Consider the following 54,781-nt stretch of genomic DNA (forward strand, 5'->3'; position numbering starts at 1 on the left):
TTCCATGTGTTTGCGATAGCTGCCGTCGCTCAAGACGTTCAACACCAGTTCCGCCGTCAGCCGGCCGCCGCCGAAGGAGGTGGCGATCTTGAGGTCTGTCAGGCCGTCGATCCATTCCGGTTTCGCCACGACGAAACCGCAGCGGGCCGAGGCAGACAGGGTTTTCGAGAAGCTGCCGATGTGAATGACCCGCTCGAGCCCGTCGAAAGCCGCAAGGCGGGGCGCCGGCGTGTGCTCGAAGTCGGCGAAGATATCGTCCTCGATGATGGTCAGGTCGAACTGGTCGGCGAGTTTTAGAACCCGGTGAGCCGTAACGGGAGACAGTGTTGCGCCGGTCGGATTGTGGATGGCGGAGTTGGTGATGTAGAGCCGCGGACGCTCATCGGCGACGACTTGCGCAAACAGTTCGATATCGGGACCGGACGCGGTGTAGGGCACGCTGACGATCTTTGCCCGATGGGCGCGTAGCAGCGCATGGAAATTGAAATAGCAAGGATCGTCGACCAGCACCGTGTCGCCGGGTTCCAGCAGGAAACGGCAGAGCAGATCGATGGCCTGCGTGCCAGAATCGGCCAGCATGATTTGATCCGGGGACGCTTCGATCCCGCGTTCACCCATGCGGCGGGAAATCAGCTGGCGCAGTTGCGGCAAGCCGAGCGGCGAGCCGTAATCGGCGAGCGCCGGCCCGTCAGCGCGGGCAAGTGTTCTGAGCCCGCGGCGCATACCGTCTCCTGGCAACCAGGAGGGCGGCAGCCAGCCGCAGCCGGGCTTCAGGTCGGCTGCGCCGGCCTCCAGCGATTGCCGCGATATCCAGAACGGATCGACCGCGCGGTCGAGCTTCGGCCCAGCCTCGGCAAGCGCAAAGGGCGCTGCCTGGTTGGCGACGTAGAATCCCGAGCCTGGTCTTGCCAGGATCGCGCCTTCCGCGGCCAACCGCTCATAGGCGTCGACAACGGTCGAAGTCGAGAGCTTCAACGTCGCGGCCAGCCCCCGCACAGATGGTAGCTTTGCGCCCGGCGTCAGGCTGCGCCCGGCGATACGCTGCCTTATCGTCGCGGCGACCATCTCCACGCGCGTGCGTCCCTCGTTCATCTGTATTGTTTCCTGCATCATTACAGTTTCGCGAAATTGTATCAGACTGTGACTGTCAGAACCATCCGTATTGGCCGATAAGGGGCAGAATGAAGGAGTGCAGCGCATCATGGACCGCATGGCATCGGGATGGATCAATGGTTTTATCGGGGTGGTGATCTTCAGCGGATCGCTGCCGGCCACCCGCGTGGCGGTGATGCAGTTCGATCCCGTCTTCCTCACCGTGGCGCGCGCGGCGATCGCCGGCTTTCTCGCCCTCGGCCTGCTGATTGCTTTCAGAGAGAAGCGGCCGAGCCGAGGTGATATTCTCTCCCTGGCCGTCGTGGCGCTGGGCGTCGTTGTCGGCTTCCCGCTGCTAACGGCGCTGGCGCTGCAGCATGTCACGTCAGCCCATTCGATCGTCTTCATCGGCCTGCTGCCGCTCGCAACGGCAATCTTCGGCGTGGTCCGTGGCGGAGAACGGCCGAAGCCGGCATTCTGGCTCTTTTCCGTTCTCGGCAGCGCGCTGGTGGCGGGGTTCGCATTGATGCAAGGGCTGACGGCCTCGCCGGTCGGCGATCTCCTGATGCTGGCGGCAGTCGTCGTTTGCGGCCTCGGCTATGCCGAAGGCGGCAGGCTTTCACGCACGCTCGGCGGATGGCAGGTGATTTCCTGGGCGCTCGTGTTGTCGCTGCCACTGACGGTCGCAGTCGCGCTTTTCCATCGGCCGGTAACCTTCACCGGCATCGAAACGCCGGCGCTGCTCGGTCTTGCCTATGTCTCACTGTTTTCCATGCTGATCGGCTTCATCTTCTGGTATCGCGGCCTGTCGCAGGGCGGCATCGCCGCCGTCGGCCAACTGCAGCTGCTCCAGCCGTTCTTCGGCCTGGCGCTTGCTGCCACCCTGCTGCACGAGCCCGTGACCTGGGCCATGCTCGCCGTCACGGTCGCTGTCATCCTCTGCGTCGCCGGCGCCCGCAGGTTTGCGCGGTAGGGGAGGATCGTGACGCTTCTCTGTCCTCAGGTTCGGTCGAAAACCTCGGGCTGCAATTTCCCGATCTTCATCAGATGCTGCAGCGTGTATGATATCGACAGAGCGTCATCGAGCCCATCATGCGCCTGCAATGGAGGATGGTCGACGCCGTAGTAGTCGGCCAGTTTGTTGCTGGGTGTCTTTGCCAAATCCTCGATCGGCATCCCCGCAGCGACGAGCAGCTTGACGGCGTTGTCGAAGCGGCGGGCCGGGATGGAAGGCTGAATGCCGGCGACATAGCAGCTGATGGCCAACATGTTCAGCTCGTCCTTGCCCCAGGACCAAAACCGGGCGCCGCCCGAGAAGCTGTCGACGCCGGAAAGGGCATCCTCCAACGCCACGCCATGAGCGTCGATATCCTCCTCGGTGATGCCGGTCAGATTGGTGAAATAAGGATCGAGCGGATACCTCTCGCCGAAGCGATCGATGGGCCGAACATAGGACTTGTAGGTATCGAGGATCTGAAACTCGCCTTCCAGGCCAAGCTTGACGGCTCCGATCTGCGCAATGACAGGATCGGGATCGTGGGCCGCGCACCAAAATCTGCGTTGCGAGCCTTCCAGGCAAAGAAATTCACAGTCGAATATGATCGCGGTCTTCATCGTTGAAACTACCCTCACGAATTTGGGCGATAAATTTAAGGAGGTATCCAATAGATGGAGTACCCCCAATAAAGGCAATGAGCCAGGCAATCGCCGTCGCGGCAAGCCGCAAGGACGAGGCAAAGGCCGCTACCGGCGCCTGGCGGGGCCGGGACGGCGGAAGCGTGGAGCGAAAGTGTCGGGAGGGGTGCGACGGATTGTCAAGGTGATTGGAATTGCGGCGGGGCTGGTGTTTGTCGTCGGCTTCAGCCTCATCGTTTGGTCGGGGTTCATGGCGAACGCCAACATTGACCGCTGCTCAGACTCGAGCCGGCGCTCGGATCAGCTGCCCGAGACCAGCCTAAGGCCGATCACGCCGGCCAGGATGAGAGCGATGCAGAAGAGCCGCATCGGCGCGACGGAGTCGCCCAGCACGGCCATTCCGAGGATCGCGGTGCCGGCCGCGCCGATGCCGGTCCAGACTGCGTAGCCGGTGCCGACAGGCAGGGTGCGCAACGAAATCGACAGAAGGAAGACGCTCGACAGGCCAGTGGCAACGGTCAGCAAAGCGGGGATTAACCGGGTAAAGCCCATGGATGATTTCATGAAGAAGGCGAAGCCGATTTCGAGAATGCCGGCGATGCTGAGGAGCGCCCAAGCCATAGGTGTGAATCCCTTGATGGGCCGGGCCTTGCGGCCGGGCGAGCTTTATTCTTAGGGAGCGGGCGCCCGTATTCGTAAGCGCCCGCAGCGGACCTGCTTCAAGCCTTGGCGACGGCCGCCGGCGTCGAGCGGAAGGCGATGCCGAAGCGGTTGAAGGCGTTCATCAGGCCGATCGCATAGGTGAGATCGGCAAGTTCCTTGTCGTCGAATTCGGCAGCAGCAGCGGCGTAATCGGCATCGGGAATACCGGTTTCGGCGACGCGCGTGACCGTTTCCGCCCAGGCAAGGGCTGCGCGTTCGCGGGGGCTGAACAGGTTGCCGGCATCGCGCCAGACCGCGACCAATACCAGCTTCTCCACCGTCAGGCCTGATTTCAGCAGATCGCGGGAGTGCATGTCGATGCAGAAGGCGCAGCCGTTGATCTCAGACACCCTGAGATAGACGAGATCGACCAGCTCCTTCGGCAGGACGCTTTTCTGGATGGCGACGTAGACGCCGCCAAAAGCCCGGTATCCCTCGGGAGAAGCCTTTGCGTAGTCGATGCGTTTGCTCATGACGATTGTTCCTTTCTGATTGAAGGACTTCATCGTCGTGCATCTTGGCCTATATCAGAAGGTCCATGAATGGCATTCTGGATTAGGCCATGATATCGCTCAAAGCAGTTTCGACATCCGCCTTGCGAGCGTTTCGGCTGTGCGCTGAGAGTCGATATTGGTGAAGTTGAGAAGCAGGGCCGGGGCGGCGTCACCCTCGATCATCCAGTCAGTCAGTGCCTCCGCATAGAGGCCTTCCTTGCGCATGCGTGCCACGAACTCCCGGTCCGACTGCCGGCCTAACAGCCGCAGGATCAGGTGCATGCCGCCGGGCTGGGAATCGATCTGCATATGGCCGGCGAGCACGCTTTCCAGGCCTGCTGCCGTCATCTCGCGGCGCTCGGCATAGAGCCTGCGCATACGTTGGATGTGCCTGGCGAAATGACCCTCCGTGATGAAGGCGGTGACGATTGCCTGCGTCAGCTCAGGACTGCCGGCGGCCAGCGCCTCGGTCATCTCCTCGAACCGCGCCACCTCAGCTTCCGGCACGACGAGATAGGCAAGCCGGAGGCTCGGAAACAGCACCTTGCTGAAGGTACCGGCATAGAGCACCCGTCCATCGCGATCGAGGCTCTTCAAGGCCGGAAGGGGACGGCTGACATAGCGATATTCGCCGTCGTAATCGTCCTCGATGATCCAAGCGTCGTTGCCGGCAGCCCAGTCGAGCAGCGCCTGACGTCGGGGCAGGGAGAGCGACACGCAAAGCGGGCTCTGATGCGCGGGTGTCACCACCGCCGCGCGTGCGCGGGGCGCCAGCCTGATACCGTCGGAGACGACCAAACCATCGCGATCGACCGCCACGGGAACGCTCGCGATCTGCATATGCCGGAACAGCTCCCGCGTCGGCGGATATCCCGGGTTTTCAAGCCAGACGCGATCGCCCGGCTTCAGCAAGGAATGCCCGATCAGCGCGATGGTATGGCGATAACCTGAGGTGACGAACACCTGAGACGGCGAACAACTGATGCCGCGCGAGACCTGCAGATAGGCGGCGATCTCAGCACGCAGCGCCGGCAGGCCGGAGACGGCGGGTGAACCATGTCTGATGGCTGCATGGCGCGCGCGCAGCGCGCGCCGAGCCGCGCCCAGATCTTGCGGGGAAAGGCATCGAGTGCGGGCAGGCCCATCTGGAAGGGCATGATCGAGTCGGGACGAAAACTCGTCGGCGCGATGCCGCTATCGGCCGGCGGGATCGGGCTTGGAGCCGGCATTTGCGGTTTGAGATCCGGCGCGACGATGGTGCCGGCCTGGCCGCGGGCCTGGATATAACCCTCGGCGGCGAGCAGGGAATAGGCGGCCTCGATGGTGCCCCGGGCGAGGCCCAATTCCTTGGTCAGTGCCCGCGCCGAAGGTATCCGATCGCCGGGCTTCAACAGACCGCTGGCGATGGCGCCACGGAAGCGATCGTAGATCTGCCGGTAAAACGGCGTGGCCGCGGCGGGATCGAGCGGCGGGATATTGCCGGGTCTGGCGCCGGTCATGGCTCGTCAACCTTTCATATGGATGGGCAGATGATGATGGCATGACGGTTCGGCCGGGACAATCATGGCCCAGTTGTAAACTTCCTTCATGGACCTTGGGAATGGTCCATAAGATTCGTAGAACCATTGCCACTTCCACGCTTCAAATCGGGATCCCGCTCTTTCAAAGCGGCGAAGGGATTTGGACAGAACCTCGGAGTGGGTCAATGAAGACAATCCTGCATGTGAGCTGCAGCCCGCGCGGGCAGGCGGCCGAGAGCTACAGGCTCTCCCAAGCGATTATCGGCTTTCTCCTGCAGAGGGAGCCGGGGGCGATCGTCGTAGAGAGGGTGATTGGCAATGGCACGATCGCCCATGTCGATGCGGCCTATGCGATCTCCCAGGCTTCTGCGGCGGACGTCTCCCGTGAGGGCTCGATGGCCCAGTCCGAGGAACTGGTCCGCGAGCTGGAGGCTGCGGACTTCGTCGTCATCGGAACGCCGATGCACAATCTGACCGTACCCTCGGCGCTGAAGGCCTGGATCGATCATGTCGTGCGGGCGCGGCGGACCTTCACGGTCGGCGCGGCCGGAAAAGTAGGCACGCTACGCGACCGCCCCGTCTTCATCGCCATCTCCTCGGGCGGGCGGTTTTCCGGGGAGCGCGCCCGCCAGCCGGATTTCCTGACGCCTTATCTGAAAGCCATCCTCGCCACGATCGGGCTGCACGACCTGACCTTCTTCTCCGTGCAGGGGACAGGCGCCGGCCCCGATGCCACAGCGGAAACCAGGATCGGCACACATCGGGCGCTGGAGGAGCATTTCTCTTCGCCCCGCGCTCATCTCCAGCTTGGAATCGGATAGATGGATGCGAATATAGAAGGTTCAGATGACGATACGTTCAATCAAGTCCGTCGCCGTGTTCTGCGGCTCCAATATCGGCGCTTCGGAGGCCTTTGCCGACGGGGCCCGAGCCCTCGGCCGGGCGCTAGGGGAGGCGGGGATAACCATCGTCTATGGCGGAACGGTCAAGGGCCTGATGGGCGTCGTCGCCGACGCCGCCCTTGCGGCCGGCGGCAGCGTCCACGGCGTGATTACGCAAAGCCTGCATCAGCGCGGCCAATCGCATGCCGGCCTGACCAGGCATGAAATCGTCGAAACGCTGCGCAGCCGCAAGGAACGCATGGTCGCGCTTTCCGATGCCTTCATCGCGCTGCCGGGCGGCATCGGCACGATCGAGGAACTGATGGAGGTCTGGACCATGAACCAGCTCTCGGAGATCGACAAACCCGTGGGTCTCCAGAACTCCGCCGGTTTCTTCGACGCCTTCCTCGGCTTCATCGACCATATGGTCGAGACGAAGTTCCTGCCGGCCGCACACAGGCAATCGATCTCTGTCGACACGGATGCGAGCGCCCTGATCGACAAGCTGCGCAGCTATGCGCGCGTCGAGGTGCCGAAATGGCTATAGCTTCTATCCGACGATGCCGCAGGCCGGTTATTGGTGTTGTTGGGCAAGCGCGATAGGTACGCCGCAGCGAGCCGCGATGCAGATGGGGCTTTAATTCTTCCACTAAACTCCGCGAGGCATGTGAGTTTTGCCGCACCAAAAACATAAAGACTTCTATGACTCCAACAGCACGGTTGGGGCCTTTATTGGGGGCATAGAGCTCTGCCGCGAGCTGTCCTGAATTCAGACGGAGGCACCGCAATGACCGAAATCGGTCGGCTCCTTGGTTCGGGTAAAGAAGCCGAGGTCTTCGAATATGGCGCGTTGGCGCTCAAGCTGTACAGGCGAGCCGCCTCCAAAGCGTCGTCATTCAGGGAGGCTGCGAACCTGTCGATCCTTGAGAGGCTCGCGCTGCCGGCGCCAAAGGTTCACGCGGTCGGTGAATTCGATGGGCGCTGGGGCGTGTTGATGGATCGCGCGCCCAGCTCCTGTTTTGCCAACCAATTCGTCTCGACGGCAGGAAGAGCGCCGCTTGAAGACATGGCGCAGTTGCATCGAAGCATTCACGAAAAACCCGGCGACGGGTTGCCGTCTCTCATGGCCAGGCTTTCCGCCAGGATCCGGCGAGCCGAGGGGCTGGATGCTGCGTCCAGAAAGCGGCTTCTGTTGGAACTCGATTCCCTTCCGGATGGCGACAGGGTGTGCCACGGCGATTTTCACCCATGGAATATTCACGGCTCGGGGCAGGGGTTCATGATCGTCGACTGGCTCGACGCCAGCTGTGGCAATCCTCTGGCCGATGTCTGCCGAACATACGTCCTGTTGCACCATGCGATGCCGGACCGGGCGATGGGCTATGTCGAAGCTTACGCTTCGGCCACCGGATCGGAGGTCAGCAGCATTCTGGCCTGGATTCCCACGATTGCCGCCGCCCGGCTGACCGAAGGCGTTGCAAACGAAAATGCCGAGCTGCTGCGGTTGGCTGGCCTGAGCCCATAACTGTCGAAGCTCCAGGCAAGCGTTGGTCTCCGCTTTGCGCGAAACCGCATTGCGGCCGGCTATCGGCCTGGCGGATCTATTCGCTGTTTCCTCGGCCCTTTGCTTCCCGCACCAGGTCCGGCATTCCGTCATGCGGACCAAGGGCATGGGTGGGATGGTCATCCCACCAATCATTGTGCAGTGGTCGGCGGTGAGGGTGGAGTGGATAGAAGATCCGGTTTTCGGCCTTATGGCGCTCGCCGACGACGAGGAGGTGCACCTCGGCTTGCGTGTTGTTGAGGAAACTATGGGCGATCCCGGTGCCGGCGGGAAATCCGACGGCGTCGCCCTGTTTCAGTCGATAGAGATGGCCGTCGAGCCAGACGTCGGGCTCGCCTCCGAGAACGTAGATGAATTCTTCCTCGGCGCTCTCGGCATGCGGAAAGGATGTGCGCCGGCCCGGCGGCAAGCGCTCGTGATGAATGCCCAATTTCGCCAGGCCGAAATGGCGCCCCAAAGGCGCGCCGATGCTCATCAACTCGTCGTCATCGTCATAATGCGAGTCGTCAGGCCGTTCGATCTCGCTCCAGTGGACGACAAAGGAGGGGCGCTCCGACGTTGCCATGGTAATCCTCCTGATGTGAGAGGTTCAGATGATTGAGGACACGGACATGCTGCCGTGAATGGAAGGCGACCGCAAGGGCGAAACGGTGGCCCGCACGCAAGTGGTGTGGTTGGTCGTCGTTGGCTCAGACGCCTTTCGCGCTAACCCTGTCTCCGTAAACGGGGCGAAGGGAGTTGCCATGCGAGGCGGAACCTTGATCCGAGGATCCGTGCCCCGGCAGCTCCCGATCCGGACGAAAATTTCTACAAACGGCTCACTTGGCGGGCACGACGAGCGGCGCCCCTTTGCGGACGATGTAGGTTGCCAATTCCGACGCCTTGCCGCTGCCGACGTTCTTTGCCGAGTGAACGACGCCGGAGGGTATGAACAGGGATTCTCCGGCCTTCAGGGTCACCGGCTCTCTGCCTTCGAGCTGGTATTCCAGCGTCCCTTCGATGACGAAGGCGACTTCCTCGCCGGGATGCGAGTGGTTCGGCGCGAGAACGCCCGGGGCGATATCGACGCGGACCTGAACGACCTCGTGGCCGGGCACGTCGATATCGTTCTTGATGAGATCGGTGCGCTGTATCGGCTGTTCTGCGTGTGCTGCAGCTGCGCCGCCGAGAACGAGGGCAAGCGCGATAGCCTGGATCATTTTCATTTCGTCATCCTTCCTGAATTGACCATTTCCGACCGGTTGGCCGTATCGGGATTTAAGTCGATGATTGAACCAGGGATGTGTCGGCAAACCCGCATTTTTGTAAGCCAGTGTATCTGAGGCAAGGCGGGGTTGGTCTGCGTGAGATAACTGTCAAAGATTGGGCCGGCATCGGTTCGGGCCAACGTTGCTTGTGATAGGGTGTGCCTGGAGCCCCCCTCTGCCCTGCCGGGCATCTCCCCCACAGGTGGGGAGATGACAAGTGGCTTGAACTGCCTGCTCGTCTACCGTTTCGCCGTGCTGGACGCTCATTGTTTGGGGAGGCCAGTGAGCCCAGCCAATCTCCCCACCTGTGGGGGAGATGGCCGGCAGGCCAGAGGGGGCTTTGCACGGCACGCCTTACCCGACAAGCAATCCCACCGATCTCTCACGGCTTTACGCCGCCGACGACGAGCCCGCGGTCATGACACTCGCCAAGCTGGCAATGTCCGTGATGCCGCCGGAGGATTCGAAGTCGAATATTTTCTGGGTGACCAGAGCGGCGGCACCCCGGGCCCAGGAATTGTCCTCCCAGTCGGGCAAGAGGGGCGGGGCGGTTCGGAAGGTCCGGGCGGAAAGCGCTTCGCGCAGCGGCGTCAGGAAAGGATCGCCGAGGGAGACGGCTTCGCCGCCGGCGACGATGACTTCGGGGTCGGTGATGTTGACGAGATTGGCAAGGGCGGTGCCGATGCCGCGGCCGGAATCGGCAACGAGAGCGAGGGCGGCGGCATCGCCTGATGCGAGCGCAGCCGTCAGTTCCGGCAGTCCCAGTTCCTCGCGGCCGGTCGCTTCCCGCCAGCGCCGGAGCATCGAGATTTCGGAGTGATAGGCCATCAGACAGCCGCGCTTGCCGCATTCGCAGAGCCGGCCATTCTCCTCATAGAGCGTGTGGCCGAATTTGCCGGCAGCACCATTGGCGCCGCGGTAGAGCTTGCCGTGGATGACGAGCGCGCAACTGATGCCGACGCCGACGGCGAGAACCGCCATGTTGCGATGCTGGCGGCCGAGCCCGAAGAGCTGCTGGGCGATGGCATAGGCGTTAGTGTCATCCTCCAGCCAGACCGGCACATGGACGCGGCTCGCGACCAGTGAGGCGAGGGGGACATTGTCCCATTTGAATCGGTAGCTGCGCACGCAGGCCGTCTGTTCGTGGTTGATAACGCCGGGCATGGAAATGCCGATGCCGGCGAGCTTCGCGTTCGGCCGTCCGGCGAGCTTCACCAGTTGGGGAACGATGCCCGCCAGCAGGTCGGCGACCTTATCCGGGTCATGGCCGTCGAGGCTTACCCGCATGGCGGCGACGGGGTTGGTGGCAAGGTCGGTTGCCACGCACTCCACCGAATCGACCATCAGCTTGAAGCCGATGGCGAGCGCGTGCTCGTAGTTGATATCCACCGGGATCGGGCGGCGGCCGGTGAGGCCGGGTACGGTCTTCCCTTCGATGACGATGCCTTCCTCCAGAAGGTCGGCGACGACGAAGGTGACGGCGGCAGGACTTAAACCAATCACCGTCGCGATGTCGGCGCGGCTCCTCGGCCCCTCGCGCCGGAGGAGGTTGAGGATGAGGCGTCGGTTCATGGCTCTCGCCGTGGTCTGGTCGCCTTTTAACTTCACGATGCATTCCTTAATTTTGTAAATTAATTATTGCGAGCTGCAAAGATATATGCATAAGTTCGGCCGCGGATCAACTCAGCCAGGCGGATTATCGCTGGAATCGCCGAGCGGATCGCAGCGTTGAATGCCTGGTCGGTCGTTTCATGGAGGAGGCGACGGTCGGGAGATGTTGATCGATCAACTGGGAGGAATTCAATGACATTTTTGAAGCAATTTCCGTCGACCACCCGCAGGCGCTTCCTGAAGGGCGCGGGGCTGGTTTCCGCCGCAGCGGTCACCGGCAGCTTTCCGATCCCGGCGATCGCGCAGGCCCAGGAGGTCACGATGATCTCGGCCGAAAACAATGGCGCTGCGCTCGACGCGCTGAAGGCGATCGCCGCGGGCTTCAGCAAGGAAGCCGGCGTCAACGTCGTCATCAACAATATGGATCACGAGGCCCACAAGACGGCCATTCGCAACTATCTCGTCGCCGGCGCGCCTGACATTTGCTCCTGGTTTTCGGGCAACCGCATGCGCGCCTTCGTCAAGCGCGGCCTGTTCGACGACATCTCCGACCTTTTCGAGAAAGAGAAATATAAGGACGTGCTCGGCGCGACGGCAGGGGCCGTCACCGACGATGGCAAGCAATACGGCCTTCCCACCGGCGGCACGCTCTGGGGCATGTTCTACCGCAAGGATGTGTTCGAGCAGCATGGTCTGACCGTGCCGAAGACGGCCGAAGAGTTCATGGCCTATGGCGACAAGTGCAAGGCCGCGGGCATCACGCCGGTCGCGATCGGCACCAAGGAATTGTGGCCGGCGGCCGGCTGGTTCGACCAGATGAACCTTCGCATCAACGGCCTCGACAAGCATATGGCGCTGATGAACGGCGAGATGAGCTATCTCGATCCCGCGCTGACGGCGGTTTTCGATCAGTGGGAGGCGATGATTTCGAAGGGGTTCTTCACGGAGAACCATACGTCCTTCGGCTGGCAGGAGGCCGCTGCGCTCTTGGCGCAGAAGAAGGCCGGCATGATGAACCTCGGCGCTTTCCTGCGCTCGGCTTTCACCGCCGAAGATCTGCCACAGCTCTCCTATGCGACTTTCCCGGTGCTCGACGCCAAGGTCGGCCACTACGAGGAATTCTCGGTCAACTCGATCCACATTCCCGCCAAGGCCAAGAACAAGCAGGGCGCGCGCGAATTCCTCGCTTATTTCTACAAGCCCGAGAATCTGGCGGCCTATCTGGAGCCGGGCGGCAACGTGCCGCCGCGCCACGACCTGCCGCCAAGCAAGGACCCCCTCGTCAACGTCGCTGTCGAGACGATGAAGACGGTGCAGGGCACGTCGCAATATTACGACCGCGACAGCGACCCCGACATGGCGCAGGCGGGTCTTGTCGGCTTCCAGGAGTTCATGGCCAAGCCCGACCGGCGGAAGGCCATCCTGACGCGCCTCGAAGGCACACGCAAGCGCATCTACAAAATCTAGTTCTCCTCCCGGAGACGCAGGGAGTAGGGGCGTGCCTCCACTCCTAGGAGCGGGCGTCAGCCCGCTCCTGAGACCGCTTACAAAGTCGGCCAACTCGTCTTTCGTCATGCTCGGGCTTGTCCCGAGCATCTGCCGACGGTGCAGCAGATCCTCGGCACGAGGCCGAGGATGACGCCGAGTAAAGAATGAGGTTTGCCAACAAGCTGCGGGCGGAGCTGTGCTCCACTCTTGTAAATAATTTGAGGCTCTGGACATGTTGATGTTATGGCGCCGCCAGCGTTGGTGGCTCACCCCGACTTTGCTCATCGCGCCCGCGATCGTGCTGTTCTTCACGGTCATCCTGCTGTCGGCGGTCAGGAGCCTGTGGATCAGCCTGCACGACTGGGATGGCTTCGGCCCAATGGTGTGGATCGGCTTCGGCAATTACGTCGAGCTTTATAACGATCCGCAATTCTACGTGTCGCTGAAGAACAACCTGATCTGGCTGGTGATGTTCATGGCGGCACCACCTCTCGGGCTCGCCATCGCGCTGCTGGTCAACCAGAAAATCCGCGGCATGCGCTTCCTGAAGTCGCTGTTCTTCATTCCGCTGGTGCTCGCCTCGGTGACGGTCGGCGTCGTTTTCACCTGGGTCTATACGCCGGAGTTCGGGTTGCTCGCGCTGATCTTCAGGGCGTTCGGGGCGACGGCGCCGGCGGTTCTCTCCGACGAGCATTTCGTCACTTTCGCCATCGTGATTGCAGCACTCTGGCCGCAGATCACCTTCTGCATGGTGCTCTATCTCGCCGGTCTCAACAATTTGAGCGAAGAGCTGATCGGGGCAGGGCGCGTCGACGGGGCAAGGGGCTGGAACATGTTGTGGCACATCGTGCTGCCGCAGCTGACCCAGGTTACCTTCATCGCCATTGCCGTCACCGTCGTCGGGGCGCTTCGCTCCTTCGACATGGTGTCGGTGATGACGAACGGCGGCCCGTTCGGTTCGTCCTCGGTTCTCGCCTACCAGATGTTCGAGCAGTCGATCTTCTCCTACCGCTTCGGTTACGGCGCGGCGATCGCCTCGGTGCTGTTCGTGATCATGGCCGTCTTCATCGTCTGGTATCTCAGCCGCATCATCCATACCGAAGAAAGGGGAGGCTGATGTATCCTCGTCCCATTCCCGATGCCGCCGTCTGGCAGCGCCGTCTCTATGTGCTCGCCGTCGTCATCGTCCTCCTGCTCTGGCTCTGCCCGCTGTTTGCGATCATCCTCACCTCGTTCCGCTCGACTGAGGATGTCATGGGCGGCAATCTGTGGGGATGGCCGACCGGCATCGGCGTCATCGATAATTATACTGATGTCTTCACTCAGACACCGATGGCCCGCTACTTCCTCAACAGCCTGACGATCACCATTCCCTCGGTGATCGGCGTGCTGGTGCTCTCCACGCTCGCCGGCTATGTGCTGTCCCGCTACCGCTTTCCCGGCAACATGCTAATCTTCGCGCTGTTCGTCGGCGGCAACTTCCTGCCGCACCAGATCATGATGATCCCGGTGCGCGACCTGATGGTCCGGCTCGATCTGATCGATACGACGGCAGCGCTGATCATCTTCCATGTGGCCTTCCAGACCGGCTTTGCGACGCTGTTCATGCGCAATTTCATTGCGGCATTGCCCGATGAACTGTTCCAGGCGGCGCGCGCCGAGGGGGCGTCTCCCTTCCAGACGCTATGGCATGTGGCGATCCCGCTGGTGCGGCCGGCGCTTGCCGCACTCGCCATCCTCATCTTCACCTTCATCTGGAACGATTACTTCTGGGCCGTGGTGCTGACCGTCAGCGACAGCGTCAAGCCTGTGACCGCCGGCCTTGCCAATCTTCGCGGTGAGTGGGTCTCGGCCTGGAACCTGATTTCCGCCGGCACCATCGTCGTCGCCGTGCCGCCCGTCATCATGTTCTTCCTGATGCAGCGGCACTTCATCGCCGGCCTGACGATGGGCGCGGTGAAGGGATGAGCGATCTCCTCTACCTCCAAGTTTCAACAGCAGAGAGCCAGGACGCATGACCAGTCTCGAACTCCGACAGATCAACAAGAATTACGGCGCCTATCACGCGCTGCGCGGCATCGATCTTTCCGTAGCGCAAGGCGAGTTCATCGTCATGGTCGGCCCCTCCGGCTGCGGCAAGTCCACGCTTTTGAAGACGATCGCCGGCCTGGAGGAGATCTCCTCCGGCCAGATCCTGATCAACGGCCGCGACGTCAGCAAACAGGAGCCGGGGGATCGCGGCATCGCCATGGTCTTCCAGTCCTACGCGCTCTATCCGCATATGACGGTGGCGGAGAACATGGGCTTCGGTTTGCGCATGGCCAAGCGCCCGAAGGCCGAGATCGAGGCGGCGGTGGCGCGCGCAGCCAAGATCCTGAGGATCACCGACCAGCTGGGGAAACGGCCGAAGCAGCTTTCCGGCGGGCAGCGGCAGCGCGTGGCGATCGGCCGGGCCATCACCCGTTCGCCCGACGTTTTCCTCTTCGACGAACCGCTGTCGAACCTCGATGCGGCACTTCGAACCCAGATGCGTGTCGAACTCAGCAGCCTGCACGCCGAGCTCGGCGCCACCATGGTCTATGTCACCCACGACCAGGTGGAGGCAATGACCATGGCAAGCCGGATCGTCGTCTTGAACCAGGGGGTGATCGAGCAGGTCGGCTCGCCGCTCGAACTCTACCGCAACCCTGACAACCTCTTCGTCGCGGGCTTTCTCGGCGCCCCGCGGATGAACTTCCTCGGCGTTACCGTCGACGACGTGTCCGGCCGCAATGTCACGGTCTCCGCACCTGGCCTCGTGCCGGTGACGGTGGAACTGGCGGAGGCGACGGTGCTGCAGAGGGGCGCCAGCCTGACGCTCGGTGTCCGGCCGGAGAACATATCGATGGTCGCCGATGGCGGCGAGGGCGGGGCGATCCACGGCCAGATCAGGCTCGTCGAGCATCTCGGCCGCGAAACCATCCTCTATGTCGACGCCGGCAATCTCAAGACCATCGCCTCGGAGAGCGGCACCGGCAATATCACGGTGCAGCTCAGTTACGTGGCGCCCTTTGCCGCCGAGCAGAACGTGGCGCTGAAGCTCGACGCCCGGGAACTCTATCTCTTTTCATCCGATGGCGGACGCACGATCAGTGCCCGCAAAACCATCCTCGACAGATAATCACAGGAAACTCCACCGTGTCCGACAAGACCCTCTCCGTATGGAACCCCGTCAAGACCGACCGCTTCCTCGTCGGCGCCCCACACTATCCCGAGCACGTCGATGAAAGCTACTGGGAGCGCGACGCCGAGCGCATGGCGAAGGCTGGCTTCAACGTGGTCAGAATGGCCGAATTCGCCTGGCATATTCTCGAGCCGAAGCTCGGCACCTTCGATTTCGATCTGTTCGACCGCGCCATCGCCATGCTCGGGCGCTACGGCATCGACACGATCATGTGCACGCCGACTGCAACGCCGCCACGCTGGCTGACCGTGGCCCACCCGGAGATCTTAAGGGTCGACGGCAAGGGCCGGCCGATGAGCCATGGCTCGCGCCAGCACTGCGACACGGCAAGTCCGGTCTTTCGCGAACACAGCCGGCGTATCACCAAAGCGATGGCCGAGCACTATCGCGACAATCCTTTTGTCGTCGGCTGGCAGACCGACAACGAGTTGAACACCAGCATGCCGGAGAGCTTTTCGAAGGCAACGCTCACCGAATTCCAGGCCTTTCTTGCCGGCAGATACGGCGAGATCGGCAAGCTCAACACGGCATGGGGCGGCGATTTCTGGGCGACTGCCTATGACAGCTTCGACCAGGTGGTGCTGCCGATCGAGTTCGGCCCGACCTTCCCGAGCCCCGGCCATCTGCAGGATTATCATCGTTTCCTCGCCTTCTCGACGGCACGCTTCCAGCACGACCAGGTGGAGATCCTGCGCGCCGTCAAATCCTCCTGGTTCGTCTTCCACAATCTCGGCGGTCTCCGGGATATCGACTTTCGCGGCCAGTTCACCACCGATCTCGATTTCGTCGGCTACGACATCTACCCGATGCTCTATGACGAGTTCCAGCGGCTCGGAAATCACGCCAAGGTTCAGGCGCTGCACCTCGATATCTGCCGCGGCTTCTCCGGCAACTACATCGTGCCTGAGCAACAGTCGGGTTTCGGCAGCCAGCCGGGCTTCTGCACGCTGACACCGGAACCGGGCGAACTGCGCCGCATGGCGCTTTCCTCAGTCGCCCACGGCGCCGACGGCCTGATGTTCTTCCGCTGGCGCCCCGCGCATTTCGGCGCCGAGATCTATTGGATGGGCATCATCGACCACGACGATGTCGCCCGCCATCGCTATGACGAGGCGAAGCGCTTCGCAACCGAGATGACCGCGCTAGCGCCCAAGATCCTCGGCACCTATGTGCGCATGGATGTCGGCATCGCCGGCTCCGATTTCGACAATCAGGAAGCGCACAAGACCTATCCGATCGGCCTGCCGAGCCCGCAGGACGATGCGATCCTGCTGCACCAATATTGCTACGACCGCGGGATTGCCTGCGGTTTCATTCATCCCGAGGACGATCTTTCCAAGCTGAAGCTGCTCTATGTGCCCCATTGGGTGATGTGGAAGGACGAATGGACCGAGAGGCTGAAATCCTTCGCCGAGCAGGGCGGCACCGTCGTCATCGGCGCGCGCACCGGCACGCGCAACGAAGACAATCACGTCATCCGCGAGACCGCGCCCGGCACCGCGCTGTCGCAGCTCACAGGCGTGCGTGTCGAGGATTTCGGCCGTCTCGCCGCTCCCGGCGCCAACGGGCTCTTCGATGTGATGGAGCGTTCGGGCGGGCTTGTCATTCCGCCGAACAAGCCGGCGGAATCGCGCCGCCGCGAACGCCGCTTCAAGATCGGCAACCGCGAACTGGTCGGCGGCTATTTCTATGAAAACCTGGCGATCGCAAGCGATGTCGAGGTGGTTGCGGCCTGGTCCAACCGCTATGCCGAGGGCCAGCCGATGGCGACGTCGCGCAAGCTCGGCAAGGGGCAGGTGGTCTATGTCGGTACCTATCTCAGCCCGGATCTGACGGCAGCGCTTGCCGAGCGGCTGTTTGCACCCGTCGGCATCGAGCCGCTGATCGGCGACCTTCCCGAGGGCGTCGAGGTGACCATGCGGATGAATGACGACCGCCGGCTGCTGTTCATTCAGAACTACACCGACCAGCCGGCCGCCATCGGCGGCGTTCCCGCTGGCCGTGATCTCCTCGATGCCGAAAAGCCGGTTGCCGGTAGGCTCGATCTCGAAGGCTACGGCTGCGCGATCATCGAGCTCGCGGGGTGAGTTGCGCTCGCCAGGCCAAACGTGGCGAGCGCTGCTGCTGCATTCTCCGTCGTCCTCGGCCTTGAGCCGAGGATCCATATCACGGGACCTGAATGGGTGCCATTGTAGATGCTCCGGTCGGTCCCCAGCATTATCCAGTAGAGTAACGCGTGCGTACACCCCGCAGTCGGCCCATTGCGGTCACCCGCCGTCCTTCGCGACAGTGTTCCCGCGTTCAGACCGCGGATGAAGGAGTCTTCCGTATTTTCTACGTTGGTCCAAGTTGGCGAGAGTCCTCACGAAGCGAGTCAGGCGTAGGTCATGACCGTTCAATTAAGCCGGCATCCGGGACAGCTCCCAATCGTAGGAGCGCAAGAAGCTCACCAGCTCTCGCATGGCGGCGCTGGAGTGTTTTTTGCTCGGGTAATAAAGATACCAGCTTGGCAAGAGGGGGCTCCAGTCCTTCAGAACCTCCGTCAACCGGCCGTTCGTCAAGTCGGGTGTGGCGTAGTCCTCGAAGATATGGGCCAATCCGCATCCGGCGACAGCGGCCTGCAGTTCGTTGTGTGCTGAACTCACCGTCAATCGTCCCTCCGGCAAGACTTCGAGGGCGTCTCCGCCCTTTTCAAATTTCCAGGATACCAGCGTGCCGCCGGGAAATCGTCGTCGAATGCAGTTGTGGCCGGCGAGATCATTGGGGGTCAAAGGCAGGCCATGCTTTGCAATATAGTCCGGCGACGCCACGATCGCGTATCGAAGCGATGGTCCCAGCGGTACTGCGATCATATCTTGTGCCAGTTGCTTTCCGAACCGAACGCCCGCGTCAAAGCCTTGCTCGACGATGTCGATGACCGCTGCGTCACTGATGAGTTCGACCTTGATATCCGCGTATGTGTCCATAAAGGTGAACATTGCCGGACAGAGCAGGTGATCGATTGCGGGGCCGGGCGCATTGATGCGAAGGGTGCCGGACGGGTTTTCCTTTAACTGGTTAAGGTCATCGACTGCGAGACGGATGTCCGTCAAAGCTGGACCAAGGCGCTGCAGGAGACGCTGTCCCGCATCTGTCGGCGCAACGCTTCTTGTTGTCCTGTTGAGCAGACGAATGCCGAGCGCCTCTTCCAAAGCGTTGATTGTCTGGCTGAGTGCCGATGATGAAACGCCTCGCTCCAAGGCGGCGGCCCTGAATCCGCCGCACCTGACGATCGCCGCAAAAACATCCAGGCTATCCAAACGAAACTGATCCATTGCGAAGCTTACCTTATCAAGCTGCGTAGATTTATTCGTCTTATCAGCGCAGTGATTTGAGGTCATCTAAATACCTCGACCGCACATGCGGACTATCGACTGAAAGGAAAAGCAATGGATCGACTCACATTGAACCGGCGAACGGTCATGGTTTCAGCGGTTGCTGGAACGTCCGCTCTGCTGCTCGGAGGGTCCGCGGGATCAGGCAAGGCGCAGGTGCAGAGCCGGGACGCCCGTAATGTTGGATATTATCGATTTCGGGTCGGGCAGATCAAAGCGACAGTTTTGAGCGATGGCGTGATCGGCGGCCCACCGACGGTCTATGCCAACGATGCTCCGGAGGCCGAACTGCAGGAGGTCCTTCGTCGCGCTTTCCTTCCTACCGATCACATGACCCTTCAACTCAACACGCTGCTGCTTGAGGTCGGCGACAGGCGGATATTGCTTGAGGCGGGAGCCGGGGCCACGATGGGACCGAATGCCGGGCGTGTGTTCGACAATATCGCCGCCATCGGTCTCGATGCAGGCGATATCGACACGATCGTGGTGTCCCACACGCATCCTGATCACGTCGGCAATCTCAGCACTTCCGAAGGCAAAAAAGCGTTTCCCAATGCCACCGTCTACGCACCCCGGGCAGACTGGGATTTTTTTGTGCGCAACGATCCCGATCTCTCCTACATGCCGGTACCAAGGGACTTTCGTGACCGGTTCGCAGCGGCGATCAAACGGAGTGTCGAGCCGATCGCAAAGGACATCGAGCTCTACGAGGCAGGTGCGGAAATCGTGCCGGGTCTCACCACGATAGCTGCGCCCGGACATACGCCTGGCATGGCAACATTCTTGGTCCACTCAGGAAACGACCAACTGCTCCTCACTGCGGACCTTGCCTATCACCCGGTCGTCAACATCGACCATCCATGGCGACCCGGACCTGATAGAGACAAGGATACCGCGCTCGCGTCGCGCCGCCGCATATTCGATATGGCTGCGACCGATAGGCTCCTTGTTCTCGGATTTCATTACCCTTTCCCGGGGCTCGGACGAATGCTCAAGACCGACATGGGTTATGCCTGGGTTCCGGCGGGCTGGCAGTTTTGACCCGGGTGCGGCCGTCGAGAGGTTTCGTTCGATAGGGCTGCTTTGTGCCCTCATGTCGGCCGTCAAAGCTACATCATCCGACTTCTAAAAGCGGGCATCGCCTATAACCCGACTGGGCGCCCGCCGGCAAAGTTCTCGCCGGTCCGTCCAGCCTCGTTTCGCGGCTGTGCCGCGCTTGGCATCCATATGCCACAAGCTATCTGATCGAACTGAAGCTCAGCGCGGCCGCCGCAGCATCGGGACGAGTGTCGGCGACGAACCGGCCTGGATCGCGCCGAGCGGTTCGAAGCCGTAGCGTCGGTAGAACGGAATGTTGCGCGGGTTCGAGGATTCCAAATAGGCTGGCGCGTGATCGCGATCGCACCGTGCGAGTGCGTAGGCCATCAAGGCGTCGCCGTGACCTTGGCCTTGATGCGCCGGGTCGACGCCGATCAGGGGCAGGTACCAATGTGGTTCGGTCGGGTGGTACGCGGCCATCTGCTCGAATATGGCCGTGGTTTCGGGGGCAAGAGAGCGCGCAACTGTGCTCTCGAGCACTGCACCAAGCCCTTCCTCGTCGGAATGCACCCTGGGCGATAGCCACAGCGCCGTCCCGGCGTAGTCGTCGGTGCAAAAGGCGCTTCCGTTAGAGAATGCGTTGCTCCCAAACGCCCGGATCATTCGCGGCATGGCCGCAAGGTACTGGTGTGCATGCGGCCAGGTCCATCGCGCCATAGGATCCGCTGCAAATGCCAGCATGACCGTTTCGACCGCCAGATCTTCCTCGGCCGCGGCCATAACTCTCACTGTTGGCGATTTCACACTGCCCTCCTGACGTAGGTGGTCCGACGAGGCGCCCGCCCTCGTTCTCAGCTGCGCATCGTAACCCGGATGGCGTGGGAGCGATACCGGTTGCTGCTGGCTCAGCAGTTGGGTCGCTTTTGGCGTAGTCTTGGTCTAGCGCCCCATGAGCACGTCTCTCGGACAATCTGATGCGAACCATCCGGCCCAAAACCAGAGAGCATGCATCGGTGGACCCCGCACAGAAGCTATGGCCCATTGCCGCTGGCGGCAAAACAATCAGCTAGTCAGGCCAGCCTGCCGCAGGCCGTCCACAATGCGTTCGAAATCGGCAGGGTTCTTGTAGGGCAGTACTTTGCGCCTGTGTTCCAGGGAATAATCGGGATTGATTCGGAACACTTCCGCCCACTCACCACGCGCCTCCTCGAAGCGCCCCAGGTGACCATAGCTCGCCGCCAGCAGCACTCGCGAGACGTCTGTGTTTGGATTACGGACGAGCCGCCGCTTCAGGATGACGACGGCCTCCTCGTACCTGCCTAGCTGAAACATCGCCTGCGCGTAGAAGTGCAGGAACAGGTCCGGGTAATAGGGGTTCAGGGCCATTGCCCGTTCGAAATAGGCGAGCGCCTCGGCCGACCTTCCGGCATAGTGCAGTGCGTTGCCGAGATTCTCGTACCCCTCTACAAAATTGGGAGCAAGCGCGATCACGCGTTCGGCCTCGGCGATGGCCGCGTCGTGCTGTCGCGAGTGCAGTTTGACGACGCCGAGCGCCCAATGTGCGTAGGGATATTGATCGTCGAGCGCCACCGCCCGCGTGGCAGCCTCAATCGCCTGATCAAGCGATTTCGACGGCGATTGGCTCCACTGATTTATGTAGGCCAGCCCATGTGTGACGGCGAGGAACGCGTAGGCCGGAACGAATTTCGGGTCAAGCTCGATGGCGCGTTGCAACAGTTCCCGGCCCTGCGTGTTTTGCTCTCTCGTCAACCTCCACATGTGTTCACGGCCCCGAAGGAAGCAGTCATACGCTTCCAGGCTCTCGGTCTGCTCCGCAGCCAGCCGCTGCTGGTCGCCCTCTCTCAGGTTGAGCGCGAGCGCGCCGACAATCTGCTGCGTTACGTCGTCCTGCACGGCAAAGATGTCGGTCAGGTCGCGATCGAAACGCTCCGCCCACAGATGGCCGCCTGATGTCGCGTCGATCAGCTGTGCGGTGATCCGCACCCTGCTGCCCGATTTGCGGACACTGCCCTCCAGCACGTAGCGCACGCCAAGGCCGCGGCCCACCTCTTGGACGTTCACGTTCCGGCCCTTGAAGGTGAACGACGAGTTGCGGGCGATGACGAACAGCTGCGACAGCTTCGACAGAGCAGTGATGATGTCTTCGGAGATGCCATCGGCGAAGTATTCTTGCTCGACATCACCGCTCATGTTGGCGAAGGGCAGCACGGCAATCGAGAGCGCCGGCGGCGATGCGGCTGGCACGCGACTAGCGGCGGCGTAGGCGGTCACTGTTGACTTTGCCAGTGCGGCGACGCCGACCTGGAGCGAATAGATCCGAATCGGCTCGGCGATGTTCTTGAGCTGTGTGCTGCCGAGATCGGTGACGGAGAGATCGAGCCTCGCCTTGACTTGGCGATAGGCATCCTCCGACAGGCAAATGGCGCCCGGCGCTGCGACGCCCTCCAGGCGCGACGCGATATTGACGCCGTCGCCCATCAGGTCACCGTCGCTTTCCTCGACCACATCTCCCAAATGGATGCCGATTCGGAACTCAATACGGCGGTCTTGGGGCACGCCGGCATTGCGTTCGACCATGGCATTCTGCACCTCGACGGCGCAGCGGACGGCGTCCACCACGCTGCGGAATTCGACCAATGCCCCATCGCCTGTGCGCTTGATCACGCGCCCGTTGTGCACAGCTATAGTTGGATCGATCAGGTCGCTACGCAGTGCCCGCAACCTCGCCAGAATACGATCTTCGTCCGCGCTCGCGAGCCTGCTGTATCCGACCACGTCGGCGGCCAGAATTGCGGCCAGCTTGCGATTCTCGCCCATTGAGCCGTCTCCTCTTCTCCACTATAGCAGGAAGACAGTGGGCAAGACGGAACTTTCGCTTCTTTTCTGAGCGATCTTGGGCGATGTCTCAGTGGGCGAGCCGCTGCTGCGCAACATATCTCCCCGGATGGCAATTTCATCGCCGGCCATCGCACGCCTGGACACTGGAAGACCTCGCCCGCAAGGCGGGGATGTACCGCACGAGCTTCGCCCAGTACTTCCCAAGGCGCGTCGGCGAAACGCCGATCTCCTACGTTGCCCGCCGGAGAATGATGTCGGCAGGAACGAAACTGATACAGGGCGAGGAAACAATGGCCGAAATTTCGGTGTCGCTGGGATATTCGTCTGAGCACGCCTTTAGCACGGCGTTCAAGCGGATCATGGAACAGTCACCCCTCGATATGGCCGAAGTCAAAAACAGAATGTGAACAATGATCAGTGACGTCTCCCTTCTGGCGCATAGTTCCCATCCCCAGCAAGGCTGCTGCTCCTCCACACCGCCTACAAGTCCAACCAGGACCGCCTCCAGTCGACAAGCGTGTCGATGGTTTCAAAGAACAGCGACTTGGCGGGAGCCTCCTAATCGACCCTCGCTCGCTGGCGCAGCGGTCTGTGTTCGAAAATATGCAAAAAAAGAGCATTCCCGTACTCAAACAAAACGGAAATGCTCTCTTAATTTAGTGCGGAGCTATACTTGTCAGCTCCACACTGCTCGCACCTGAATTCGCGGCTATTCGTCTGATGTCGCCGGTGCGGCGTTCTCCAGCGAGGTGCGAATTTGATCAATCTTCCCGTTTGCGTCGCCAACCCCGAGAATGGTTTTGGCCTGGTTCAGAACCGCCGGACTGACTTCACCGGTTTTTGTTGCGGAAGCCAATGCGTCCTCCAGCGCCTCGTCCCCCAACAGAGGGTCATCGGCCGCGGGCTCGATTCCATTGTCGAGTTCATACTGGGCATAGGCCATGGCGTAGGCCGAGATCGCCGTCATGCGTGGGTCCGACGTATGCATCAACGCCTTGTAGTTTCGCTTCAAGGAGTTCAGGCCCGCAAGTTGCGCCGACAGGTTCTTTTCTTTCGTGCTGACTTTGGTCTCGTCTGCCTTGACGGACTTGGATTTGCTTGCCGCCTCGCTGGACTTGCCTTTCACGCCTTGCGATTTGGAGCTGCCATGGGTTGAACCGCTACCTTGGCTGCTGCTGCCATGGCCGCTGTTTCCACCACCGCCGCCATGACCACCGCCGCCGCTATTGCCCCCACTGTTACCGCCGCCGTTTCCCCCGCTCTTTGCCAGTGCGGCCATGTCGATCCCGGCAATCGTTACCGGGCTTGCTGCAAGAGCCAGCGAGAGCAAGGCCAAGGACGCTAAGGTTGCTGTCCGCATCGTTTCCTCCGAACCAGATCATCAAGCGCCGGGCAGATGCACGGCTGAGCAGGTAGGAGAGGTTAGACGTCGATCGCCCCTTGCACATCGGACCGAGGTCCGATGCCGATCCCGTCTATAGTCCTACACGGCTTCGTATACTTAACGATTCCTGGTCGGAACGGTCGACGGGACGGGAAGGCGAGAGACGCGGAGCCGAGGCGTAACTTCGATATTTCAGATGTTTAATTTGCCCGCGGAACCGGGCAGTCCAGGTCCCCGTCGTTGCACCTCAGGTAAACCTTGAGCGCCTCCGTGCGGCTTTGAGTCAGGCCGTCGTGGCACGAACTGTTGACGAACGGATAGGCGGTGCCACCCTGGACCGTCGAGCTTTGGAAATTGCACTCGGCATCACGGAATGCAATCCATGCTTTCTGGGTCGCTACGAGAAGCTTGGTCGTGTCGGCATCATCCTCCAGCCGACCTTCGATCTCTTTGTAGACCTTGTTCATCTCCGCATCCGACTTCTTCAGGGATTCAGCAGCGCAGATGTTCATGTCTGACTGATTTGTCTTCGCCGCAGTTATCATCTGCAAATGCGAACGTTGACGTCGTCAGGACCAAAGTGGCGGACAGCAACAAAATTCTCATGATGGACCTCTTTCCGATTGAATGAATATCCAAACACCGCATGCCTCGTTGCTGGTTTTAACCCCACTTCTGCTCCCTTCCATCAAGTCGACGTCATCTCACCAATCATTTTCCATGGGTTGGTGACGGTTTCATTACCTTGGTACGCCGTGCTGAGCGAGCACGATACATTCCAGTCTTGCAGTCCATTTTCGATCAGCAGGTATGTCGGCCATACCTTGGGCATAACTGGAAGCAGCTCGCCGATCCGGGAGCCGCTGGCCTGTTATCGAAAAGATATGGACTTGATAGAGGACGCCTCGCTGAGTTTTGCGAGAGTGTCAAACCGAATTCAATAGAGAATCACGCCAAGCGCAAATCGATAAGCGGGTGTAACTTCTTGAGATTCGGCAGTGATTTCGCTTGCCAAGGATATTGGCTGGTGCCTTTGACGACGAGCAGGAGGTCGTCCATCTTTCTGGCTTCAATCGTCAGCTTGGCCAGGAGATTTATGCCAGAGGAATTGAGGAACTCGAGACCCGTCAGGTTGAACGTGACCTGTTTGTGCCCCTCATGAAGCAGGCCTGATATCAATGAATAAATGGGCGCGTAGGCGTCCGGTCCCGCCAGCCGGAATACGCCATCGAAATAGACCTCGTTTTTCTCAGCCCATACGCGGAAGTTTTCGTCGCTGATTTCCATTCTTCGCTCACAGATTGGAGGAGGGCGGCATTGCCACGGCTGCAGTTGTCGTCAGGATGACACGCTGGTCATTATTGTCTTCGAATGCCCATGCCATTTTTGCGTCGTAATCGCTCAGAAGGGTCAGCAACCCCAAGCCCGAACCGCTTTCTGCCGATATGGCATTGGTTTCGATTTGCTCAAGAAGAAGTTCCCCGGGGTCCCTCGATTGAAGGCGATGCAGCAGTTGCTGAAAGCGAGAGGATGTCACGCCATCGATCGTGTTCTTCACCCTTATTAAAAAAGTACCGTCCAATATGCCGGCTTCAATGAGGATCTCCCCAGGCTGTCGAAACTTGACGGCATTTTCGATCAACTCATTGCTGAGATATCCGATGTCATGATGCGCCTGCACATAGTCCTTCCTTGAACGTGAATACCGCAGAGCCATGACTTCCGCTATAAAGTCCGACGTCATTCCTGAGTGCTTCCATCCGAGCTGAAGCGGTCCGTCGCTTAACGTGAGGCGAGTGCTTGAATCTAGGCTTATGCCCGTCAGAGATTCGATACCATATACCGTTGGCGTCATGTCTCACCTATGTCGCACTGCGAGAAGCGTGATGTCGTCGTAAATCTTCTGCGATCCTATGAAGAGCATTAATGTCGCTATAATTCCGGCAACGACTTTCTCAGCGCTCTGGTCCTTCAAGCGCAGTGCTTCGCGGCATAGACGTTCGATGCCAAAGAGTTCTCCAGCGTCGTTTTCGGCTTCTGTTACGCCGTCCGTATGCAGGAGTATGAGGTCGCCCGTCTCGAAGGTTATTTCGCGGGTTTTAATGAAGGCAGAAATATCGGCTTCCAGCCCGATCGGTATACCCAGATCCATGGTGTCTATGCGCTCGACCTCGCCGTTCGCCCGCACGACGACAACTTCCTCGTGTTGTCCCGACAGGATCATCTCTTTGCCGTCGTAGTCAAGAAACGCCAGCGTGAGATGCTTATCGATTTTGGTTCTCACTATGTTTTTAAACAGGGCGCTGTTCAGGTCTGTGAGAAATTTGACTGCATCGGTGTTTCCTGCTTCCTGCAGGGCGCGGGCGACGGACTGAACCATCAACATCAGCACGCCGCTTTCGAGCCCGTGTCCGGTGACGTCGCCGATGCCAATCTTCAACCGATTTCCGCTCTTCAATACGTCGTAATAATCGCCGCCGACTTCTTCTGCAGGTCTCATATAGGCTGCGATCTCAAGGGCCTGAAACTCCTCAAGCTCCTGGTGCAGCGGAAGAACCATGAGCTGGATCCTCTCGGCGACGGCCAGCTCTGTTCCGAGACGTCGATTTTCTCGCTGGAGCTGTGCATTCAGCGTCGAAATCTCTTCCTTTGCATCTTCGATTTGAGCTGTTCGCTCTTCGACAAGCTGCTCGAGATTTTCCGTATGATAGCTGATCTGTTCGGCCATCCGGTTGAATGCTTCACCAGCCTCGCCGACCTCATCTTTGCTTGTTATGGCCACCCTGACTGAATAATCCTTCGCCTGAATCCGTTTGGCGGCATCTGCAAGTGCACTGATTCCGCTCGTTATTCGTTTGGAAGCCGCAATTACTGCTATAGCCACAACAAGCAGTGACATTAGGATCGCCAGGATTTGGTAGATCACGATCCGGTTGGTAGCTTCCGAAATTTTGGCTTGTGCCGCATAGAGGGAGGCCTGGATTTCTCGTTCAGGCACAACCACTCCAAGAGACATCGCCTCTTGCCGAACCGGGCCGCTGGACCAGAGATTGGTCGCGGGGAGTTTCTTGACGATAACGATATAGGGGACCTCGTTACCCTCCTGCTGCAACAACAAATGTTGGATGCCCAGTTCGCGATCAAGGGCCAGTTTTGCTATCGCAGGCTGGGAGCTTCCCTTCAGGGAGCGCTCCAGTCCGGTCACTCCGCTTCCGCTCGCATCGCTCGCAGAACGCAGACCGAGGGTTTTTTCGCCTGTGCTGTTGATCGCCACAACGTTTCCGTCGGACATTGCGAGAAATCCAAAGCCGGACTGGGCCACTTTCACATTTTCTACAGTCTGCGCGAGCTGGTCGAGCGTGATGTCCGCGCCAGCCGTCCCGGCGACATCCTTCCTGTCGGCTGTCCATAGTGGTTGAAAGAAAGAAACGATCAGTTTCCCGGTAATGGCGTCCGTATAGGGCGCTGTCTGGGTTATATCGTCCGCGACCGGCCTCGTTTTCATATCCTTGGCCCAGCCCTGCCAGGACTCATAAAGTCCGGGAAAAAAGAAGTCCCAGAAATTGGCCTCGTTATGACCAGGATAAAGGCGGTCGAAGGTCTGAGCCTGGTCGGTATAGGGCGCTGTTCTGAAGATTGGTCGTTCTTTCGATCCGATGTAATACATCTGCAGCTTTGAAGCCCCGTGCTGCAGCAAGCTAGGTGCGACAAGGTCTAGAACCGCGCTGGTCTGGATATCGGTCTGAACGTCGGGTCTTGGGTTGTGGTCTTCTCCGAGCAAGTAACTCCAGACGCTGACGACGGAGACTGAGCCCGGAGCGTTCTGAGACCAGTTCGCCTTTTGATCGTAGGACAGGCTGACGCTGCCGGGAGATGTGCGGGCGATCGCCGCGCCGACAACGGAATTACGCTCGGGATCGTCGATCTGCGCCTGGAGCACACCCGCCAAGGTGCTGACGTCGTTGTGAACCTGCCGCAGGAGCAAACTCACCTGTGCTGCGGTGGAATCGGCATATGTGCGGATGTATTCCTGGCTTGCCGCTTCCAGACCCTGTCCGACTTCCAGGGTGGCGTCGCGCGACAGCCTCTGAACATTCCAAAGCGCCAGTCCACCGCTGACCAGCAGATCAAAGAGGACAGCTCCACCGACGACCAAAATGAACTTTGCCCGAAATGAGCCTAGCCTTGCCGGTCTCTTCGATTTCCCGTCCATCACAGCGGCTTTCGGCCGGAGGCTGCCCAGATCGGCCAGCCTGCATAACCCTTGGGGTGAAGAGCAGCAAAGATATGATCTTTGAATCCTTGCCGGAACCTGCGAATGAAATCTGACGAGTCGCCCCGTCGAACAGCCATCTCACCCGCGTAGACATTTTCCCATGCTTCGATGATGTCTGCGAAGTCCTGGGGATCCCCGTCAAGATTCGTGACCATAAATGAATCGACCTTGATGTTATCGAACCCCGCGTCGGCGAGGAGGTGGCGGCTTTTCGGCCCCATCTCGACATCCATGTCGAAGTGCCTGAACAGTTTGGCGACTTCTTCGTAAGTCCATCTTATGGATTCAGCATGTGGCTCGCCCAGACAATGCGAGTTTTTTTCGTTGGTGATGTAGACACGGCCGCCAGGCTTGCAGATGCGGTAAAGCTCCCTGAGCAGCATCTCGGGACGGTTGAAAATCTGCAGCGAATGTCGGCAGGTCACAAAGTCAAATTGATTGTCTCGCAGCAGCATTTGGGAAGCGTCGCCATAGGTGTACTCGATTCCCTGCAGATCGAAGTCGGCCGCGACCCTGCGGGCATATTCGAGGCTACGCACGGAATGATCCAGCGCGACAAGGCGTGCCGGTCTAAATTCCCGTTGAACCAAGGCGGCGAAATCACCAATTCCGCAACAGATATCTGCGATGACAAGACCGCTGCGCAGGCCGTGGCGAGGCAACAGTTCGCGTTCGTGCCTCCATGTCATTTTCGTCTGGGTGCGCAGAATGGGAATGAAAGTCTCATCCTCGACAAAGCTCTGGCCCGGATAAAATGCCGAATCGTAGACTTCAACCGACAGGCTTGGTTGTGATGCCGCCAGCGTTTGGAATAACGAGGTCGACCATGCCACCACGCTCGACGTAATGATGACGATCTTCCGTTCCGGTCTGATCCGGCAACTTGCCGCGAGTATATCGGCCAGGGCCGCGAAGGCAGTCATGTTGATGTGCGTCAGACGTTTGACATTGACGTAAACGACCCCACTGTATTTTTCCAAACTTTGCTGCACCAGCTTGAGGGCATCGGCAATTTCAGTGGCGCTTTCAGGCCGCATCTTGCCAGACAGCAACAGCTCCTGATTTGTCGGATCAAAATGAACAGTGAAGGGTAGGGGAAGCAGGCTCATCGGAAGTCCTCGACCGAGGGGAAATCCGCAATGATTTGAATCTCTTGTTCGCCGTCTTGCTCAATTCGGATCGTGGCGCGGAATATTGCTGCCAAATCTCTGAGCAAAACCGTCCCATCGGACTTCGTGACCACGAATCCAGAGCCGGCGCCTGGGACAGTCTGGTGTTCGCTTGCTCTCGCATCCATGTGCTTTCGGCCAAATGCTTCCTCGCAAGGAAACGCAATTCTCAGCCGATTGAATGTCGCATTCCGGTAGAGACTGAACCTTATCCTTCCCAGCTCGCTCGTCGAACGGAAAGCAAGTTCGATGAACTCGTTCGTCGCGACGGAAAGAAAATTGGAATATCGAGCGGGATCGCTGTGACCTTGGCCGAGAATGTCTGAGAGATATTCGGTAATCCCGTCGCAAAACTGCCATCGGGATTTGAACATCGCAACGTCCAGTTCCAGCGATACCATCGGCGCAAATGCATGGTCATCGAAGCTAGCTGCTTCCTGTTCCAATACACCCTCCCTTCTTTTGCCTGGGGCGTCAGGTTGATGCATGCCATAGCTAAAGGCACGGCGAAAATCGGTTGTTCACTGTGGTAGCGCTGGGCTTGCGGATGTGTCCGCCCGGGTGATGAATTCGCCAATCGCCTGGACCGGAAGCGGCCTGCTAATCAAATAGCCTTGAAGTCTGTCGCAGCCCACACTGCGCAACCATTCCGCCTGACCTGGCGTTTCAACCCCTTCGGCCGTCACCTGCATGTCGAGGTCATGTGCGAGGTTAACGATGCAGCGGACGATTGCCTGGCTTTTCAGATCGCTTTCGAGGTCGGTGATAAAGTATTTGTCGATTTTGATCGTGTCGAACGGGAATGTCTTCAGATAGCTGAGCGAAGAATATTCGGTCCCGAAATCATCAAGCGAGATTCGTATCCCTAGCACGTTGAGCGTATTCAAGGTGTCGATATTGTTGACGGTGCGCTCAAGCAGCACGCTTTCGGTTATCTCAAGCTCCAGACGGTCTGGCGGCAACCCGATCAAGTCCAGCGTTTGGGATACGCGATCGGTGAGGCCGTTTGTCAAGAATTCAGCCGCGGACAAATTGACCGCGACGATGTAGTTCTGCGGCCACTTCATTGCCTCGCGACATGCCTGCTCCAAAACCCATGCCCCTATTTCCGGCATTATTCCATCGGCCTCGGCCATCGGAATAAATGCCGTTGGTGGGATTTTTCCAAGTAGAGGGTGGTGCCATCTCAGCAATGCTTCGAAGCCGACAATGCTGCCGCCCTCGGCGATGGGTTGGTACTCAATAGAGAATTGTTGCTGGACCAGGGCCATGCGAAGGCTGCGGCGCAGCAGTTCGCGTTGTTCCAGCAACTCAAGCATTGAGGGATCAAACGGTCTTGCACGACCGCGCCCGTCCTTCTTCGCGGCGTAGAGTGCGACGTCGGACGCCTTCATCAGCTGCTCCGGACTTGTACCGTCCGGTGGAGCAGCAGATATGCCGATACTGGCACCGACAAATAGCGCGATGCCATCTATCGTGAAGGGTTTTTTGAATGCATCAACCAAAGCTTCTGCTAACTGGTGTCCTTTGGCGGGATGTCCTGGGCCTCTTGATATGACGGTGAATTCGTCACCCGCCAGTCGATAGGCTCTGTCGTCCCTGGCAAGGCACCCTTGAATGCGGCTTGCAGCGAGCTGAAGAAGCTTGTCGCCTGCCGGATGCCCAAGCGTGTCGTTGACGGGTTTGAAATCGTCAAGATCGAGTTGCATCAGGGACAGAGTCTCGTTCGAGCCTGTGGTCTCTCGTAACAACACAGCGAGGTCCTCGCTGAACTGGCGTCGGTTCGGCAGTCCAGTGAGCGGATCGTGGGTGGCCAGATGCAAAAGAGTTGCGCGCTCATCGTCGATAGATTCCTCGGACCGAACCACGGCAAACAGATCTCCGATCCGATAGATCGTCAGTCCGTGCGACGCGGGCGCGCCAAGATCCCCCGATATTTGCAAGGGTTGGGCACTGTCGCCCAATGAACGGAGGGCGAGTGTAATCGCCGATTTGTCCAATTCAGGAAAATGCTCCCAAAACGACGCTGCTGGTTTGACAGAAGCAGGCAGCTCATTGCCGAGCAAATTCTCGACGGGATTGAAATCGCGATCAAAGAACAAAAGCCGGTCGATTGAGCTCGAAGTTTTTGCCTCTGTTTGTCCGAGCGCCGAGGGGGCAGCATGAATTTTCCGCATGTCCGAGGCCCTCCCTAGTCTCATGTCATAACCAGATATTGTAGCAAATCAGCCCCCGCACAACTTGTGCACGCCAAGATTTACATTAGGCATTTCTGATTAACAATCCCCAACCTCTGCCCAACTCGCTCACGGATGGGCTTATGCCACGTCTTTATTACCGCGACCCATTTGCATCCATCGCCTCGGCGGCGACCCTTCGATGAACTGAGGGCAGGGGATCTCACGCGCCCGATCCGCACTCGGTCATGAACCAGTCGATGAAGCGGCCGACCGGCTTTTTCGCCCAGCTGTTCGATATGACGTAATAGCCCTGGTTCTCTGCCGTGGCGATCTCGGAAAGCACCAGCAGATCGCCGCGTTCGATCTCGCGGCGGAACACCTCGACAGGGCAGAGCGCCACGCCATGGCCGGCGATTACGGCCGTCGCCAGCATGTTGAAATCCTGAAATATCGGCCCTCGAAGCGGCTCCTGCGCTTTCTGGCCGGCCTTGCGGAACCATTCCTTCCAGCCATCGACGGATTCGTCGTGCAGCAGATCGGCGCCGGCGATCGAGACGTCGTCGATCGTCCAGTTGCGTTTGGCAAGGTAATGGCGACTGGTGACGGGCTGGTTGCGGCGGGAGAAGAGCAGGCGGCTTTCCCTGCCGCCGCTCAGATCCTCGCCCATGGTGATCAGTACGTCGAGGCTCTCGTGGTCGAAGTGTTCTTCGGCGCGGGCATAGACGATCCTGACGTCGAGATCGGGGGCGCTTTCCTGGAAGGAGGGCAGGGCGGGGACGAGCCAGCGCGATGCGATTGAGGGAATGCAGCCGACGGTGATGGCGCGCATGTCGTGATCGCGCCGCATATTGCCGGTCGCATGCGCGATCGCCGCCAGCGATCCGGAGACGGCCCGGTAATATTCACCGCCGGCTGCGGTCAGCGTAATGCCGCGGCCCGATTTCTGCAGCAGCTTGCGGCCGAGCCAGGTTTCCAGATGCTTGATCTGATGGCTGACCGCCGCATGAGTGACGTGCAGCTCGTCGCCCGCTTTCGAAAGGCTCATCAGGCGGGCCGTGGCTTCGAAAGCGCGCAAAGCGTTTAACGGCGGCAATTGCATTTGTAAAATTTCCTCACAGATGACGCAGAAATCATCATTTGAAAATGCCAGTGATTTCAATAGCTAATTGTTGCGGGCGATGAAAATGAATCATCACCGCATCTTCAATAATTTATCAGGGGAATCGGCGATGTTCGTCAGAAATCTGAAAGAGGTGGAGCTCACCGAGCGTTTCGTCGATTGGGGCAACGGCACGAGCCACCGGCTGCTGACCAAAGACGATGGCATGGGCTTTACGGTGTGCCATACCGTCGTTCGCGCCAATAGCGAGGCCTTGCTCCAATACCGCAATCACCTGGAGGCCTGCTACTGCATCAAGGGCGAGGGCGAAGTGGAGGATATGGACGGCAATGTCTTTCCGATCCGCACCGGCGATATCTACGTGCTCGACAAGCACGACCGCCATTATCTGCGCGGCGGGAAGGATCAGGATCTCGTTCTCGTCAGCATCTTCAACCCGCCGCTGACGGGCACCGAACGGCACGACCTGGACAACAAGAGCGGGTCGCAATACTGAACCAGAGCATGATGCCGAAAGTGTAAGCGGTTTTGCTCTAACTATATGATGTAGAACAGGATTCAGATTTTAGGCCGATCCGGCCTAAAATCATCCTGTTCTAGCCGATCTCTTTGTCGACTGCCGAGATGGACAGCAGAGCCCGGCAAATGGCGGGCACTGCTGCCGGCGCGAACGACAGGACATCCGCTCCCTATTCGTGGTGACTTGAAGCTACGTGCAGCCTATTGCTGCGGTTGCTGTTGTTGCTGGCCCGGCGGCGGCGTGCCGATCTTTTCCAGTACCTTCTTGGCCAGAGCCGGGTCGCTCTGCGCGGCCGTCAGGATCGACGAATATTCCTCGACGGAGATGTCGGGAGAAGCTTGGACGGTATCGACCATCTGCTTCTTGGCCTCCTCCTGCAGCTGTTGCTTGGCAGCCTCGTCCTTCGTCGCGCCGATCTTGGCCGAATATTCCTGTCTCACCTTGTCGACCTGCAGATAGGCAACGGCGAAGGCTTCGATTTTCTGATCGCTGACGGCTGCCGTCGCACCGCTGCCGCCGGGCTGTCCCTGCATCGGCGGCTGCGCCTGTGCCGGGGGCTGCGCTTGTGCCGGCTGCTGTTGCGCCTGGGCCATGTCGACAGCGGATGCCGGGCTGAAAGCAAGCAGACTGAAGACTGCCGCGCTCAATGTTGCGACAGATGTGTAACGAGTGATCATGTTCATTCCTCTTCAAGTGCATGATTTTATCGGCAGCAAGACCGCCTCGGTCGATCGCTCAGCCACTCAAAGGCCGGGCGAGGTCGCGACGATGGAACCTTTAAGAGGGCACGGTGCGGCGGTAACGGGGCGATTTACTGACGATTGAGCGGCGGCTTTGTGACCGCCGGCCTGTTGGCACGTGCGGAAAATTCAAGTCATTGCCGCTGTGATACCCGGACTTTCGGTGGCGTTTATCGCTTATCTGGATGCAGAAATGCCGCCAGGAACGTGGCGACGGCCGCCTCGGCGTGGCGGTAAATCTCCAGCTTCGTCGGAATGGCCGCATCGCCCAGCATCATGACCCGGTTGACGGGGTCGGCCATCACCAGCCAGTTGAACTGTGATGCGGCTACCGTTGCATCGGAGAACTGCAGCAGCTTCTTGCCGGCCAATTGTTCGAAAGCGCTGCCCATGGCCTCGATCGCCCGTGCAGGGCCGCGCGCGTAAAGCAGCTTGGCGAGTTCCGGGAAGCGTTGCGCCTCCGCAATCACGAGCCGGCGCAATTGCATCAGCCCCGGCGTCAGGACGATGGTGAGCTGGCGGACGGCGTAGTCGAGGAGATAGGCTTCCAGCTGAGCGCGGTTCTCCACCTGGGGGAGGCCGGTGTGAACGGCGGTATCTGCTTCTCCCATCATCTGGGTGAGCACGGCGACGAACAGCGCCTCCTTGCTGGAGAAGTGCTTGTAGACCGTCTGCTTGGACACGCCGGACCGGCTGGCGATCTCGTCCATGCTGGCTCCGGCATAACCGGTGCTGAGAAAGACTTCGGCCGCGGCACCGACGATCGCCGCCTGTTTGCGCTCCGAACGAGTGCCGGCCCGCCCCTGGGCAAGGTCGGCTTCCATACCCGGTATCAACATTCTCGATCTCCGCTCCAGCCCTACTTGACACGATCAAACTGAACCGTCTAGTTCTTATAACGGAACTAAACGGTCTAGTTTGATTTTGCGACTATCCAGCGATCCTCAACAGCGAGCGATGTCATGAACAACAAGACAACCCGTCTGACTTGTGCCTGCGGAACCTTTCACCTCGATGTGCGCGGCGCCCCGATCATCAGCGCGGAATGTCACTGCAAGAGCTGCAGTGACGCGGCCGGAAGGCTGGAGTCGCTTCCCTTGCCGGAGGCGATCCGGACGATCCATGGCGGTACGCGCTACGTGCTTTATCGCAAGGATCGGATCAGCCTTTTGGCCGGAACCGAAAACCTGCGGGAGTTCCGCCTCGGCCCCAATGCTTCAACGCGACGTGTCCTGGCATCCTGCTGCAACACGCCCATTTTCCTGGAGTTCAAGGGTGGCCACTGGCTTAGCCTCTACGGCAATCTCTGGAAGCAGGCCGAGCTTCCGCCCCTTCAATTGCGCACGATGACCCAGAATGCGCCCGATCGCGCGAGTGTGCCCGATGACGTGCCTTCCGGCGCGCTGGCGACGGCCGGCTTCTATGGCAGACTTCTCACCGCGTGGATTGCGATGGGCTTCAAAGTGCCCGACATCACTGTCAAAGGAGCTATCGATGCCTGATGACGAAAAAATCCTCATTGAAAGCATAACCTCGCCGCACCATACGGAGCGGGTCAACAAGGCCAAATACATGGCAATGCGCCACGCTCTGCTGGCCGCACTGCCTGAGCAGGCACCCGGACTGACCGTAGCACAGGCAAACATCGCCATCCTGCCGCATCTCTCCGAGGTCGAATTCCCGGGCGGCGCTAGAGCATTATGCCGAAAAGTGTGAGCGGTTTTCGGACGACATCATGCTCCAACTATTTAATTTAGAACAGGATTCAGATTTTAGGCCGATCCGGCCTAAAATCATCCTGTTCTAAGGCCGGATGGTGGTTGAAGGCCGTTCAACTGGATCTGGAAGCCAAGCGCATCATCCAGCGCGGGCCGGGAAAGCCGGTCAGGCTTTTCAAATGCCCTTGAGGCGTCTGCCGGCTCAGCCCAGCGAACGGATGTCGCGGGCGACCGCCGTTTGTCTGGTTAGGCTTCGGCTAAAGCAATTCTAGCAAACACCGCGCGGGAGAGCTTGTTTCGCAGCGCAGCCGCTCTATGTCCTCTCCCGTTTCAGCATGAGATTGCAGGCAGTATTTCACCGTAAATCCGGGTGCCGACGGCGTTGTCCGCCGGCTGGCTTGAAGGAGCTGAGCAATGAAAATTCTCATGGTTCTTACATCGCATGATCAACTGGGAAACACCGGCAAGAAGACGGGATTCTGGCTCGAGGAGCTTGCTGCTCCTTATTTCGTTTTCCGCGACGCTGGGGTGGAGATCACACTCGCTTCGCCGAAGGGCGGCCAACCTCCGCTCGATCCGAAGAGCAATGAGCCAGCATTCCAGACGGAAGACACGCGACGGTTCGAGCGAGACCAGGCGGCAACGGCTGCGCTCGCCAACACCCTGATGCTGTCCGAAATCAAGCAGGCGGACTATGACGGCGTGTTCTTCCCTGGTGGGCACGGCCCGCTGTGGGACCTGACGAACAATCGCAATGCGCTGTCGCTCATCGAGGACATGCTTTCGGCGAGAAAACCTGTGGCGCTCGTTTGCCACGCCCCCGGTATCCTCACGAATGTGAAAGCGCCGGATGGAAAGCCCATCGCCAAGGGCCGGGCCGTCACGGGGTTCACCGATTCCGAGGAAGAGGCCATGCACCTGGTCGAGGTTGTTCCCTACCTGCTCGAGGACGTGCTGAAAGAGCAGGGCGCCCAGTTTTCGAAGACGGCGGATTGGGGCGTGCATGTCGTCCAGGATGGCCTGCTGATCACCGGCCAAAACCCTGCCTCATCCAGGCAGGGCGCCCGGACGCTCCTCGATGCCTTGAAAAAGCAGGCCGCGGCTTAAGCGTTTCGACCGGTGGGCACGATTGCCGCCGCCGGGAGGCCGAGATCTTCTCATTCGGCTATTGCCGATCCCGGCCGCAGGCGCGCTACGACGACGTCTGCGGCACGACGGCGAGGCAGAGCCAATCGCAAATGTTCGAACACGGGATGGGAGGCATCTGACATGACCAGGAAATATACGGGGCAATGCGCCTGCGGCGCGGTGAGATTTGCCTTCGACACCGACCCGAACTTTGTCGCCAATTGCCATTGCCTAGACTGCAAGAGGGCAACGGGCGGCGAGGCCGCCACGTTCTTCGCCGTGCCGCAGGAAGATTTCACCGTGATCAGCGGCAGCCCGAAGGCGTTTCATTACATCGCCGATTCAGGCAAGGGGCTCGACCGCAACTTTTGCCCCGATTGCGGCGCCAGATTGTTCAGCAGCAACCTCGAGAGCTTCCCCGGCCTCGTCTTCGTGACGCTCGGCAGCCTGGACCGGCCCGAGCTGATCAAGCCGGGGGTCGAAATGTTCACCAGGCGGCGGCTCGCCTGGGCAAGGCCGCTCGATCTTCCGCAGTTCGATGGGATGCCCGGTTGAGCCGCGACCCCAAAAGCGCGTCGCAATCTTTCAGATTCGCTCCTTGCGCTTTAGGTCTTTGTTTTCACGCATCTCGTTATCGCAAAACCGCAGCACACTTTTGCGCGACATGCTCAGGAGCAATTTTTCTTGAAGAAAAATTCGATCCGGTGTCGGATCGGTCAAGCCACGCCCGTCCTAGGTTCGTCCATTGCATAAATCCAGAAAGGATCACGACCATGCCGAGTACCATACGCCTGCACCGCGTTCTGGCGACCAGCCCGGAGAAAGTCTATCGCGCATTCCTGGAGGCAGACGCGCTTGCCAAGTGGCTTCCGCCGAACGGCTTCCTCTGCACCGTGCATCATTCGGAGCCGGTTGTCGGCGGCACGTTCAGAATGTCCTTCCGCAATTTCACGACGGGCAATAGCCACGCCTTCGGCGGCGAATATCTCGAGCTCGTACCCGGCGAGCGTCTGCGTTACACCGACAGGTTTGACGACCCCAACCTGCCGGGCGAAATGGAAGTCACCGTGACGCTGAAGAAGGTTTCGGTCGGTACAGAGGTGGATATCGTACAGGCAGGCGTGCCTGACGTCATTCCGCCCGAGGCTTGTTATCTCGGCTGGCAGGAGTCGCTGCGAAACCTCGCCAGGGTCGTCGAACCCGACATCCAGGAATAGCGTGAGGACCGCGCCGGCCGGGCGATAATCGCCCGGCATTGGCGCCCGGCATCGGCGACATCAATCAATCCCCATGCCGCGTTTGGCCAGGGCGTGGCGGGCGGCCGCAGCGCCCCAATCGTCGGAAAGGTCCTGCCCTTCGATTTCTATTTCGGCGATCGGCGTTGCCCGGATCAGCGGCACGGAGCCGAAAGGCAGGCCGTCGATGCGCCCGGCGTCGCGGCTCAGCATGATGCGGGTCATCGGGTGGTAATCCTCGGTCAGCCGGCAGAACAGGATGGCGCCGTGCATCTCGACATCGCGGGCGACACGATAACCGTCTGCCACGAGGTCTCCGATGTTGATCAACAGGTTCGCCCAGTTTTCGATCCCGGCCGCATCCAGTGTCGCGGCGTCGAATTCCATGAAGAGCTCGCATTCGACGCCGTTCTCCGGCTCGGATATGCCGGCCCAAGGGGTCGACAGCCCGTCGGTGGCAAGTGTCAGCCTTTCCGGCGCATGGATGGCGAGGATACGGCGATGCGGGCCGAACCATTTCGTCTGGGCATGAATGTTGGCCGTTTCGCGCTCAGCAGCAAAGTCCTCCTGCACCTTGCCGCGGTTCTGCCAGAAGACGCGCCGGACAGCGGCGGTGGTTTCGTAGATCGGGTCGTCGGGCCCTCGCGGCACGATCGTCCGGTCATAGCTAGTTTCGAGCGTGATCTCTCCCCGCATGAAGGGGAACTTCGGCTTCTTCCAGCGAATCAGCACCTTATTGAAGCGGGGCATCCCTGATGCACCGAGCTTTTCAACGACATCGGAGATGATATCGAGCGGATGCCTGGATGCCTCCGGGACATAGTTTCCCTCGACATCGCGGTAGCCGCCCGTCCGGGAGGAGTGCCCTGCCTGCATCGTTGTGGCGGTCCATTCGCCGCTGACGGCGCCGGCCGGCGCCTTGCCGAGAGCCGGGGCAAGTTCCCGGATCGCCTCGTCAATCGAATAGGATGCCACGTCTCCCCTCCGCCTTCACCCAGAGATCGTATCCCCTGCGGCCGATCGGCCGCGAACAGAAGCTAGCGCGGAGGTGTCGCCGATCAATAGTGGATGGATCGATCGGCGCGGGCAGGGTGGTGCTGACTTTGCTGGCATTGCTCTATGCGCCGCAGAGCTTTCGGAATGCGCTGATGGCGGCGGCGGCTCGCGCGCGGATATTCTCGTCCGACGGTTCGGGCAGCGCTAATTGCGCTCAAGCTCGTCATCTTCATGGTCATCACCCAGCCGGCGAACGCGGCGACGGAGAGCTGGTCCGTGCAGCCGGAGAATTGGTAAAGCCTTCGCACCCAATGGGAATATTCGCACGCGGTCAATGCCGTGATCACCTTGCTTGCCTTCTGCTGCGCCACGCTTGCCTCGCTACGGTAAGCCGCTTTGCGCGAAAATATTGCCGCGGGAACAGTTGCTGATCTTTTCGGTTTTCCTTGTTCCAACCAAGGAGGAACGAAGATGGGCATGACGACACCGAAAGACGGCGCCCCCGGCACCACCGACCAGTCTCCCCGCTGGGAAGGGCCGAAGGAAAATAAACCTCGCGGCTACATGAAGGCCAAGGATGATCCGGATCGCGACCGCGACGCGCATGGTGAAAACAATCGCGATCCCGACATCAAGAATATCGGTGACGCGCTGAAGCAGAAGGGCGAATGAGATGGCCGATCCCAAAAAAGACGCAGCCGGCCAGTTCGCCAAATCCCAGGCTGACCGAAAAAGCAGCGGCGTCGCTAGCGCCAAACCGACCGTCATCACTGGCTCTGAGGATGCCACGGTGAACAAGAACCCGCCCGGCAAGAAAAAGCCTGGGAAGGATTGGGACATCAATTACGATCCAGCCGATAGGAACGAGAGCCGATCGCACTAGCTCGGGCCGTCGCTGGTTCTCCTATGAGCCAACCCGGAGGCATTTCCGTTTTCTCCAGTCACGGAAATGCTCCATTTTTAGATGTGGACACAGTTCTTACCCACCGAAATAGGCCGGATGGTCGATATCGGCGAGCAGGCCGGGCTGCTGCGGCTGCCAGCCGAGCAGCGCGCGGCTATGCTCGCTCGATGTGGGCACATCGAAGCCGGCGAACATGGCGAACCAGCCGAAATGCTCGGCCGCTTCTTCCCGTGAGAGCGACACGGCTGGCACATCGAGCCGTCGGCCGATGACCTCGGCGATCTGCCTAAAGGCAACTCCCTCTTCCGCGACTGCCAGGAACGGGCCGCCGACGGCGCCGCGCTCGATCGCCAGGCGATAGACGCGGGCGGCATCGAGCCGGTGCACGGCCGGCCAGCGGTTTTGCCCTTCGCCGATATAGGCCGAGACGCCCTTGCGACGGGCCAAATCGATCAGGATCGGCACGAAGCCGTGGTCCCCATGGCCATGCACCGAGGGCGGCAGCCGGACGGTAGAGGCACGCACGCCGCGGGCGACAAGCGATACTGCGGTGATTTCGGAGGCACGGGGATAGGTTTCGGTCGAAGGCATCGGCGGATCCTTCTCGGTGCCGACGCGGCCGGGGGCAAAGCCGAGGCCGGCTGTGACCAACAGCGGACGATCGGAGCCTTGGAGGGCTTCGCCGAGGGCCTCGATGGCGCGCCGGTCGGCGGCGCAGTTCTCGGCGAATTTCGAGAAATCATGGTTGAAGGCCGTGTGGATCACGGCATCCGCCTCAGCCGCACCGCTCTTCAGACTTTCGAGATCATCGAGCGTGCCGTGATGGACTTCGGCACCGGCGGCTGCTAGTTGATCCGCTCCCTTGTCCGAGCGGGTGAGGCCGAGCACCTGATGGCCGGCGGCGATCAATTCATTGACGACGGCCGAGCCGACCCAGCCGGTGGCTCCAGTGACGAATACGCGCATGTGTTATCTCCGTTTTTGCTGGAGACACATATCCGTCGTGACTGTATCATGGTAAAGTAGTGACATTATCATGGTATAAAGGCTAACAGGATGGGTGAATTCGTCACCTCGGACAACCGGCTCGGCGCCTATCTGAAGGATCGCCGTGTGAGGCTCGATCCTGCCGCCCTCGGTTTTGCAGGGGAGAGGCGACGCACCCCAGGCCTGCGGCGCGAGGAGGTGGCGAGCCGCGCCAATATCAGCCCGACCTGGTACACCTGGCTGGAGCAGGGCCGCGGCGGCGCGCCGTCTGCTGACGTGCTCGATCGGATCTCTCGCGCGCTGATGCTGACTGATGTCGAGCGCGAGCATCTCTTCCTCATTGGCCTCGGCCGGCCGCCCGAGGTGCACTACCACAGGCAAGAAGGGGTGACGCCGAGGTTGCAGGGCGTGCTCGATGCGCTGGACCCGAGCCCGGCGCTGATCCGCACTGCGATATGGGACGTCGTCGGTTGGAACCGGGCGGCAACCGTGCTTCTGACCGATTACGGTGCGCTGCCGCCTGAGGAGCGCAACGTGCTGCGCTTCATCTTCCTCGATCCGCGCGTGCGCGCTGCCCAATACGACTGGGAAAGTGTCGCCCGCTTCGTCGTCGCCGCTTTCCGCGTGGATGCAGCCCGTGCCGGGGCTGCGGCTGAGGTCGAGCCGCTGGTAGACGAACTCTGTCGCAAGAGCCCCGAATTCCTGGCGATGTGGCGCGACAACGACGTGCGCACCCACGGCGAGGGCGCCAAGCACATCAAACACCCGGTGCTCGGGCTGCTCTCCTTCGAATATTCGGCCTTCCAGGTGGATGGGCGGCCGGACCTCAGCATGGTGGTGTACAATCCGGCGACGGCGGAGGATGCGGCGAAGATCAAGGGGTTGGTCGGGTGAGGTGCGTCACCATCATTCGTACGCGCTTTGAATAAGCAGAATGGAGTCTGTCATGCCAAGAGCGGCCGTTGAAGACAATGAGCGCATGAGCCTGATCGATAGACGGCTTGGCATGAACATCACGATCGCAAACATCACGATCGCAAATCCTTCGATCTCGCGACAATGGTGGCCGCATCAAAAGCGGTCAGCGGTCATTCTTAGTGTCAGCGGCGCGCCGATTGCGCCCCCTATTTGACGACTTTCACTTCGGCCACGCCCTCTACGATGCTGCCGCGCTCTTCGGGAGTCCTGAGAATGAACTTGTCACTGCCGACGTAGCCTGGGTGCGATGTGTAATAGACAGCAACGCCATTCGCTTTGACTTTGTCGCATTTCATCTTCTTGCCGCCGGAATCGACGACAATCGGCTGGTGGATAATCTCGGTGCGCCCATGTTTGGGCTGCTCCACGATATCTACACGAGGATAGTCAATAAACTTGCAGTCGCCATTGAGGTGAGCGTTCTGCAGCACCGACGTCCTTTCGCCGCTGCGCGCCGTCATCCGGTGAGAATCGTGTCTGACATTTGACGTCGTCGTGCAGTTCGAAAGAGAAATCATTGCGACTGCCAATATCGAATATGTAAAAATATTCTTCACTATAAACCCTCAACTTTTGCTTGAACAAACATTGAATTTTTCGGGAAGTCAAGCAGAGTACAGGCTCTGGATTGAGCCTTGTTCCGCTTCCAGCAATCATTGAGGTGCAGTCTGTGAAAAGACGTATCGCGACGTCTCTCTTGGTGCTTGCAGCCTGCGCCGGCAATGCAAGTGAACTTCCCTTTGCCGCCACCCGGAATGTTCCGGACTACACCGCCTCGATGATCGTTCGGAACATGTCCGGTGAGCCGAAGGAAATGTTGCGTTCGGTCGTTCATCACAAGGGATGGACGCGGGTTGAATCGGTCAATGGCAACCACACTGCCATCTCCTATGGAAATTACTTCGACAACACCGTGTTGCGGACGACCAGGACCGGCAACGAAGACTTTGCCTGGATGAGCATTGAAAAGACCGATCGGAGTCTGGACCTGAGCGTGAAACAGGCGAAGGAAACCGGGGAGACCGACAACCAGGCTGGTGAAGCCTGCAAATGGTGGCAACTCATCCGCACAAAAGAAGAGATGGCGCCGCTCTGGTTCAGTTGTCTGTCGGCTGACGGCATTGAAGTTTCGCAAAAGGTTCTGTTCCGCGTGGGAAAGCCGATGAGCGACACGCAATTGGTCCGGCTTGATCGAACAGCCGTCGCGGAATCCGAGATATCGCCGCCGAAGAGGCTGTTCGACCCATGGTTCTGGCTGAAGCCGCTGCGGGATTATCCGGAGCCCGAAGCTCTCGTCGACTTTGAAGCCAGAATGGTCGGGGGTTGGTCGGAGGTCAGGATATTGAGGCACTATCCCTGGCGATCCGAAGAGCGTCGCGAAAAGGGCGGAACTCTGAAACTTACGATTTGGAACGAACTCGAAAACCAGGGAATCTCGATCATATCCTCCAAGGACATGCATGATCTTCACGCTGGCCGTGCGCCGCTTGATCCCAAGCGCCCATACAATACTTTCCAGCTTAAGACAGGCCAGGTTGATTTAAAGCGGACTGGTGGCGCGCTTGGAGAAACTTGCGCCTGGTTCAACATGACACCCGACCTTGCCGACGCGGGCAGACAAGAATGCCTGACGCCGGATGGCGTGCCTCTCGAAATCAACATCCTCTCGGGATGGGGGCATGGGGAAAACTACACCGCCGTCGAGATCAAGCGCCGCCCGGTCGAGCTCAAGGAGATGATCCCGCCGTCGGAATTGACCGATCCGTCATCGTGGGGATTCACCGTCGGCGATTGACGGGAGCAGGCGTCGCCGGCGTCTGCCTCGTCCTTCGGGGCTCCAGCTTTCGGCTTCCGCAAGGATGAGGCTCTCTTGAGTGACAAAGCTGTGAAATTCTAAAATACCACTCCTGCTAGAAAATTAATTGACCTGCCCTGTTTCAGCTGCTTTCCTCCCGATAGACCAAGGCGAATGGATCTTGAAGGAGATATCCATGACAGAGCTTGCAAAACCTGTGACGGTCAATGATGTCAGCAGCGCTTCCGAGAATGAGGTGATCTCAGGCAATCTGCTGGATAATGATCTGGCCGGGGGCTCCGGAAACCTGTTTCTCAGCTTCTTCGACGGCGAGCGGGTGCTGGCCAAGAAGGATGGCGCGATCACCGATATCGAGGGTGAACACGGCACGTTTCACGTCAAGGCCGACGGCTCCTACAGCTATACGCTGAACGAGGCCTCCAAAGCCGGCTTCATCAAGGGGATGACGCTGACGGAGACGATCGGCTACAAGATCTCCGACGGCGCCGGCAATACGGATGTCGGTCACTTCAAGCTCGATATTCATGGCGTCACGAGCCCCCCGGTCGCGGTCGATGACGGCTTCTCCTTCCACGAGGGAAGCGAGATGGCCCGCAACGTGCTTGCCAATGATCACGCGGGAGAGGTGGATACGCTCTTCCTGCGCTCGGTCAACGGCACGAACATTTCTGCCGGGCAGGGGCAGACGACCGATGTGTCCGGGCAATTCGGCATCTTCCATTTCGCGGCGAACGGAAGCTTCACCTATGATCTCGATCCGGCCGTGAAGGCCGGTCTCAATGATGGCGAGCATGTCACGGAGAAGCTCCAGTACAAGGTCTCCGACGGCGCCGGTCACGCGGATTCCGGCGTGAGCACGCTGACCGTCGACGGCATGACGGACGGGAAGTCTGTGAATACCGATCATGTCGAGGCCCAGGCCGATGTCCTGCGCCCCTTCGATGACCATTACGAACTCCAGGGGGTGGCGATCGATCCGCTGACGGGCAAATTTTACGTCAGTTCCGGCCATGGTTTCCCGGATGATTCCACGGTGAGCATTTACGACAACGCCGCCGCATTCGAGGCCGGCCACGCCAGCGGCGCCATCTCTCTCGGCGACTATGACAAGGGCGAATATGACATCGGCGGAACCTATTTTTCGGTCCGCGGAGGCGAGATCATCGGAAGAACCAACGAGGCGAGAGGCGAGGAAGACCCTTTCCCGGATCAGACCTATCTCGCAAAGTGGGATGCCGCCGACGGATCACTCGATCAGAAGGGTGCTTCCATTCCCGGCCTTATCGGCCAGAACGGGGCGGGTACGTTCGACTGGGGTGGATTCACGGCCGTCAATACGATGCAGGATTCGACCGGCATCTACGTCGTCGGCCGCATCAATGATTCCACCTGGCAGGTCTCCAAAATCGATCCCGAAACGCTGAGCCCGATCGAATCCAAGACCTTCGCGGCCGGCGGGCTCGGCTACGGTTTTGCCGTCGACGGCACGTTCTTCTTCGGCGATTCCTCCAGCAGCGAGCATATCGGCACGGCCTTCGACTTCGAAACCGGGGTCAAGACAACGGTCGACGTCAACATCGCCATACCGGGAGACGACTTGATCACCAACGTGGTCTATGACTCAGCGGCGGATAATCTCTACATCACCAACACCGGGATCGACGAAATCTCCGTGGTGCACAATATCTCGGACATACTCTTCGCCTGACGGTCTTTGCTGGCCGAATGCCAACGCCGCCCCGCCCGTTTTCCACAGGGCGTGGCGGCGTTTATCCACTCAGTGCCGTGGTGAACAGAGCAGCATAACAGTGGCCACTTACTGCAGCGTGCGCGTCTGGATCTGTTCGGCGGCGTGAGGCGCGGATGCAGGTGAGGACTGCCTTCCAGACCGGTCGCCACCACCGAAACGCGGAACTTGCCGTCGAGGCTGCGGTCGAAGATCGCCCCGACGTATGCAGTCTTACCGTTCCGGATAAGGCCGCTCTTCAGCCAGTACGAGGCGTCTCCGGCTGTCCCGGCAGCAAGAGCGGCGGGCCGTGTGGAACATGGATGGCGGCCGACGCCTTCAGCCGGCCGCGTGGACCGGTTTCGGCCGATGATTTGGAACCATGATCCCGCCGTACTGTTTAACTGGAAGGCGCGGAAGCGCCGATAACGGGGATGCCGATTGCCAGCCAACCCGGTAATGACGATCGGCCTTTCGGTTCGCCTATGGAGGAACACGACATGCAAACGACCCGATCGAAACAACTGGCGGACGAATACCTGCGGCTTGGCGGTAAACGGCTGGCCAAGATCGATGACAATATTGTCAAGATCCGCCACTGGGATGATGACACGCCGGAGGCCGAGGCCTTCTGGCAGAAGCACATTGAGCCGTTGGATGACAAGCGCCGCGTAGAGGTCGAAACGCACCTTCCCACGATCAACGACAGGTGATCGCGAATCAACGACCGGTGATCGCGGCGATTCCCGGGGCGCAGGACATTGAAGCACGACAGCGCCGCGCGTCTGAAAAGACGTGGCAGGCTGTCGTGCTCGGATATGTCGCGCCGCTGCGCTTACTGCAGCGTGCGCGTCTGAACCTGCTCGGCGGCGTGAGGCGCGGATGCGGGCAGCGGGCTGCCTTCCAGGCCGGTTGCCACCACTGAGACACGGAACTTTCCGTCGAGGCTGCGGTCAAAGATCGCGCCGACGACGATATCGGCGTCTTCCTGCACTTCGTCACGAATGCGGCTTGCCGCCTCGTCCACTTCGAACAGCGTCATATCCGAACCACCGGAAATCGAGATCAGCACGCCCCTGGCGCCCCGCATCGAGATGTCGTCCAGAAGCGGGTTGGCAATTGCTGCTTCCGCCGCCTTCATCGCGCGGCTCTCACCGGAGGCTTCGCCAGTGCCCATCATGGCGCGGCCCATGCCTGACATGACCGACTTCACGTCGGCGAAATCGAGGTTGATCAGGCCTTCCTTGACGATCAGGTCGGTAATGCAGCCGACGCCGGCATAGAGCACGCGGTCGGCCGTCATGAAGGCATCGGCGAAGGTGGTTTTTGCATCGGCGATGCGGAAAAGGTTCTGATTGGGAATGACGATGACCGTATCGGCCGCCTGGCGAAGCGCCTCGATGCCGATTTCCGCCATCCGCATGCGGCGGTTGCCTTCGAAGGTAAAGGGCTTGGTGACGACGCCGACCGTCAGGATGCCGGCGGCACGCGCAGCGCGGGCGATGACCGGTGCAGCACCCGTGCCCGTTCCACCGCCCATGCCGGCGGTGACGAAACACATGTGCGAGCCGGCCAGGTGATCCATGATCTCATCGAGCGACTCTTCGGCAGCCGCATGGCCGACCTCAGGCAGCGAACCGGCGCCGAGACCCTCCGTCACATTCGCGCCAAGCTGGATGCGGCGCGTCGCTTTGGAGGTGGCGAGCACCTGGGCGTCGGTGTTTGCGGCGACGAATTCGACGCCCGCCAGCTTTTCCGCGATCATATTGTTGATCGCATTGCCGCCACCGCCACCGACGCCAATGACTGTAATATGCGGCCGTAGTCCCGAAATGCCGCTCTTGGCGTCCGTCATCGCGCTCTCCTTTGATGCTTCGTTCATGCCCACCCTCGTTTGCGGACGGCGAATCGTGCGTCAGGATACGCGAGCAACAAGGCAGAGGCGAGGCGAAAGACGCCTCGCAGGGAGCGGTTATCGGGAAGGGGGCTTGGTTGCAGCTTTGAGGGAGGGAGTGTTACGCCGGGAGCTGAGAATTACGCTTCAGGGATAGGTCGCGAAAGCAGCCTTGCGCCAAAAGCGGGCATCCCATCGAGACAAAACGCTATCGTGCGTTTCCAGCCCCCATCGGCGAGGTGGCGGCCGTGACAGGACTCCCTTACGCAAACCGGACCGCTGTTCTCGCGCGCGTCTTTGCGACGACTTCCTCGCGATCGCGAGCCTAACCGCGGTGGAAAGCGCAAAACTGGAAGACGCAGAAGCGCCGATGGCAGGACGCCGATCGCAGGACAGCCGGGCCTATCCCGGCAATGACGATCGGTCGCTAGGGAAACGCGTCAATGAAGTTTTGGTACACGATATAGAAGTGTTCACCAACCTTGCTGACGCTGAAAGGCCAGTCCGAACCAGGATAGAGATTGACGCATTCTTTCTTTTCCAAGCACAATTTTTGGGTTCGCTGTTGCCAGGCGGCGGATTGCTCGCCGCTGGGCAGGGCAATCTCATCACTCTCATCGTACACAAGCGTCGTGGATGTTATCGCCTTGAACATACTGTCCAATGCAAATGTCCTGAATCGCGGCTCACCGCTCGTCACATCGGTTCGTTCGATCTCTGCCAGATACGCTTGCTTGTTCAAAGCAAATCGAACGCTGTCGGGCGTTATGCCGGTAACAGCAACGATGTAAATAATGACTAGCCACGGAAGGGGCGTGATCAAGAGCGACACGACACGCCACCAGCGCCGCCGCGCCAAGTTGATGCAGATGGAACCGGCGATGGCGATCACGGTCAGCGCGAGAGTGATAAGGCCGATGGTCCACCAGTCCCATTTGGGGGCCAGCCACCATAGCCAGTTTTGCGCCAGGTACGGCAAAAACCAGATTGCATATGTCCACGTAAACTTGTCATCACGTTTTTCCGACTCTGCCACGTTTAGCTACCGGTCATTTTTTGATTCCCTGATCAACAATAACACGCAGGATAGATGGCGGTTTGAAGAAGAGGGGTGGCACTGATGACCTATCTGAAACACGGCCTGCTGATCGCGGCCGTGATGCTGGTGGCAACGATGACATCCCTGCGTCAGGTCGATGCCGCTGAGTGCGAGCAGGAAACCTTCGAAGAGGCGGGATATGTCGTCTGTACTGTAGACGCTGACAAAGCCGACCTCAGATTGTTCTGGAAGAACGCCGATACGGCCAAGCCCTCCGCCGGCCAGGTCCCGAATTTCTACAAGAAGCAGAACGGCGTATTCTCTATCGGTGACGCGGGCGCTTCGATACTGCCGACCGATGAATTTCTGAAGCGTAGGCAGAGTGCCCGCTTCTCCACCCAGTCCGGCCCGATGCTCGTCATCGGCAACGGGCTGAACCCGATCTTCATTCCCCGGCTCGACGGACCGAACCCGCCAGAGCGCTGTGGGAACCTGCAGCGACGGAGCGGTTCGCTTCGCGATCAGTGAAGACGGGGTGAATTTCCACGACTTCGCGCGGCTTTTCCGCGACCGTCTGAAATGCCCCGATGCCCTGTTTCTGGATGGCGGGTATGGGCCTATGTTTGGCGTGGTGGGTTGACGGCAGTTGCGGGAATGCGGCTTGTCCCCGAAACGGCCGGCTGGCGGATGCGACGGTCAGTAGGGCTGATTCTGGGCTCTTTTCGAAGAAGTGGATCGATGGTCCCTAAAATCGACGGGTGTCAATGGGACGATTTGGATATTGGGTGCGCAGCCTATCTTGAGAGTACTGTAAAGGCCGTTTTGTACGAAGCAACAATTATGAGAATCGTCTGATAAGTTGTATTGCTTGCGGCATGCGCTCTTTGGCAATGCGGAAGCAGAATTACTATCTGGACGGAAGATGTGTCTTTTGCCGAAAATCGTTTACGCAGGCAGAACTCACTGACGAGCACATCATCCCCGAAGCTATCAATGGCTCCTTGGTGATACGCCACGGTTCCTGCAAGGAATGCGCTACGCGCTCCAATCAAGAATACGAGAACCAAGCGCTCAATGTCGACCTTAAAGTCCCCAGGGTGCTATTAGGTCTCCGTGGCAAGTCGAAAGGTAGCGGACCGCGCGACGCGCGACATATGCCTGAGGTCTTTGCGGGCGATTCAGTGATGGGCGGGGAGGGAAAACGGCTTGATTTCCCGATAGAGGACTACCCGAAACACTTCTCGCTAGTGCAGTTTAGCCAGGCGGGGCTCTTAGTTGGAATAGATCGAGGGGCTACTCTTGTTAGTCCACGGGTGGCGTTCTTCAACTTGGGGGGCAACGGCCTCGAAAATGTCAGGACTAGGGTTCCGTTTATCATTGGTCCGTTCGCAATGATGATTGCAAAAATTGGCTATTGCTATGCGATGGCCGAATACGGCGATGATTATTTCGATGCCACGGATATCCGGGCGCTTTTGATGGGAACGCGTGATGACGTTTACAACTTTGTTGGCAACGTAGAGAATCCCGAAAGGTTATCGACACGGCATCTTCACGGTCTGTATTTCCGTCGCAGGGCGGAATGGTTGACGGTCTTGGTTCACCTATTTGCTTCCTGTCACTCGCAGCAAGGCACGAATATTTGTAATCCGTACGAGGTCGTAGTCGGGAGAGCGTTGTGACAAATGATGAGAACCCAAAAGATGGTGATCACTCCGCAGCACTTTCACCTTCTATCGAACCAGCCAAAATCCTACCGCTCCGACCCCACCGCCACCGGCAAACATAACACACACCGCAACCCCACCGCCCCAGTCGCCTCCAGCACCAGTGACCCACCATACAACCCCGCCAGCTCGCTCACGATACTCAGCCCAAACCCATTGCCCGGCACATGTTCGTCCTCTCGCACGCCGGGCAGTAGCACGGCAGCAAGGCGGTCCGCGGGGATGCCGGGGCCGTCGTCTTCGATGGTGATGCGGGCGGTCGGGCCGTCGCGGTGGGCGCGGAGGGTGACGTGGGAGGCGGCCCATTTGAAGGCGTTGTCGATCAGGTTTCCGAGCATTTCCTCGACATCGCTTTCGTCGCAGGCCACTCGCAGGCCCCCTGATATATCAGTGTCGAAGGCGATCTTGCGTTCGGCATGAATCTGGCCGATCGCCCGGTGCAGATCGGCGACCGAAGTCGCCACATCGGTGCTGGCGACATTGTCCGTCGAGGCCATCACCCGGCGGGCAGCGGCGAGGTGGTGTTTGATCCTGTTGTCGATCCGGGCTGCGAGGCCGCGCAAAGCGCCTTTGGGATCGTTTTGCTCGTCGAGCGCCAGCAGCAGGCTCGCCACCGGGGTCTTGAGGCCGTGGGCGAGGTTGGCGAACTGCATGCGGGTTGCGGCGAGCCGCTCTTCGTTGGCCGCCAGCAACGCATTGGTTTTCAGTGAGAGCGGCGCAAGCTCGACTGTTGCCTCATCGTGCAGGCGGGTGCGTTCTCCGCGGTTGATGGCATCGATATTGGCGGCCATTGATTTCAGTGGCCTGAGACCGAAACGGATCTGCCAGAAGGTGCCGGCCATCAGCACGAGGCCGAGCAGCAGCATGCAGGGCACCAGCCAGAAGAGTGCGCGCAGCGCCGGGCCGACGAGGGCGATCATCGGCGCCGTCGCGGTGATCGTCAGCGTCATGCCGTCGATGCTGCGCACGGCCTGGCGCAGATAGAGCGGCCCTCTTCCTCGATCACCGCCCCTGCCTGATGTCGGCATGCCCATCAGCACATGGCGCAGGTCCTGCCGGGGCGGCGGCGCGTCTATCGTGCCGTTCATCAGGGAGCGCGAGGTCAGGTGCTGCCCGGCGCCATCGATCTGCCAGTACCAGCCGGAGGAGGGGCGATCGAAGGGCGGCGCATCGAGCGGCGCGGACAAGGTGATCTTGCCTTGTGCGTCGCGCGTCACCGCGCCGGCAAGGGCGCCGATCTGGGTGTCGAGACGTTGATCGACCTGCTCGCGCACCACCGTTTTGAGCGCCAGCCAGAGCACGATGGCGGCCACAACGAGCGCCAGCGTCACGAAGATGCCGGAGAACATCAGCAGCCGGCCGGCGATCGATTTCGGTTTGAGGGAGGGCGCCTTCATGATGCCGACGTCAGCATATAGCCGCGGCCGCGCACCGTCTCGATACGGCCACGCATCGTCTCGATGCGTTCACCCCCGAGCTTCTTGCGCAGGCGAGCGATGATGACTTCGATGGAATTGGAGTCGACTTCGGCATCGCCGTCATAGACGCGCTCGGTGAGTTCGCGCCGGTCGACGATCATCTCCTTGCGCAGCATCAGGCAGGAGAGCACCCGCCACTCCAGCGCCGTCAGCTTCAGCGGCAGGCCGTCGAGCTCGAAGGTGCCGAGTTGCGCATCGAAGACGAGCGCGCCGCAGGTAAGCCGCGAGGCGGCGTGACCGGACGCCCGGCGCACCAGGGCGCGCAGGCGCAGCACCAGTTCCTCCACCTTGAAAGGTTTGGCAAGGAAATCGTCGGCGCCGGCCTTGAAGCTCGAGACCTTGTCCGGCCAGCCGTCGCGCGCCGTCAGCACCAGAACCGGCAGGTTGCGTTCGCCCTCGCGCCAGCCCTTCAGCACGCTGACGCCATCGATCTTCGGCAGGCCGAGGTCGAGGATTGCGACATCGAAGAGTTCGGTCAGCCCCGCATGGAGGGCGTCCTCGCCGTTGCGCGCAATATCGACGACGAAGTTCTCCGATCGCAGCACGGCGGCGATCCGGCCGCTCAGGTCTTCGTCATCTTCGACGAGCAGTACGCGCATGGGGCAGGGCTTTCATCGCAGGGCATCTCTGGGGACGGGCCAAAACTATCGGCCCGAGCTTAACTCAATCTGAACGGAGAGGTTCAGGCAGGCGAGGGGGTGTGGCGGCTAGATTGCGACTATTACTGAAGCAAGGAGCAGATATATGCCGAACGAAGACCAGGACAACGAACATGCCGAGGGCGCAACGCCCGTGCCGCGCCGGCGCCGGCTGGCGGTTCCCGTGATCGCCGCGGCCGTGGCGCTTGTCATCGGTGCGGTCGGGGGCGCGAGCGCCGTGAAGATGATGCGTCCGACGCCCGAAATGGCGCCGCTGACGCCGGTGGCGATTTCGGCGATGCCGGCATCGAGCCTCGTCACCATCAAGGGCAAGGTCGCCGAAATCTACGGCAACAAGTTCGTGTTGCAGGACGAGAGCGGCAAGGCGCTTGTTGAAACCGGCCGGGCCGGCGAGGGTGGCGCTCTCGTCACCCAAGATGAAGCCGTCACCGTCCAGGGCCGCTTCGACGACGGCTTCGTGCATGCGAGCTACCTCGTTCGTCAGGATGGACGAACCGAAGCGCTGCGTCCGCCGAAAGGTCCGCCGCACAGACGATTTGCAGATTTCGATCACAGGCCGTGACGGGCGTGAACCAAAGCCGCGCTGCGGTGTTAACAGACACGCCTCTTTAACTCCGAAAGGAACGCTTCCATGCAACGACTTCTGCTATCAGGCCTTGCCCTTGCAGCACTGGCCGGCACCGCCTTCGCCCAGCAGCCGCCGGCTCCGCCATCCGCCGGGACTCCGCCCGCCGCGGTCGAACCCGGCTCGCCGCCTCCGCCGCCGTCTCCATCCGCTCCTGATAACGATGAGCAGATGACGGACCGGCCGGATGCGAGGCCGGGAGATCGCCCGGATTACCGCTGGCATGGTCGGAGAGGCGACATGGGCTTCCGTGGTTTCCGCGGTCATCGCCCGCCACCGCCACCGCCGTCCAAGGCAGCGCATTTCCGGATCGAGGACGGGAATACCCGGATCGATCTCAAATGCGCCGAGGACGAACCGATGAAGGCCTGCGCCGATCTGCTGCTCCAGGTCATGGACCGCCTGCAGGGGCAGGACTGATCATCCGCGCTTGAGGCGGGTGCCACACGATGATGCAGCCGCCCGCGTCTCGCGGGCGGTTTTGCGGGTTTCTCGAAGACCTTCAGTGACTGAGGGCCAACGGGCATGGCCTTCGACTCACCGCGTGACGCGGGCAGCCGACGTTGCGGAGTAGCGGTCGCCGTGGATCTCGATGCCTGAGAAGACCGCGTCGATCTCGGCCAGTTCCTCCGATGTGAAGACGATGTCGGCGGCGGCGATATTCTCTTCCAATCGGTGCAGCTTGGTGGTGCCGGGAATGGGGACGATCCAGGGTTTGCGGGCCATCAGCCAGGCGATGGCGATCTGGGCCGCGGTGGCGTTTCTGCGAGCGGCGATTGCCTCGATCGCATGGACCACCGGCTGGTTTGCCTTGCGGTTTTCGGCCGAGAGGCGCGGATTGGTCTTGCGGTGGTCGTTGCCGCCTTCGAAACTGGTGTTCTCGTCCATCGTGCCGGTGAGGAAGCCGCGGCCGAGCGGGCTATAGGGCACGAAGCCGATCCCGAGTTCCTCGACGACGGGCAGGATCTCCGCTTCCGGGTTGCGCCACCAGAGCGAATATTCGCTTTGCAGGACGGTGACCGGCTGCACGGCATGGGCGCGGCGAATGGCATCGGCGCCGGCTTCGGACAGGCCAAAATGCAGCACTTTGCCAGCGCCGATCAGATCCTTGACCGTGCCTGCCACCTCTTCGATCGGTATGTCGGGGTCGACCCGATGCTGGTAGAAGATATCGATGCGATCGGTGCGAAGCCGCTGGAGGGCTTCGTCGACGACCACGCGGATGCGTTCGGTCCGGCTATCCAGGCCGACTTCCGGCCGGCCATCCTTGAAGCCGAATTTCGTCGCGATCACCACCTCATCACGGATCGGCGCCAGCGCCTCGCCGACGAGTTCCTCGTTGGTGAACGGCCCGTAGGCTTCGGCAGTGTCGAAGAAGGTGACACCCTGCCCATGCGCCGCCCGCAGGAGCGCAATGGCATCGCCTCGCTCCATCGCCGGCCCGCGATGGTAATTCAGCCCCATGCAGCCGAAGCCGATCGCCGATACGTCAGGGCCTCTTTGGCCGAGCTTACGCTTGATCATTTCAAGTCCTCCTTCCCAGGTTTGATCCCAAGATAGGGCAAAGTCCGGAGGCGATTAGCCGGGGATATCGGCATGAACTTATGAGGTCCGCTCATGAATTTCCCGGCTCGCTCGGAGAGGACGAACCGGGATCGGGTAAGAGAATCCCGGCAGTGTCTGCCGCTTGCGCCAAAAGCCGAGGGGCTGGCGTTATGACGCCAGGCGAAACGTGCCGCTGCTCATAGCCTCGA

62 protein-coding genes and 2 pseudogenes (2 of these 64 cut by a window edge) are annotated in these 54,781 nt (G+C 60.2%); 29 read left to right on the plus strand and 35 right to left on the minus strand.

The features are described from left to right. Positions 1-1,113, minus strand: the 5' portion of a protein-coding gene (locus FFM53_RS22345; protein WP_138387272.1) for an aminotransferase-like domain-containing protein. The gene continues 297 nt to the left of window position 1, outside the view; the window shows 1,113 of its 1,410 coding nt (coding positions 1-1,113); its start codon is at positions 1,111-1,113; its stop codon lies beyond the left edge, outside the window. Positions 1,114-1,201: 88 nt separating this feature from the next. Here FFM53_RS22345 and FFM53_RS22350 point away from each other — a divergent pair, with 88 nt between their 5' ends. Further along, entirely contained in the window at positions 1,202-2,065 is an 864-nt protein-coding gene (locus FFM53_RS22350; protein WP_138387273.1) for a DMT family transporter, read from the plus strand. Between the two features lie 26 nt (positions 2,066-2,091). Here FFM53_RS22350 and FFM53_RS22355 read toward each other — a convergent pair whose 3' ends face one another. The 5 genes from FFM53_RS22355 to FFM53_RS36455 form a co-directional block, all read right to left on the minus strand. Further along, positions 2,092-2,706 carry a 3'-5' exonuclease gene (locus FFM53_RS22355; RefSeq protein ID WP_138387274.1) on the minus strand — a complete coding sequence of 205 codons (615 nt, stop codon included), beginning with the start codon at positions 2,704-2,706 and terminating at the stop codon, positions 2,092-2,094. A 321-nt stretch (positions 2,707-3,027) separates the two neighbouring features. Next, on the minus strand, positions 3,028-3,348 hold the full coding sequence (locus FFM53_RS22360) for a DMT family transporter (protein ID WP_138387275.1): 321 nt from the start codon (positions 3,346-3,348) through the stop codon (positions 3,028-3,030). A gap of 98 nt (positions 3,349-3,446) precedes the next feature. Then, positions 3,447-3,902 (minus strand): carboxymuconolactone decarboxylase family protein, encoded by a 456-nt coding sequence (locus FFM53_RS22365; protein ID WP_138334854.1) that lies wholly within the window; start codon positions 3,900-3,902, stop codon positions 3,447-3,449. Between the two features lie 99 nt (positions 3,903-4,001). Then, positions 4,002-4,958 carry an aminotransferase-like domain-containing protein gene (locus FFM53_RS22370; protein ID WP_343075047.1) on the minus strand — a complete coding sequence of 319 codons (957 nt, stop codon included), beginning with the start codon at positions 4,956-4,958 and terminating at the stop codon, positions 4,002-4,004. Next, positions 4,847-5,422, minus strand: a complete 576-nt coding sequence (locus tag FFM53_RS36455) for a GntR family transcriptional regulator (RefSeq protein ID WP_246413038.1) — start codon at positions 5,420-5,422, stop codon at positions 4,847-4,849. Before FFM53_RS36455 ends, FFM53_RS22370 begins: the two co-directional genes overlap by 112 nt. Positions 5,423-5,628: 206 nt before the next feature. On the opposite strand from FFM53_RS36455, the gene FFM53_RS22375 reads away from it, so the two are divergent. From FFM53_RS22375 to FFM53_RS22385, 3 genes are all read left to right on the plus strand, one after another. Further along, positions 5,629-6,264 (plus strand): FMN-dependent NADH-azoreductase, encoded by a 636-nt coding sequence (locus FFM53_RS22375; protein ID WP_138387277.1) that lies wholly within the window; start codon positions 5,629-5,631, stop codon positions 6,262-6,264. Between the two features lie 25 nt (positions 6,265-6,289). Next, positions 6,290-6,871 carry an LOG family protein gene (locus FFM53_RS22380; protein ID WP_138334851.1) on the plus strand — a complete coding sequence of 194 codons (582 nt, stop codon included), beginning with the start codon at positions 6,290-6,292 and terminating at the stop codon, positions 6,869-6,871. A gap of 240 nt (positions 6,872-7,111) precedes the next feature. Continuing rightward, positions 7,112-7,849 (plus strand): phosphotransferase family protein, encoded by a 738-nt coding sequence (locus FFM53_RS22385; protein WP_138334850.1) that lies wholly within the window; start codon positions 7,112-7,114, stop codon positions 7,847-7,849. 76 nt (positions 7,850-7,925) lie between these two features. On the opposite strand, the gene FFM53_RS22390 is transcribed toward FFM53_RS22385, so the two are convergent. The 3 genes from FFM53_RS22390 to FFM53_RS22400 all read right to left on the minus strand — a co-directional run bounded on the left by FFM53_RS22390 (position 7,926) and on the right by FFM53_RS22400 (position 10,743). Continuing rightward, positions 7,926-8,453, minus strand: coding sequence for a cupin domain-containing protein (locus FFM53_RS22390; RefSeq protein WP_138334849.1), 528 nt, complete (start codon positions 8,451-8,453; stop codon positions 7,926-7,928). 253 nt (positions 8,454-8,706) lie between these two features. Next, entirely contained in the window at positions 8,707-9,093 is a 387-nt protein-coding gene (locus FFM53_RS22395; RefSeq protein ID WP_138334848.1) for a cupin domain-containing protein, read from the minus strand. A 432-nt stretch (positions 9,094-9,525) separates the two neighbouring features. Continuing rightward, positions 9,526-10,743 (minus strand): ROK family protein, encoded by a 1,218-nt coding sequence (locus FFM53_RS22400; RefSeq protein ID WP_138387278.1) that lies wholly within the window; start codon positions 10,741-10,743, stop codon positions 9,526-9,528. 195 nt (positions 10,744-10,938) lie between these two features. On the opposite strand from FFM53_RS22400, the gene FFM53_RS22405 reads away from it, so the two are divergent. From FFM53_RS22405 to FFM53_RS22425, 5 genes are all read left to right on the plus strand, one after another. Continuing rightward, positions 10,939-12,213: an ABC transporter substrate-binding protein gene (locus FFM53_RS22405; RefSeq protein ID WP_138387279.1), complete on the plus strand. Its 1,275-nt coding sequence runs from the start codon at positions 10,939-10,941 to the stop codon at positions 12,211-12,213. 253 nt (positions 12,214-12,466) lie between these two features. Further along, a complete protein-coding gene (locus tag FFM53_RS22410; RefSeq protein ID WP_131620361.1) occupies positions 12,467-13,351 on the plus strand; it encodes a carbohydrate ABC transporter permease in 885 nt (294 codons plus the stop codon). Further along, positions 13,351-14,202, plus strand: coding sequence for a carbohydrate ABC transporter permease (locus FFM53_RS22415; RefSeq protein ID WP_138387281.1), 852 nt, complete (start codon positions 13,351-13,353; stop codon positions 14,200-14,202). Before FFM53_RS22410 ends, FFM53_RS22415 begins: the two co-directional genes overlap by 1 nt. 46 nt (positions 14,203-14,248) lie before the next feature. After that, entirely contained in the window at positions 14,249-15,394 is a 1,146-nt protein-coding gene (locus FFM53_RS22420; RefSeq protein WP_138387282.1) for an ABC transporter ATP-binding protein, read from the plus strand. A gap of 17 nt (positions 15,395-15,411) precedes the next feature. Then, a complete protein-coding gene (locus tag FFM53_RS22425) occupies positions 15,412-17,544 on the plus strand; it encodes a beta-galactosidase (RefSeq protein ID WP_138387283.1) in 2,133 nt (710 codons plus the stop codon). Between the two features lie 312 nt (positions 17,545-17,856). Here the strand turns inward: FFM53_RS22425 and FFM53_RS22430 are convergent, their stop codons facing one another. Beyond that, a complete protein-coding gene (locus tag FFM53_RS22430; RefSeq protein ID WP_138387284.1) occupies positions 17,857-18,837 on the minus strand; it encodes a LysR family transcriptional regulator in 981 nt (326 codons plus the stop codon). A gap of 48 nt (positions 18,838-18,885) precedes the next feature. Here FFM53_RS22430 and FFM53_RS22435 point away from each other — a divergent pair, with 48 nt between their 5' ends. After that, on the plus strand, positions 18,886-19,872 hold the full coding sequence (locus FFM53_RS22435; protein WP_138334841.1) for an MBL fold metallo-hydrolase: 987 nt from the start codon (positions 18,886-18,888) through the stop codon (positions 19,870-19,872). Positions 19,873-20,088: 216 nt separating this feature from the next. On the opposite strand, the gene FFM53_RS22440 is transcribed toward FFM53_RS22435, so the two are convergent. Both FFM53_RS22440 and FFM53_RS22445 read right to left on the minus strand, forming a co-directional pair. Continuing rightward, on the minus strand, positions 20,089-20,673 hold the full coding sequence (locus tag FFM53_RS22440; RefSeq protein WP_173883626.1) for a GNAT family N-acetyltransferase: 585 nt from the start codon (positions 20,671-20,673) through the stop codon (positions 20,089-20,091). A 258-nt stretch (positions 20,674-20,931) separates the two neighbouring features. Beyond that, a complete protein-coding gene (locus FFM53_RS22445; protein WP_138334840.1) occupies positions 20,932-22,707 on the minus strand; it encodes an adenylate/guanylate cyclase domain-containing protein in 1,776 nt (591 codons plus the stop codon). A gap of 83 nt (positions 22,708-22,790) precedes the next feature. Here FFM53_RS22445 and FFM53_RS22450 point away from each other — a divergent pair, with 83 nt between their 5' ends. Then, positions 22,791-23,135, plus strand: coding sequence for a helix-turn-helix transcriptional regulator (locus FFM53_RS22450; RefSeq protein WP_138387286.1), 345 nt, complete (start codon positions 22,791-22,793; stop codon positions 23,133-23,135). A gap of 302 nt (positions 23,136-23,437) precedes the next feature. On the opposite strand, the gene FFM53_RS22455 is transcribed toward FFM53_RS22450, so the two are convergent. The 9 genes from FFM53_RS22455 to FFM53_RS22495 all read right to left on the minus strand — a co-directional run bounded on the left by FFM53_RS22455 (position 23,438) and on the right by FFM53_RS22495 (position 32,836). Then, positions 23,438-24,088: a hypothetical protein gene (locus FFM53_RS22455; RefSeq protein WP_138387287.1), complete on the minus strand. Its 651-nt coding sequence runs from the start codon at positions 24,086-24,088 to the stop codon at positions 23,438-23,440. 224 nt (positions 24,089-24,312) lie between these two features. Then, positions 24,313-24,657, minus strand: a complete 345-nt coding sequence (locus FFM53_RS22460) for a lysozyme inhibitor LprI family protein (protein ID WP_343075039.1) — start codon at positions 24,655-24,657, stop codon at positions 24,313-24,315. Positions 24,658-25,060: 403 nt separating this feature from the next. Next, positions 25,061-25,399, minus strand: a complete 339-nt coding sequence (locus FFM53_RS22465; RefSeq protein ID WP_138334836.1) for a slr1659 superfamily regulator — start codon at positions 25,397-25,399, stop codon at positions 25,061-25,063. Between the two features lie 7 nt (positions 25,400-25,406). Further along, positions 25,407-25,967, minus strand: a complete 561-nt coding sequence (locus FFM53_RS22470) for a slr1658 superfamily regulator (protein ID WP_138334835.1) — start codon at positions 25,965-25,967, stop codon at positions 25,407-25,409. 3 nt (positions 25,968-25,970) lie between these two features. Continuing rightward, a complete protein-coding gene (locus FFM53_RS22475) occupies positions 25,971-28,328 on the minus strand; it encodes a SpoIIE family protein phosphatase (protein ID WP_138387288.1) in 2,358 nt (785 codons plus the stop codon). After that, complete coding sequence (locus tag FFM53_RS22480) at positions 28,325-29,497, minus strand: class I SAM-dependent methyltransferase (protein WP_138334833.1); 1,173 nt, start codon at positions 29,495-29,497, stop codon at positions 28,325-28,327. The genes FFM53_RS22475 and FFM53_RS22480 overlap by 4 nt, the downstream gene beginning before the upstream one ends. Further along, a complete protein-coding gene (locus FFM53_RS22485) occupies positions 29,494-30,003 on the minus strand; it encodes a hypothetical protein (RefSeq protein ID WP_138387289.1) in 510 nt (169 codons plus the stop codon). Before FFM53_RS22485 ends, FFM53_RS22480 begins: the two co-directional genes overlap by 4 nt. Positions 30,004-30,078: 75 nt before the next feature. After that, positions 30,079-31,734 (minus strand): putative bifunctional diguanylate cyclase/phosphodiesterase, encoded by a 1,656-nt coding sequence (locus tag FFM53_RS22490; RefSeq protein WP_138387290.1) that lies wholly within the window; start codon positions 31,732-31,734, stop codon positions 30,079-30,081. 223 nt (positions 31,735-31,957) lie between these two features. Next, a complete protein-coding gene (locus tag FFM53_RS22495) occupies positions 31,958-32,836 on the minus strand; it encodes a LysR substrate-binding domain-containing protein (RefSeq protein WP_138387291.1) in 879 nt (292 codons plus the stop codon). A gap of 130 nt (positions 32,837-32,966) precedes the next feature. On the opposite strand from FFM53_RS22495, the gene FFM53_RS22500 reads away from it, so the two are divergent. Continuing rightward, entirely contained in the window at positions 32,967-33,353 is a 387-nt protein-coding gene (locus tag FFM53_RS22500; protein WP_138387292.1) for an ectoine synthase, read from the plus strand. Positions 33,354-33,577: 224 nt separating this feature from the next. Here FFM53_RS22500 and FFM53_RS22505 read toward each other — a convergent pair whose 3' ends face one another. Together FFM53_RS22505 and FFM53_RS22510 are read right to left on the minus strand one after the other, a co-directional pair. After that, the gene (locus FFM53_RS22505) at positions 33,578-34,060 is read right to left on the minus strand and encodes a DUF4168 domain-containing protein (RefSeq protein ID WP_138334828.1); all 483 of its coding nucleotides are present in this window, start codon (positions 34,058-34,060) and stop codon (positions 33,578-33,580) included. A gap of 227 nt (positions 34,061-34,287) precedes the next feature. Then, a complete protein-coding gene (locus FFM53_RS22510; RefSeq protein WP_138387293.1) occupies positions 34,288-34,956 on the minus strand; it encodes a TetR/AcrR family transcriptional regulator in 669 nt (222 codons plus the stop codon). Between the two features lie 123 nt (positions 34,957-35,079). Between FFM53_RS22510 and FFM53_RS22515 the strand changes: the two genes are divergently transcribed. The 5 genes from FFM53_RS22515 (at position 35,080) to FFM53_RS22530 (ending at position 37,518) form a co-directional block, all read left to right on the plus strand. Continuing rightward, positions 35,080-35,619, plus strand: coding sequence for a GFA family protein (locus FFM53_RS22515; protein WP_138334826.1), 540 nt, complete (start codon positions 35,080-35,082; stop codon positions 35,617-35,619). Beyond that, positions 35,612-35,833, plus strand: a complete 222-nt coding sequence (locus FFM53_RS22520) for a DUF6958 family protein (RefSeq protein WP_138387294.1) — start codon at positions 35,612-35,614, stop codon at positions 35,831-35,833. Before FFM53_RS22515 ends, FFM53_RS22520 begins: the two co-directional genes overlap by 8 nt. Before the next feature lie 104 nt (positions 35,834-35,937). Continuing rightward, positions 35,938-36,024 carry a DUF6958 family protein gene (locus FFM53_RS37040; protein WP_397508185.1) on the plus strand — a complete coding sequence of 29 codons (87 nt, stop codon included), beginning with the start codon at positions 35,938-35,940 and terminating at the stop codon, positions 36,022-36,024. A gap of 225 nt (positions 36,025-36,249) precedes the next feature. Continuing rightward, positions 36,250-36,942: a type 1 glutamine amidotransferase domain-containing protein gene (locus tag FFM53_RS22525; protein ID WP_138334824.1), complete on the plus strand. Its 693-nt coding sequence runs from the start codon at positions 36,250-36,252 to the stop codon at positions 36,940-36,942. A 162-nt stretch (positions 36,943-37,104) separates the two neighbouring features. Continuing rightward, on the plus strand, positions 37,105-37,518 hold the full coding sequence (locus tag FFM53_RS22530; RefSeq protein ID WP_047623313.1) for a GFA family protein: 414 nt from the start codon (positions 37,105-37,107) through the stop codon (positions 37,516-37,518). Positions 37,519-37,548: 30 nt separating this feature from the next. On the opposite strand, the gene FFM53_RS36845 is transcribed toward FFM53_RS22530, so the two are convergent. Beyond that, complete coding sequence (locus FFM53_RS36845) at positions 37,549-37,683, minus strand: hypothetical protein (RefSeq protein WP_281385434.1); 135 nt, start codon at positions 37,681-37,683, stop codon at positions 37,549-37,551. A gap of 53 nt (positions 37,684-37,736) precedes the next feature. On the opposite strand from FFM53_RS36845, the gene FFM53_RS22535 reads away from it, so the two are divergent. Continuing rightward, positions 37,737-38,180 (plus strand): SRPBCC family protein, encoded by a 444-nt coding sequence (locus FFM53_RS22535; RefSeq protein WP_003560606.1) that lies wholly within the window; start codon positions 37,737-37,739, stop codon positions 38,178-38,180. Between the two features lie 60 nt (positions 38,181-38,240). On the opposite strand, the gene FFM53_RS22540 is transcribed toward FFM53_RS22535, so the two are convergent. Together FFM53_RS22540 and FFM53_RS22545 are read right to left on the minus strand one after the other, a co-directional pair. Next, entirely contained in the window at positions 38,241-39,173 is a 933-nt protein-coding gene (locus FFM53_RS22540) for a hypothetical protein (RefSeq protein ID WP_138334822.1), read from the minus strand. 83 nt (positions 39,174-39,256) lie between these two features. Continuing rightward, a complete protein-coding gene (locus FFM53_RS22545) occupies positions 39,257-39,565 on the minus strand; it encodes a hypothetical protein (protein WP_173862959.1) in 309 nt (102 codons plus the stop codon). Positions 39,566-39,665: 100 nt separating this feature from the next. On the opposite strand from FFM53_RS22545, the gene FFM53_RS22550 reads away from it, so the two are divergent. Together FFM53_RS22550 and FFM53_RS22555 are read left to right on the plus strand one after the other, a co-directional pair. Continuing rightward, positions 39,666-39,866 carry a hypothetical protein gene (locus FFM53_RS22550; RefSeq protein ID WP_171598312.1) on the plus strand — a complete coding sequence of 67 codons (201 nt, stop codon included), beginning with the start codon at positions 39,666-39,668 and terminating at the stop codon, positions 39,864-39,866. 1 nt (position 39,867) lies between these two features. Further along, the gene (locus FFM53_RS22555) at positions 39,868-40,077 is read left to right on the plus strand and encodes a hypothetical protein (protein WP_138334820.1); all 210 of its coding nucleotides are present in this window, start codon (positions 39,868-39,870) and stop codon (positions 40,075-40,077) included. Between the two features lie 96 nt (positions 40,078-40,173). On the opposite strand, the gene FFM53_RS22560 is transcribed toward FFM53_RS22555, so the two are convergent. After that, positions 40,174-41,064: an SDR family oxidoreductase gene (locus FFM53_RS22560; RefSeq protein ID WP_138334819.1), complete on the minus strand. Its 891-nt coding sequence runs from the start codon at positions 41,062-41,064 to the stop codon at positions 40,174-40,176. 90 nt (positions 41,065-41,154) lie between these two features. Here FFM53_RS22560 and FFM53_RS22565 point away from each other — a divergent pair, with 90 nt between their 5' ends. After that, positions 41,155-41,979, plus strand: a complete 825-nt coding sequence (locus FFM53_RS22565) for a helix-turn-helix transcriptional regulator (RefSeq protein WP_138334818.1) — start codon at positions 41,155-41,157, stop codon at positions 41,977-41,979. Positions 41,980-42,031: 52 nt separating this feature from the next. Continuing rightward, positions 42,032-42,217 (plus strand): hypothetical protein, encoded by a 186-nt coding sequence (locus FFM53_RS22570; RefSeq protein WP_138334817.1) that lies wholly within the window; start codon positions 42,032-42,034, stop codon positions 42,215-42,217. Here FFM53_RS22570 and FFM53_RS22575 read toward each other — a convergent pair. Next, entirely contained in the window at positions 42,210-42,620 is a 411-nt protein-coding gene (locus tag FFM53_RS22575) for a hypothetical protein (RefSeq protein ID WP_029870478.1), read from the minus strand. The genes FFM53_RS22570 and FFM53_RS22575 overlap by 8 nt on opposite strands. A 71-nt stretch (positions 42,621-42,691) precedes the next feature. Between FFM53_RS22575 and FFM53_RS22580 the strand changes: the two genes are divergently transcribed. After that, positions 42,692-43,858, plus strand: coding sequence for a hypothetical protein (locus FFM53_RS22580; RefSeq protein ID WP_246413042.1), 1,167 nt, complete (start codon positions 42,692-42,694; stop codon positions 43,856-43,858). 196 nt (positions 43,859-44,054) lie between these two features. Next, entirely contained in the window at positions 44,055-45,587 is a 1,533-nt protein-coding gene (locus tag FFM53_RS22585) for an Ig-like domain-containing protein (RefSeq protein WP_138387295.1), read from the plus strand. A gap of 108 nt (positions 45,588-45,695) precedes the next feature. On the opposite strand, the pseudogene FFM53_RS22590 reads toward FFM53_RS22585, so the two are convergent. Beyond that, positions 45,696-45,829, minus strand: a pseudogene (locus tag FFM53_RS22590) (cell division protein FtsZ); the annotation flags it as partial. A 210-nt stretch (positions 45,830-46,039) separates the two neighbouring features. Between FFM53_RS22590 and FFM53_RS22595 the strand changes: the two are divergent. Next, positions 46,040-46,318: a hypothetical protein gene (locus tag FFM53_RS22595; protein ID WP_138334815.1), complete on the plus strand. Its 279-nt coding sequence runs from the start codon at positions 46,040-46,042 to the stop codon at positions 46,316-46,318. A 122-nt stretch (positions 46,319-46,440) separates the two neighbouring features. Here FFM53_RS22595 and ftsZ read toward each other — a convergent pair whose 3' ends face one another. After that, positions 46,441-47,460: a cell division protein FtsZ gene (ftsZ, locus tag FFM53_RS22600; protein ID WP_003560594.1), complete on the minus strand. Its 1,020-nt coding sequence runs from the start codon at positions 47,458-47,460 to the stop codon at positions 46,441-46,443. 466 nt (positions 47,461-47,926) lie between these two features. Beyond that, positions 47,927-48,535 carry a hypothetical protein gene (locus FFM53_RS22605; RefSeq protein WP_138387296.1) on the minus strand — a complete coding sequence of 203 codons (609 nt, stop codon included), beginning with the start codon at positions 48,533-48,535 and terminating at the stop codon, positions 47,927-47,929. An 84-nt stretch (positions 48,536-48,619) separates the two neighbouring features. Here FFM53_RS22605 and FFM53_RS22610 point away from each other — a divergent pair. Next, positions 48,620-49,178, plus strand: a pseudogene (locus FFM53_RS22610) (phosphodiester glycosidase family protein). Positions 49,179-49,428: 250 nt separating this feature from the next. Beyond that, positions 49,429-50,220: an HNH endonuclease gene (locus tag FFM53_RS22615; RefSeq protein WP_246413044.1), complete on the plus strand. Its 792-nt coding sequence runs from the start codon at positions 49,429-49,431 to the stop codon at positions 50,218-50,220. A 71-nt stretch (positions 50,221-50,291) separates the two neighbouring features. Here the strand turns inward: FFM53_RS22615 and FFM53_RS22620 are convergent, their stop codons facing one another. Beyond that, complete coding sequence (locus FFM53_RS22620) at positions 50,292-51,662, minus strand: sensor histidine kinase (protein ID WP_138387298.1); 1,371 nt, start codon at positions 51,660-51,662, stop codon at positions 50,292-50,294. Continuing rightward, positions 51,659-52,342 (minus strand): response regulator transcription factor, encoded by a 684-nt coding sequence (locus FFM53_RS22625; protein WP_138387299.1) that lies wholly within the window; start codon positions 52,340-52,342, stop codon positions 51,659-51,661. Before FFM53_RS22625 ends, FFM53_RS22620 begins: the two co-directional genes overlap by 4 nt. Before the next feature lie 145 nt (positions 52,343-52,487). Between FFM53_RS22625 and FFM53_RS22630 the strand changes: the two genes are divergently transcribed. Further along, on the plus strand, positions 52,488-52,964 hold the full coding sequence (locus FFM53_RS22630; RefSeq protein WP_138387300.1) for a hypothetical protein: 477 nt from the start codon (positions 52,488-52,490) through the stop codon (positions 52,962-52,964). A 69-nt stretch (positions 52,965-53,033) separates the two neighbouring features. Continuing rightward, complete coding sequence (locus FFM53_RS22635) at positions 53,034-53,447, plus strand: hypothetical protein (protein WP_138387301.1); 414 nt, start codon at positions 53,034-53,036, stop codon at positions 53,445-53,447. 117 nt (positions 53,448-53,564) lie between these two features. On the opposite strand, the gene FFM53_RS22640 is transcribed toward FFM53_RS22635, so the two are convergent. Further along, entirely contained in the window at positions 53,565-54,551 is a 987-nt protein-coding gene (locus FFM53_RS22640) for an aldo/keto reductase (protein WP_138387302.1), read from the minus strand. 189 nt (positions 54,552-54,740) lie between these two features. Then, positions 54,741-54,781 carry the final stretch of an ATP-binding protein gene (locus FFM53_RS22645; RefSeq protein WP_138387303.1) on the minus strand. Its footprint extends 496 nt past the window's final position, so only the last 41 of its 537 coding nucleotides appear in the window; its start codon lies off the right edge, out of view; it ends in the stop codon at positions 54,741-54,743.

Source organism: Rhizobium indicum (genome assembly GCF_005862305.2).
Classification (GTDB): Bacteria; Pseudomonadota; Alphaproteobacteria; order Rhizobiales; family Rhizobiaceae; genus Rhizobium; species Rhizobium indicum.

Bases quoted from the DNA above. Each gene is read 5' to 3' on its own strand.
- ftsZ (WP_003560594.1), bottom strand. From the start codon at position 47,460: ATGACGGACGCCAAGAGCGGCATTTCGGGACTACGGCCGCATATTACA.
- FFM53_RS22470 (WP_138334835.1), bottom strand. From the start codon at position 25,967: ATGACGCCAACGGTATATGGTATCGAATCTCTGACGGGCATAAGCCTA.
- FFM53_RS22365 (WP_138334854.1), bottom strand. From the start codon at position 3,902: ATGAGCAAACGCATCGACTACGCAAAGGCTTCTCCCGAGGGATACCGG.
- FFM53_RS22530 (WP_047623313.1), top strand. From the start codon at position 37,105: ATGACCAGGAAATATACGGGGCAATGCGCCTGCGGCGCGGTGAGATTT.
- FFM53_RS36455 (WP_246413038.1), bottom strand. From the start codon at position 5,422: ATGACCGGCGCCAGACCCGGCAATATCCCGCCGCTCGATCCCGCCGCG.
- FFM53_RS22350 (WP_138387273.1), top strand. From the start codon at position 1,202: ATGGACCGCATGGCATCGGGATGGATCAATGGTTTTATCGGGGTGGTG.
- FFM53_RS22495 (WP_138387291.1), bottom strand. From the start codon at position 32,836: ATGCAATTGCCGCCGTTAAACGCTTTGCGCGCTTTCGAAGCCACGGCC.
- FFM53_RS22480 (WP_138334833.1), bottom strand. From the start codon at position 29,497: ATGAGCCTGCTTCCCCTACCCTTCACTGTTCATTTTGATCCGACAAAT.
- FFM53_RS22445 (WP_138334840.1), bottom strand. From the start codon at position 22,707: ATGGGCGAGAATCGCAAGCTGGCCGCAATTCTGGCCGCCGACGTGGTC.
- FFM53_RS22515 (WP_138334826.1), top strand. From the start codon at position 35,080: ATGAACAACAAGACAACCCGTCTGACTTGTGCCTGCGGAACCTTTCAC.
- FFM53_RS22465 (WP_138334836.1), bottom strand. From the start codon at position 25,399: ATGGAAATCAGCGACGAAAACTTCCGCGTATGGGCTGAGAAAAACGAG.
- FFM53_RS22360 (WP_138387275.1), bottom strand. From the start codon at position 3,348: ATGGCTTGGGCGCTCCTCAGCATCGCCGGCATTCTCGAAATCGGCTTC.
- FFM53_RS22500 (WP_138387292.1), top strand. From the start codon at position 32,967: ATGTTCGTCAGAAATCTGAAAGAGGTGGAGCTCACCGAGCGTTTCGTC.
- FFM53_RS22395 (WP_138334848.1), bottom strand. From the start codon at position 9,093: ATGAAAATGATCCAGGCTATCGCGCTTGCCCTCGTTCTCGGCGGCGCA.
- FFM53_RS22380 (WP_138334851.1), top strand. From the start codon at position 6,290: ATGACGATACGTTCAATCAAGTCCGTCGCCGTGTTCTGCGGCTCCAAT.
- FFM53_RS22375 (WP_138387277.1), top strand. From the start codon at position 5,629: ATGAAGACAATCCTGCATGTGAGCTGCAGCCCGCGCGGGCAGGCGGCC.
- FFM53_RS22635 (WP_138387301.1), top strand. From the start codon at position 53,034: ATGCAACGACTTCTGCTATCAGGCCTTGCCCTTGCAGCACTGGCCGGC.
- FFM53_RS22390 (WP_138334849.1), bottom strand. From the start codon at position 8,453: ATGGCAACGTCGGAGCGCCCCTCCTTTGTCGTCCACTGGAGCGAGATC.
- FFM53_RS22420 (WP_138387282.1), top strand. From the start codon at position 14,249: ATGACCAGTCTCGAACTCCGACAGATCAACAAGAATTACGGCGCCTAT.
- FFM53_RS22435 (WP_138334841.1), top strand. From the start codon at position 18,886: ATGGATCGACTCACATTGAACCGGCGAACGGTCATGGTTTCAGCGGTT.
- FFM53_RS22535 (WP_003560606.1), top strand. From the start codon at position 37,737: ATGCCGAGTACCATACGCCTGCACCGCGTTCTGGCGACCAGCCCGGAG.
- FFM53_RS22630 (WP_138387300.1), top strand. From the start codon at position 52,488: ATGCCGAACGAAGACCAGGACAACGAACATGCCGAGGGCGCAACGCCC.
- FFM53_RS22595 (WP_138334815.1), top strand. From the start codon at position 46,040: ATGCCGATTGCCAGCCAACCCGGTAATGACGATCGGCCTTTCGGTTCG.
- FFM53_RS22585 (WP_138387295.1), top strand. From the start codon at position 44,055: ATGACAGAGCTTGCAAAACCTGTGACGGTCAATGATGTCAGCAGCGCT.
- FFM53_RS22410 (WP_131620361.1), top strand. From the start codon at position 12,467: ATGTTGATGTTATGGCGCCGCCAGCGTTGGTGGCTCACCCCGACTTTG.
- FFM53_RS22560 (WP_138334819.1), bottom strand. From the start codon at position 41,064: ATGCGCGTATTCGTCACTGGAGCCACCGGCTGGGTCGGCTCGGCCGTC.
- FFM53_RS22625 (WP_138387299.1), bottom strand. From the start codon at position 52,342: ATGCGCGTACTGCTCGTCGAAGATGACGAAGACCTGAGCGGCCGGATC.
- FFM53_RS22620 (WP_138387298.1), bottom strand. From the start codon at position 51,662: ATGAAGGCGCCCTCCCTCAAACCGAAATCGATCGCCGGCCGGCTGCTG.
- FFM53_RS22550 (WP_171598312.1), top strand. From the start codon at position 39,666: ATGGGCATGACGACACCGAAAGACGGCGCCCCCGGCACCACCGACCAG.
- FFM53_RS22510 (WP_138387293.1), bottom strand. From the start codon at position 34,956: ATGTTGATACCGGGTATGGAAGCCGACCTTGCCCAGGGGCGGGCCGGC.
- FFM53_RS22415 (WP_138387281.1), top strand. From the start codon at position 13,351: ATGTATCCTCGTCCCATTCCCGATGCCGCCGTCTGGCAGCGCCGTCTC.
- FFM53_RS22460 (WP_343075039.1), bottom strand. From the start codon at position 24,657: ATGATAACTGCGGCGAAGACAAATCAGTCAGACATGAACATCTGCGCT.
- FFM53_RS22570 (WP_138334817.1), top strand. From the start codon at position 42,032: ATGCCAAGAGCGGCCGTTGAAGACAATGAGCGCATGAGCCTGATCGAT.
- FFM53_RS22520 (WP_138387294.1), top strand. From the start codon at position 35,612: ATGCCTGATGACGAAAAAATCCTCATTGAAAGCATAACCTCGCCGCAC.
- FFM53_RS22385 (WP_138334850.1), top strand. From the start codon at position 7,112: ATGACCGAAATCGGTCGGCTCCTTGGTTCGGGTAAAGAAGCCGAGGTC.
- FFM53_RS22490 (WP_138387290.1), bottom strand. From the start codon at position 31,734: ATGCGGAAAATTCATGCTGCCCCCTCGGCGCTCGGACAAACAGAGGCA.
- FFM53_RS22355 (WP_138387274.1), bottom strand. From the start codon at position 2,706: ATGAAGACCGCGATCATATTCGACTGTGAATTTCTTTGCCTGGAAGGC.
- FFM53_RS22430 (WP_138387284.1), bottom strand. From the start codon at position 18,837: ATGACCTCAAATCACTGCGCTGATAAGACGAATAAATCTACGCAGCTT.
- FFM53_RS22405 (WP_138387279.1), top strand. From the start codon at position 10,939: ATGACATTTTTGAAGCAATTTCCGTCGACCACCCGCAGGCGCTTCCTG.
- FFM53_RS22555 (WP_138334820.1), top strand. From the start codon at position 39,868: ATGGCCGATCCCAAAAAAGACGCAGCCGGCCAGTTCGCCAAATCCCAG.
- FFM53_RS22640 (WP_138387302.1), bottom strand. From the start codon at position 54,551: ATGATCAAGCGTAAGCTCGGCCAAAGAGGCCCTGACGTATCGGCGATC.
- FFM53_RS22505 (WP_138334828.1), bottom strand. From the start codon at position 34,060: ATGAACATGATCACTCGTTACACATCTGTCGCAACATTGAGCGCGGCA.
- FFM53_RS22565 (WP_138334818.1), top strand. From the start codon at position 41,155: ATGGGTGAATTCGTCACCTCGGACAACCGGCTCGGCGCCTATCTGAAG.
- FFM53_RS22455 (WP_138387287.1), bottom strand. From the start codon at position 24,088: ATGCGGACAGCAACCTTAGCGTCCTTGGCCTTGCTCTCGCTGGCTCTT.
- FFM53_RS22525 (WP_138334824.1), top strand. From the start codon at position 36,250: ATGAAAATTCTCATGGTTCTTACATCGCATGATCAACTGGGAAACACC.
- FFM53_RS22450 (WP_138387286.1), top strand. From the start codon at position 22,791: ATGTCTCAGTGGGCGAGCCGCTGCTGCGCAACATATCTCCCCGGATGG.
- FFM53_RS22615 (WP_246413044.1), top strand. From the start codon at position 49,429: ATGCGGAAGCAGAATTACTATCTGGACGGAAGATGTGTCTTTTGCCGA.